The 57671-nt window shown below is 54.4% G+C and carries 56 protein-coding genes; 32 read left to right on the top strand and 24 right to left on the bottom strand.

Annotated features, from left to right (window positions below):
* The first annotated feature begins 75 nt into the window (after positions 1-75).
* From malX to add, 3 genes are all read left to right on the top strand, one after another.
* Entirely contained in the window at positions 76-1665 is a 1590-nt protein-coding gene (gene malX, locus RT340_RS01145; protein ID WP_097117231.1) for a maltose/glucose-specific PTS transporter subunit IIBC, read from the top strand.
* The gene (locus RT340_RS01140) at positions 1662-2840 is read left to right on the top strand and encodes a MalY/PatB family protein (RefSeq protein WP_313373568.1); all 1179 of its coding nucleotides are present in this window, start codon (positions 1662-1664) and stop codon (positions 2838-2840) included. Before malX ends, RT340_RS01140 begins: the two co-directional genes overlap by 4 nt.
* Before the next feature lie 118 nt (positions 2841-2958).
* Positions 2959-3957, top strand: coding sequence for an adenosine deaminase (gene add, locus RT340_RS01135; protein WP_034827380.1), 999 nt, complete (start codon positions 2959-2961; stop codon positions 3955-3957).
* Positions 3958-4069: 112 nt separating this feature from the next.
* On the opposite strand, the gene RT340_RS01130 is transcribed toward add, so the two are convergent.
* The 5 genes from RT340_RS01130 to RT340_RS01110 form a co-directional block, all read right to left on the bottom strand.
* Positions 4070-5110 carry an oxidoreductase gene (locus RT340_RS01130; RefSeq protein WP_034827382.1) on the bottom strand — a complete coding sequence of 347 codons (1041 nt, stop codon included), beginning with the start codon at positions 5108-5110 and terminating at the stop codon, positions 4070-4072.
* Between the two features lie 77 nt (positions 5111-5187).
* Positions 5188-6105 (bottom strand): arabinose operon transcriptional regulator AraC, encoded by a 918-nt coding sequence (gene araC, locus RT340_RS01125; protein ID WP_097117233.1) that lies wholly within the window; start codon positions 6103-6105, stop codon positions 5188-5190.
* Between the two features lie 87 nt (positions 6106-6192).
* Positions 6193-7179 (bottom strand): L-arabinose ABC transporter permease AraH, encoded by a 987-nt coding sequence (araH, locus tag RT340_RS01120; protein ID WP_034827386.1) that lies wholly within the window; start codon positions 7177-7179, stop codon positions 6193-6195.
* Between the two features lie 17 nt (positions 7180-7196).
* Complete coding sequence (gene araG, locus RT340_RS01115; RefSeq protein WP_313373563.1) at positions 7197-8717, bottom strand: L-arabinose ABC transporter ATP-binding protein AraG; 1521 nt, start codon at positions 8715-8717, stop codon at positions 7197-7199.
* A 144-nt stretch (positions 8718-8861) separates the two neighbouring features.
* On the bottom strand, positions 8862-9845 hold the full coding sequence (locus RT340_RS01110; protein WP_034827390.1) for an arabinose ABC transporter substrate-binding protein: 984 nt from the start codon (positions 9843-9845) through the stop codon (positions 8862-8864).
* Positions 9846-10211: 366 nt separating this feature from the next.
* Between RT340_RS01110 and RT340_RS01105 the strand changes: the two genes are divergently transcribed.
* The gene (locus tag RT340_RS01105) at positions 10212-11897 is read left to right on the top strand and encodes a ribulokinase (protein WP_211727855.1); all 1686 of its coding nucleotides are present in this window, start codon (positions 10212-10214) and stop codon (positions 11895-11897) included.
* 11 nt (positions 11898-11908) lie between these two features.
* Entirely contained in the window at positions 11909-13399 is a 1491-nt protein-coding gene (gene araA, locus RT340_RS01100; protein ID WP_160867211.1) for an L-arabinose isomerase, read from the top strand.
* A gap of 254 nt (positions 13400-13653) precedes the next feature.
* On the opposite strand, the gene yjfF is transcribed toward araA, so the two are convergent.
* From yjfF to ytfQ, 4 genes are read right to left on the bottom strand one after another with little or no spacing between them, the layout of a single operon-like run.
* The gene (yjfF, locus tag RT340_RS01095) at positions 13654-14640 is read right to left on the bottom strand and encodes a galactofuranose ABC transporter, permease protein YjfF (protein WP_313373558.1); all 987 of its coding nucleotides are present in this window, start codon (positions 14638-14640) and stop codon (positions 13654-13656) included.
* Entirely contained in the window at positions 14637-15653 is a 1017-nt protein-coding gene (gene ytfT / locus RT340_RS01090; protein ID WP_058962433.1) for a galactofuranose ABC transporter, ATP-binding protein YtfT, read from the bottom strand. Before ytfT ends, yjfF begins: the two co-directional genes overlap by 4 nt.
* Positions 15646-17166, bottom strand: a complete 1521-nt coding sequence (gene ytfR / locus RT340_RS01085) for a galactofuranose ABC transporter, ATP-binding protein YtfR (RefSeq protein WP_034827399.1) — start codon at positions 17164-17166, stop codon at positions 15646-15648. Before ytfR ends, ytfT begins: the two co-directional genes overlap by 8 nt.
* A gap of 56 nt (positions 17167-17222) precedes the next feature.
* Positions 17223-18179, bottom strand: coding sequence for a galactofuranose ABC transporter, galactofuranose-binding protein YtfQ (gene ytfQ / locus RT340_RS01080; RefSeq protein WP_097119804.1), 957 nt, complete (start codon positions 18177-18179; stop codon positions 17223-17225).
* A 675-nt stretch (positions 18180-18854) separates the two neighbouring features.
* On the opposite strand from ytfQ, the gene ydgT reads away from it, so the two are divergent.
* The 10 genes from ydgT to RT340_RS01030 all read left to right on the top strand — a co-directional run bounded on the left by ydgT (position 18855) and on the right by RT340_RS01030 (position 27464).
* Positions 18855-19070: a transcription modulator YdgT gene (gene ydgT, locus RT340_RS01075; protein WP_034827409.1), complete on the top strand. Its 216-nt coding sequence runs from the start codon at positions 18855-18857 to the stop codon at positions 19068-19070.
* Positions 19071-19171: 101 nt separating this feature from the next.
* The gene (locus RT340_RS01070; RefSeq protein ID WP_034827411.1) at positions 19172-19615 is read left to right on the top strand and encodes a DUF2569 domain-containing protein; all 444 of its coding nucleotides are present in this window, start codon (positions 19172-19174) and stop codon (positions 19613-19615) included.
* A gap of 123 nt (positions 19616-19738) precedes the next feature.
* Complete coding sequence (gene rsxA / locus RT340_RS01065; RefSeq protein ID WP_313373553.1) at positions 19739-20320, top strand: electron transport complex subunit RsxA; 582 nt, start codon at positions 19739-19741, stop codon at positions 20318-20320.
* A complete protein-coding gene (gene rsxB, locus RT340_RS01060) occupies positions 20320-20898 on the top strand; it encodes an electron transport complex subunit RsxB (protein WP_034827415.1) in 579 nt (192 codons plus the stop codon). Before rsxA ends, rsxB begins: the two co-directional genes overlap by 1 nt.
* Complete coding sequence (rsxC, locus tag RT340_RS01055) at positions 20891-23476, top strand: electron transport complex subunit RsxC (RefSeq protein ID WP_313373549.1); 2586 nt, start codon at positions 20891-20893, stop codon at positions 23474-23476. Before rsxB ends, rsxC begins: the two co-directional genes overlap by 8 nt.
* Positions 23477-24535, top strand: coding sequence for an electron transport complex subunit RsxD (gene rsxD / locus RT340_RS01050; RefSeq protein ID WP_097119806.1), 1059 nt, complete (start codon positions 23477-23479; stop codon positions 24533-24535).
* A 2-nt stretch (positions 24536-24537) separates the two neighbouring features.
* Positions 24538-25170, top strand: a complete 633-nt coding sequence (gene rsxG, locus RT340_RS01045) for an electron transport complex subunit RsxG (RefSeq protein ID WP_313373544.1) — start codon at positions 24538-24540, stop codon at positions 25168-25170.
* On the top strand, positions 25167-25868 hold the full coding sequence (locus RT340_RS01040) for an electron transport complex subunit E (protein ID WP_313373542.1): 702 nt from the start codon (positions 25167-25169) through the stop codon (positions 25866-25868). Before rsxG ends, RT340_RS01040 begins: the two co-directional genes overlap by 4 nt.
* Positions 25865-26500 (top strand): endonuclease III, encoded by a 636-nt coding sequence (nth, locus tag RT340_RS01035; RefSeq protein WP_313373540.1) that lies wholly within the window; start codon positions 25865-25867, stop codon positions 26498-26500. The genes RT340_RS01040 and nth overlap by 4 nt, the downstream gene beginning before the upstream one ends.
* 4 nt (positions 26501-26504) lie before the next feature.
* Complete coding sequence (locus tag RT340_RS01030; protein WP_313373539.1) at positions 26505-27464, top strand: zinc-dependent alcohol dehydrogenase family protein; 960 nt, start codon at positions 26505-26507, stop codon at positions 27462-27464.
* A gap of 32 nt (positions 27465-27496) precedes the next feature.
* Here RT340_RS01030 and RT340_RS01025 read toward each other — a convergent pair whose 3' ends face one another.
* On the bottom strand, positions 27497-28186 hold the full coding sequence (locus RT340_RS01025) for a CTP synthase (protein WP_313373580.1): 690 nt from the start codon (positions 28184-28186) through the stop codon (positions 27497-27499).
* Between the two features lie 652 nt (positions 28187-28838).
* Here RT340_RS01025 and dtpA point away from each other — a divergent pair.
* The 3 genes from dtpA (at position 28839) to gstA (ending at position 32092) form a co-directional block, all read left to right on the top strand.
* On the top strand, positions 28839-30347 hold the full coding sequence (dtpA, locus tag RT340_RS01020; protein ID WP_097119288.1) for a dipeptide/tripeptide permease DtpA: 1509 nt from the start codon (positions 28839-28841) through the stop codon (positions 30345-30347).
* Between the two features lie 156 nt (positions 30348-30503).
* Complete coding sequence (locus RT340_RS01015) at positions 30504-31412, top strand: LysR family transcriptional regulator (protein ID WP_313373536.1); 909 nt, start codon at positions 30504-30506, stop codon at positions 31410-31412.
* Between the two features lie 74 nt (positions 31413-31486).
* A complete protein-coding gene (gene gstA, locus RT340_RS01010) occupies positions 31487-32092 on the top strand; it encodes a glutathione transferase GstA (protein ID WP_313373578.1) in 606 nt (201 codons plus the stop codon).
* A gap of 81 nt (positions 32093-32173) precedes the next feature.
* Here gstA and pdxY read toward each other — a convergent pair whose 3' ends face one another.
* The 5 genes from pdxY to anmK form a co-directional block, all read right to left on the bottom strand.
* Entirely contained in the window at positions 32174-33034 is an 861-nt protein-coding gene (gene pdxY, locus RT340_RS01005) for a pyridoxal kinase PdxY (RefSeq protein WP_313373534.1), read from the bottom strand.
* A 54-nt stretch (positions 33035-33088) separates the two neighbouring features.
* On the bottom strand, positions 33089-34363 hold the full coding sequence (gene tyrS / locus RT340_RS01000) for a tyrosine--tRNA ligase (RefSeq protein ID WP_034821575.1): 1275 nt from the start codon (positions 34361-34363) through the stop codon (positions 33089-33091).
* A gap of 139 nt (positions 34364-34502) precedes the next feature.
* A complete protein-coding gene (gene pdxH, locus RT340_RS00995) occupies positions 34503-35159 on the bottom strand; it encodes a pyridoxamine 5'-phosphate oxidase (RefSeq protein ID WP_045834198.1) in 657 nt (218 codons plus the stop codon).
* Positions 35160-35173: 14 nt separating this feature from the next.
* Positions 35174-35503, bottom strand: coding sequence for an MliC family protein (locus tag RT340_RS00990; RefSeq protein WP_160869826.1), 330 nt, complete (start codon positions 35501-35503; stop codon positions 35174-35176).
* Between the two features lie 10 nt (positions 35504-35513).
* Positions 35514-36635, bottom strand: coding sequence for an anhydro-N-acetylmuramic acid kinase (gene anmK, locus RT340_RS00985; protein ID WP_097119284.1), 1122 nt, complete (start codon positions 36633-36635; stop codon positions 35514-35516).
* A gap of 285 nt (positions 36636-36920) precedes the next feature.
* Between anmK and slyB the strand changes: the two genes are divergently transcribed.
* Positions 36921-37388 carry an outer membrane lipoprotein SlyB gene (gene slyB / locus RT340_RS00980; RefSeq protein WP_034821586.1) on the top strand — a complete coding sequence of 156 codons (468 nt, stop codon included), beginning with the start codon at positions 36921-36923 and terminating at the stop codon, positions 37386-37388.
* A 40-nt stretch (positions 37389-37428) separates the two neighbouring features.
* On the opposite strand, the gene slyA is transcribed toward slyB, so the two are convergent.
* Entirely contained in the window at positions 37429-37866 is a 438-nt protein-coding gene (slyA, locus tag RT340_RS00975; protein ID WP_034821588.1) for a transcriptional regulator SlyA, read from the bottom strand.
* Positions 37867-38018: 152 nt separating this feature from the next.
* Between slyA and RT340_RS00970 the strand changes: the two genes are divergently transcribed.
* The 3 genes from RT340_RS00970 to RT340_RS00960 are packed head-to-tail and all read left to right on the top strand — an operon-like array spanning position 38019 to position 41127.
* The gene (locus RT340_RS00970; protein ID WP_038647264.1) at positions 38019-38255 is read left to right on the top strand and encodes a DUF1656 domain-containing protein; all 237 of its coding nucleotides are present in this window, start codon (positions 38019-38021) and stop codon (positions 38253-38255) included.
* A 6-nt stretch (positions 38256-38261) separates the two neighbouring features.
* A complete protein-coding gene (locus RT340_RS00965; RefSeq protein WP_058959762.1) occupies positions 38262-39119 on the top strand; it encodes an HlyD family secretion protein in 858 nt (285 codons plus the stop codon).
* A gap of 7 nt (positions 39120-39126) precedes the next feature.
* Positions 39127-41127, top strand: coding sequence for an FUSC family protein (locus tag RT340_RS00960; protein WP_313373524.1), 2001 nt, complete (start codon positions 39127-39129; stop codon positions 41125-41127).
* On the opposite strand, the gene RT340_RS00955 is transcribed toward RT340_RS00960, so the two are convergent.
* The 4 genes from RT340_RS00955 to RT340_RS00940 form a co-directional block, all read right to left on the bottom strand.
* Positions 41128-41595 (bottom strand): hypothetical protein, encoded by a 468-nt coding sequence (locus tag RT340_RS00955; RefSeq protein ID WP_034821596.1) that lies wholly within the window; start codon positions 41593-41595, stop codon positions 41128-41130. It lies immediately after the preceding gene.
* Between the two features lie 134 nt (positions 41596-41729).
* The gene (gene sodC, locus RT340_RS00950) at positions 41730-42248 is read right to left on the bottom strand and encodes a superoxide dismutase family protein (RefSeq protein WP_058959760.1); all 519 of its coding nucleotides are present in this window, start codon (positions 42246-42248) and stop codon (positions 41730-41732) included.
* Positions 42249-42329: 81 nt separating this feature from the next.
* Positions 42330-43226, bottom strand: coding sequence for an aldo/keto reductase family oxidoreductase (locus tag RT340_RS00945; protein ID WP_097119282.1), 897 nt, complete (start codon positions 43224-43226; stop codon positions 42330-42332).
* Positions 43227-43298: 72 nt separating this feature from the next.
* Positions 43299-43538: a DUF1289 domain-containing protein gene (locus tag RT340_RS00940; protein WP_034821614.1), complete on the bottom strand. Its 240-nt coding sequence runs from the start codon at positions 43536-43538 to the stop codon at positions 43299-43301.
* Positions 43539-43765: 227 nt separating this feature from the next.
* Between RT340_RS00940 and eptA the strand changes: the two genes are divergently transcribed.
* The 5 genes from eptA to rnt all read left to right on the top strand — a co-directional run bounded on the left by eptA (position 43766) and on the right by rnt (position 48481).
* Positions 43766-45403, top strand: a complete 1638-nt coding sequence (eptA, locus tag RT340_RS00935; protein WP_313373520.1) for a phosphoethanolamine transferase EptA — start codon at positions 43766-43768, stop codon at positions 45401-45403.
* A gap of 39 nt (positions 45404-45442) precedes the next feature.
* Positions 45443-46039 carry a TetR/AcrR family transcriptional regulator gene (locus RT340_RS00930; RefSeq protein WP_058959757.1) on the top strand — a complete coding sequence of 199 codons (597 nt, stop codon included), beginning with the start codon at positions 45443-45445 and terminating at the stop codon, positions 46037-46039.
* 50 nt (positions 46040-46089) lie between these two features.
* On the top strand, positions 46090-47187 hold the full coding sequence (locus RT340_RS00925) for an alkene reductase (RefSeq protein WP_313373517.1): 1098 nt from the start codon (positions 46090-46092) through the stop codon (positions 47185-47187).
* A 109-nt stretch (positions 47188-47296) separates the two neighbouring features.
* The gene (gene gloA, locus RT340_RS00920; RefSeq protein ID WP_034821634.1) at positions 47297-47704 is read left to right on the top strand and encodes a lactoylglutathione lyase; all 408 of its coding nucleotides are present in this window, start codon (positions 47297-47299) and stop codon (positions 47702-47704) included.
* 108 nt (positions 47705-47812) lie between these two features.
* A complete protein-coding gene (gene rnt / locus RT340_RS00915) occupies positions 47813-48481 on the top strand; it encodes a ribonuclease T (RefSeq protein ID WP_045813980.1) in 669 nt (222 codons plus the stop codon).
* A 74-nt stretch (positions 48482-48555) separates the two neighbouring features.
* Here rnt and RT340_RS00910 read toward each other — a convergent pair whose 3' ends face one another.
* On the bottom strand, positions 48556-48891 hold the full coding sequence (locus tag RT340_RS00910) for a Grx4 family monothiol glutaredoxin (RefSeq protein ID WP_211727975.1): 336 nt from the start codon (positions 48889-48891) through the stop codon (positions 48556-48558).
* Positions 48892-49255: 364 nt separating this feature from the next.
* Between RT340_RS00910 and RT340_RS00905 the strand changes: the two genes are divergently transcribed.
* The gene (locus RT340_RS00905) at positions 49256-50041 is read left to right on the top strand and encodes a C40 family peptidase (protein WP_045834204.1); all 786 of its coding nucleotides are present in this window, start codon (positions 49256-49258) and stop codon (positions 50039-50041) included.
* An 85-nt stretch (positions 50042-50126) separates the two neighbouring features.
* On the opposite strand, the gene RT340_RS00900 is transcribed toward RT340_RS00905, so the two are convergent.
* Positions 50127-50216, bottom strand: coding sequence for a YnhF family membrane protein (locus RT340_RS00900; protein ID WP_097119278.1), 90 nt, complete (start codon positions 50214-50216; stop codon positions 50127-50129).
* 274 nt (positions 50217-50490) lie between these two features.
* Here RT340_RS00900 and purR point away from each other — a divergent pair, with 274 nt between their 5' ends.
* A complete protein-coding gene (gene purR / locus RT340_RS00895) occupies positions 50491-51516 on the top strand; it encodes an HTH-type transcriptional repressor PurR (RefSeq protein ID WP_211727846.1) in 1026 nt (341 codons plus the stop codon).
* Here purR and punR read toward each other — a convergent pair.
* Entirely contained in the window at positions 51513-52424 is a 912-nt protein-coding gene (gene punR / locus RT340_RS00890) for a DNA-binding transcriptional activator PunR (protein WP_211727845.1), read from the bottom strand. The genes purR and punR overlap by 4 nt on opposite strands.
* Positions 52425-52532: 108 nt before the next feature.
* Between punR and punC the strand changes: the two genes are divergently transcribed.
* Positions 52533-53735 carry a purine nucleoside transporter PunC gene (punC, locus tag RT340_RS00885; RefSeq protein ID WP_097119275.1) on the top strand — a complete coding sequence of 401 codons (1203 nt, stop codon included), beginning with the start codon at positions 52533-52535 and terminating at the stop codon, positions 53733-53735.
* Between the two features lie 308 nt (positions 53736-54043).
* Positions 54044-55192: a cyclopropane fatty acyl phospholipid synthase gene (gene cfa, locus RT340_RS00880; RefSeq protein ID WP_034821653.1), complete on the top strand. Its 1149-nt coding sequence runs from the start codon at positions 54044-54046 to the stop codon at positions 55190-55192.
* Between the two features lie 48 nt (positions 55193-55240).
* On the opposite strand, the gene RT340_RS00875 is transcribed toward cfa, so the two are convergent.
* Positions 55241-55891, bottom strand: a complete 651-nt coding sequence (locus RT340_RS00875; protein ID WP_034821656.1) for a riboflavin synthase — start codon at positions 55889-55891, stop codon at positions 55241-55243.
* A 198-nt stretch (positions 55892-56089) separates the two neighbouring features.
* Here RT340_RS00875 and RT340_RS00870 point away from each other — a divergent pair, with 198 nt between their 5' ends.
* Positions 56090-57463 carry an MATE family efflux transporter gene (locus RT340_RS00870; RefSeq protein ID WP_211727843.1) on the top strand — a complete coding sequence of 458 codons (1374 nt, stop codon included), beginning with the start codon at positions 56090-56092 and terminating at the stop codon, positions 57461-57463.
* Positions 57464-57671: the final 208 nt, after the last annotated feature.

Raw genomic sequence — 57671 nt, 5'->3', positions numbered from 1 at the left:
ACAAAACTGCTTGGTAAAACGTTTTATCATTCTTTACCATTTTGATAATTTGCCGCTTTTTAACCAGGAGAGACTATGTCCGCCAGCCGACCCAAAATGTCACTTTGGGAATTTTTCCAGAGTCTGGGTAAAACCTTTATGTTGCCCGTTGCCCTGCTGTCGTTCTGCGGCATTTTGCTCGGGATCGGTAGTTCACTGAGCAGCCACGATGTGCTGACGCTGATTCCGATGCTCGATCAGCCGTTCCTGCAATATCTGTTTATCTGGATGGCGAAGCTGGGTTCATTTGCCTTCAGTTATCTGCCGGTGATGTTCGCGATTGCGATTCCACTGGGCATGGCGCGGGAGAACAAAGGCGTCGCTGCATTTGCCGGTTTTGTCGGCTACGCAGTGCTAAACCTGAGCGTGAACTTCTGGCTCAATATCAATGGCATTCTGCCAACCACCGACGCAGCGGTGCTAAAAGCCAACAACGTACAAAACATCCTTGGCATTCAGTCGATCGACACCGGTATTCTCGGCGCGGTGATTGTTGGTGTGGTGGTGTTCTGGCTGCATGAACGCTTCCACAATATCCGTCTGCCGGATGCGCTGGCCTTCTTCGGCGGTACGCGCTTTGTGCCGATTGTCACCACCGTGGTGATGGGCTTACTCGGCTTGGTGGTGCCTCTGATTTGGCCATTCTTTGCGCGCGCCATCACCGGCCTCGGCTGGATGATCAACAGTGCGGGTGAATTTGGCCCGATGATCTTCGGCACCGGCGAACGTCTGCTGCTGCCGTTTGGTCTGCAACATATTCTGGTGGCAATTATTCGCTTCACCGATGCGGGCGGCACGCTCGACGTCTGTGGAAAGAGCGTCAGCGGTGCCCTCACCATCTTCCAGGCGCAGCTGGCTTGCCCGGATACCCACGGCTTTGCGGAAAGCGCCACGCGTTTCCTGTCGCAAGGCAAAATGCCGGCCTTCCTCGGTGGTTTGCCGGGTGCCGCACTGGCGATTTATCACTGCGCACGTCCTGAAAATCGTCACAAAATTAAAGGGCTGCTGATTTCGGGTGTGGTGGCTTGCGTGGTCGGCGGGACTACTGAACCGATCGAATTCCTGTTCCTGTTCGTGGCTCCGGTACTGTATTTGATCCACGCCCTGTTGACGGGGCTGGGCTTCACCGTGATGGCGATACTCGGCGTGACCATCGGTAACACCGACGGCAACGTTATCGACTTCTTCGTGTTCGGCGTGCTGCACGGCCTCTCTACCAAATGGTATTGGGTGCCGGTGATTGCGGCAGTGTGGTTCGTGGGCTACTACGCCATCTTCCGTTTTGCTATTACCCGCTTCAATATCAAAACACCGGGTCGCGAAGCAGAAACCAGCAGCGTGGAACAGCAGGTCAGCCGCGCAGGCGTGGGGAAATCAGGCTACAACACCCCGGCGATTCTGGCGGCTCTGGGCGGTGTGGAAAATATCACCTCGCTGGATAACTGCCTGACGCGCCTGCGTCTTACCATTGCGGACATGAGCAAAGTGAACGATGCCGCACTGAAAGCCAATGGCGCAATTGGTGTGGTGCATCTCAACCAAACCAGTTTGCAAGTAGTGATCGGTCCGCAGGTGCAGTCGGTGAAAGATGAAATGGCACACCTGATGAGCGCGACGGTGTCATGATGCAGAGGTTTGATTTCGACCAGGCCGTGGATCGCCACGGCAGCTGGTGCACGCAGTGGGATTTCGTGGCGGACCGTTTTGGTGTGGAGGGCTTATTGCCCTTCACCATCTCCGATATGGATTTTGCCACGGCGCCCTACATCATTGAGGCCCTGCAACAGCGGTTAAACCATGGCGTATTGGGCTACAGCCGCTGGCAGCACAAGGACTTTACCTCGGGCATTCAACACTGGATGAAGAATCGTTTTGCCACAGAGGTTGAGGCGCAATCGCTGGTTTACGGCCCGTCGGTGATTTACATGGTGGCGCAATTGCTGCGCCACTGGACCAAACCCGGCGATGAAGTGCTGATTCATACGCCCGCCTACGATGCGTTTTATCACACCATCAACGGTAATCAGCGCCGCGTGCTGGAACTGCCGCTACAGCGCCAGGGTAATGACTGGCAGTGTGATATGGCGCAGTTGGAACCGCTGCTGGCGCGACCCGATTGCAAAGTGATGCTGCTGTGCAGCCCGCACAATCCTACCGGTAAAGTGTGGCAGCGTGAGGAGTTGCAGCAAATGGCCGCGCTCTGTGCGCGTCACGATGTGAAAGTGATCAGCGATGAGATCCATATGGATATGGTGTTGGGCGACGCACAGCACATCCCGTGGAGCCAGGTGGCGCAATCTCCCTGGGCGTTATTCACGTCGGCATCAAAGAGTTTCAACATTCCGGCGTTGACCGGCGCGTGGGGCATTATTCCGCATGATGCCGATCGCCAGGCGTGGTTCCACGCACTGAAGCAGCAGGATGGTTTATCGTCACCGGCGGTGATGGCCGTCACGGCGACCATTGCCGCGTATCGTGAAGGTTCAGCCTGGCTGGATGCACTGCGCGATTATTTGCAGGCGAATATGCAGCACATCGCGCAACGACTGAATGCCGCGTTTCCTGCGCTGAGCTGGCAGCCCCCTGCCGCCACCTATCTGGCATGGATTGATCTCACTCCGCTCGGTATTGATGAGCAGGCACTGCAACAGCAGCTGATTCATCAGTACAAGGTGGCGATCATGCCGGGTTCGACTTACGGTGATGCCAGCCGCGGTTATCTGCGCCTCAACGCGGGTTGTCCACGCAGCAAGCTGGATGACGGGCTGGATCGCCTGATTGCGGCTTTAAAATCGTATTAAATGCGCTCGGATGCTGATTAATTCAGCATCCATTTCACGACTTGCGCAAATCACTGGCGCTGTTGCGCAAGATGTTTTTATAATGCTCTGCACTTTATGAAACTTTAGCGAGTGCGACATGATTGACCTGAAACTCCCCCTGACCGACATCCACCGCCACCTTGATGGCAACATCCGCGCACAAACCATTCTTGATTTAGGTCGCCAGTTTAATCTCGCGCTGCCAGCCAACTCGCTCGACGATCTACGTCCGCATGTGCAAGTGACGGCCAATGAACCCGATCTGGTGAGCTTCCTGCAGAAGCTGGATTGGGGCGTGAAAGTGTTGGGCGATTTAGATGCCTGCCGCCGCATTGCGCTGGAAAACGTGGAAGATGCCGCACGCGCCGGTATTCACTATGCGGAACTGCGTTTCTCACCAGGATATATGGCGATGACGCATAACCTGCCGATTGCCGGTGTAGTGGAAGCCGTGATTGATGGCGTGCGCGCTGGCGTAAAACAGTATGGCGTGGATGTGAACCTGATCGGCATTATGAGCCGTACCTTTGGTGATGAAGCCTGCCTGCGCGAACTGGAAGGTTTGCTGGCACACCGCGATGGCATTACCGCCGTCGATCTGGCTGGTGATGAGCTCGGCTTCCCGGGCAGTGAGTTCCTCAGCCACTTCAATCGCGCGCGTGATGCTGGTTTCCGTATTACCGTGCACGCCGGTGAAGCTGCTGGCCCGGAAAGCATCTGGCAGGCGATTCGCGAACTCGGCGCGGAGCGTATTGGCCATGGCGTGAAAGCGATTGAAGACCGCGCGCTGATGGATTTCCTGGCAGAGCAGCGCATTGGTATCGAATCCTGCATGACCTCGAACATTCAGACCAGCACGGTAGCTTCACTGGCCACTCATCCGCTGAAAGCCTTCCTGCAACACGGCATTCTCGCCACCATCAACACCGATGATCCGGCAGTTCAGGGTATTGAGCTGGCGCATGAGTATGAGCACGCTGCGCCGCAGGCAGGACTCACTGCCGAAGAGATGCGCCAGGCGCAGGAAAATGGTGTGACGATTGCCTTCCTCAGCGATGCAGAGAAAGCGGCACTGCGTCAGCGCGTGGCGGGATAACGCGCCTTAAAAGCAAAAAGGTGCGCAGCGATGCGCACCTTTTTAATCAAGCCGCACCAGGGTGAACTGACTTTTGATGGCATCGGTTCCCGCAGGGTGCGCTTTCATTTTATCACTTCAGCGACATCGTCTGGCGCTTCTCAGCGGACTGTAAACCGAGTTCAATCAGCTCCATCACCTGAATCGCCTCTTCAGCCTGTACCGGATTATCACCGGTGCCCGCAATCGCATCACGAATTGCCGCGTAGTATGCCGGATAGTTACCTGGTAGCGTCAGCAGCTCTTTCTCCACCATCACATCGCCTTCTGCCAGCGTCAGGGTACCGTTGCGCATGTCGTAGCCCCAGTCTTCCTGCGGTGGACGTTCACCCGCTTTCAGACGATCTTCCTGCGGATCCAGGCCGTATTTGACATAGCTGCCCCGCGTGCCGTGCACCACAAAGCGTGCAGATTCAGCCGCCACCAACATGCTGGCATGTAACACCACGCGACGAGTGGGATAAGTCAGTACTGCGTGGAAATAATCGGTGGTTTGCGCTCCCGGGCGCAGTTCAGCCATATCCACATTGATCGCCACCGGCGGACCAAATAATTGCAGCGCCTGGTCCAACACATGCGGTCCAAGATCAAACCAGATACCGCTGCCCGGGCCTTTCATCTCACGCCAGCGCTGACGAACTTCAGGGCGGAAGCGATCAAAATGCGATTCGAGATAACGCACATCACCTAAGGCGCCATCAGCCAGCAAAGTTTTCAGCGTCAGGAAGTCACTGTCCCAACGACGATTATGGAAAACGGAGAGCAGCAGCCCTTTGGCCTTGGCCAGTGCATCCAGCTCACGCGCTTGTGACAGTGTCACGGTAAACGGTTTATCCACCACCACATGTTTACCGGCATTCAGTGCCGCTTTGGCTAACGGGAAGTGAGTATCATTTGGCGTCGGTATCACAATCAGTTGCAGTGTCGGGTCATCCAGCAGGGCTTGTGGATCAGAGACCACCTGCACCGAGGGCCAATCTGCATGCACCTTGCTGGCATCGCTGCTGGAGACGGCTGCCAGTTCAACGCCTGGCGTACCGACGATCAAAGGAGCATGAAAGGTTTTGCTGGCAAAACCGTAGCCAATCAGGCCGACACGTAATTTATCGCTCATTCTCATTCCTCTTGTTCGTTACCAGACTGATTTAAGACGAATCAGCCAGTAACAACAAGGCGGAATCACCTGAAAACTCAGGAGATAGCACTCCGTGCCGGTTGCCAGCTTTCCTGCGCCACCAGGGCATCGTGCGCATCCTGACTGCGACGGCGGAAATCACTGGGGCTGACGCCGACCCGTTTGCGGAACACGCGAGAGAAATAGAGCTGATCGTCATAACCCACTTCGCGCCCGACCGAGGCAATGGGCTCCTGCGTGGTTTGCAGTAACAGTTTGGCGCGGATGACGCGCTGATCTTCGCGCCAGCGCAGCAGATTAATCCCCATCTGTTCGCGAAACAGATGCGCCAGTCGTGACGGGGAAAGACACACATGCCGCGCCACTTCCTCGATTTTTACTTCGCTTGCCAGATGGTTGGTGACGTATTGGCAAGCTTCAATCACGCGCGGATCGCGGATTTGCTGATGACTGCGCGGATCTTCTTCCACCGCACGCAGCAGCAAGCGCTCCAGCAGATTCATCGCCAGTTCCTCGGCAAAGCGACGGCCTGAATTGTGGGTTTGCTCAATGCTGGCAAACAGACGATCAAACTCGGCACGTTGCGCTTCCGGCAAGCGTAACCGCCCCACGCCCTGGCTCTCATCCTGCCACTGCAACCAGTCCGTCCAGTATGCCCGTGGACGGAAATAGACCCAGCGGTGGAACCAGCATGAGCTGTCTGGTGAACGGCCATAGTAGTGCGGGGTTTTAGGCTGGAACAGCAGCAAGTCACCGGGTTCGCAGTCAAACGCCGATTCGCCATCAAAAATGCGGCCCTGACCTTTGATGGTCAGATTAAGGATGTAACCCTTCATGCCGAGCGGTCGGTCGATAAAGAAGTCCAGCTGATCGTTGGCATTGATCGGTGTTAAGCCCGCCACCAGCCAGGCATTGAACGGATAGCCGGGTAGCAGTGGGTTCTGCTGCTCACCAGGGGGTTCACGATGATACATAGTGCCTCACGGTAACCTGTAAATGCGCAGTGCCGCGCGCCAGAAGGGCGACCCACTGGCCGCCCTGCATCATTTTTACGGCTGGAATCAGGCCGCTTTGTTTTTCTGTTTGTAGCGGTCAAAAATCACCGCCGCTAACAGTATCAAACCGCGCACCACATACTGTGAGAATGGCGAGATATTCAATAAATTCATCGCATTCTCAACCGTACCCAGAATCAGCACGCCCGCCACCACATAAGAGATCTTACCGATGCCACCTTTCAGCGAAACGCCGCCCAGCACACAGGCTGAAATCACGATCAATTCATAACCGAGTGAAGTCATCGGCTGACCACTGGTCATGCGCGAGGCCAGAATAATGCCCGCCGCTGCCGAAACCAGTCCCGAAAGAATGAAGATAATGATGCGGGTACGCACTACCGGCACCCCGGCCAGGCGAGCCGCTTCTTCATTACCGCCAATCGCCAGCGTGTTGCGGCCAAAGGTGGTTTTATTCAGCACGAAACCAAACACAATCATGGTGGCGATGGTGAGCCAGATCGGCGCTGGCAAACCCAGCCAGTTGGCATAACCGAGGGTGAAGAAGCGTTCATCCTCGATGCCGACTGCTTTACCGTCAGAGAAGATATAGGCCAGACCACGCACTATCTGCATCGTCGCCAGCGTGGTGATCAGCGCATTGATCTTCAGCCGGGCAATCACGAAGCCATTGATAAATCCGGTGGCCATGCCGAGCACTAAACCGGCCGCGACGCCCAGCCACAGACTCTCCGTCATGTTGATCACCACGGCGGTCACCACGCCTGCGCAGGCAATCACCGAGGCGACGGAAAGATCAAAATCGCCCGACGCGAGGCAGAACAGCATGCCGCAGGCCACCATGCCGGACATCGACATGGCAAGTCCCAGCCCTTTCATATTGATGAATGTGCCAAAGTTGGGTACGAAGATGGCGCAAACGATAAACAGCAGCGCGAAGACCACCAGCATGCCGAAGTTATCCCAGATACGCCCCAGTTGCAGGCCGTTACGCTGCACCGGTGGCGTGTTGGAAGTGGTAGATGAAGCCATTGTTGCTCTCCTTTACATCAGGCCACGGCGGCCGCTTGAGGGGTTTTCGGCATCGCCAGGCTCAGCGTCAGCTGCTCCGTGGCCGCGTCGTGTGGCAGTTCTCCGGGAATTTCTCCTTCACGCATCACCACGATGCGGTCAGCCAGGCCCATCACTTCGGGCAAATCGCTGGAGGCAAACAGCACCGCGATCCCTTTATTTGCCAGTTGGTATATCAGGTTGTAGATCTCATGCTTGGCACCCACATCAATACCTCGCGTCGGCTCATCCAGCAGAATCACGTTCATCTCTTCGGACAACCAGCGACCCAGAATAGCCTTCTGCTGATTGCCGCCTGACAGGTTCATGATCAGCTGCTGCGGGCCCGGCGTTTTGATATTCAATGAGCGGATGTGAAGATCGGCGTTTTTCGCCTCCCAGCCGGGTTTAATCAGACAACCCGCCGTGAGGTTATGGCGGCGCGCGCTGATATTGATGTTGTCGCGCACCGAGTGCACCGGAATAATCCCTTCGGATTTACGATCCTCCGGGCACAGCATGATGCCCGCGCGGATCGCATCGATCGGCTGACGGATGTTGAGCTTTTTGCCATCCAGCGACACGCTGCCGCCGCGCAGTTTGGTGGCGCCAAACAGCCCTTTCATCAATTCGCTGCGCCCCGCACCTACCAGACCAAACAGGCCGACGATTTCACCGGCTCGTACCGTGAGCGAAATCGGCATACGCACGCCCTTGGCTTCGACCTGATCGAGCTGCAAACGCACTTTGCCTAAGGCGCGCGGCGCATAACCGTAGATATCACCGAGGTTACGCCCCACCATCGCCTGCACCAGATCGTCATGATGCGTATTCGGCATATCAGTGAAGGTGCGCACGTAGCGACCATCTTTGAACACGGTGATGGCATCGCTCAGGGCAAAGATCTCCTCCATGCGGTGCGATACATACAGCACGGTACGGCCCTGATCGCGCAGCTGACGAATGACGCGGAACAGATGCTCGATTTCACGCGCTGAAAGTGAACTGGTCGGCTCATCAAAAGCGATAATGCGCGCATTGCGCGCCAGCGCTTTGGCGATCTCAACCATTTGCCACTGGCCGAGCGACAGATATTTCAGCGGCATATCAGGATCGATATCCATGCCGAGATTTTTAAGCTGCAAATCCGCTTCGAAGCGCAGCAGTTTGCGATTCACCAACCCACGTTTGTGCGGCAGCTGGCCGAGATAGATGTTCTCCGCCACGCTCATCTCCGGCACCAGATGCAGTTCCTGATAGATGATCGCTACGCCCGCATCCAGCGCATCCACGGTGTTGTTGAAGCTTTTCACTTCACCTTTGATGCGAATCTCACCTTCAGTCGGCTGATAACTGCCGCTGAGAATCTTTAACAGCGTGGACTTTCCCGCGCCGTTTTCGCCCATCAGCGCGTGCACTTCCCCGGCGCGGCACTGGAATGAGATATCCTGCAGCGCTTTCACGCCAGGAAAGGTTTTACTGATGCCATGAAAGGACAGAAAAGCTTGATCAGTTTCCATGGAAACTCCTCTTCGCCTCCATCTTTCGCGCCGTTGCTGTGTTGTCTTCGCGCTTTGCCCCAGCCATCAATGAAACGGGCGCAAACGCGATGGCCAACCTGCTGCAACACCCGGGATGGAGGCTGCGTTTATCAATCAGGCGACTTACATCAGCCCTTTCTTCGCCAACTCAGTTTTGAAGTTGTCGCGGGTAATTAGCACCACATCGGTGACTTCGGTGAATTTCGCGGGCTCTTCGCCTTTGGTCACCCAGTTGTAGAGCATCTGGCTGCTCTTATAACCGTGCACATCCGGGCTGGGCAGCAGCGAACCGTAGAAGCCGGTTGGTGCGCCTTTAGACAGCTCGCTCACCGCGTCCACACCGTTGATGCCAATGCCAATCACGTCGGGCGCTTTAAAGCCCTGGCCTTCGGTCGCGCGCACGCCACCCAGCACGGTGTTGTCATTCATGCCGACAATCAGCCAGTGTTTTACTTCTGGATGCTGCACCAGCAGCGAGTTACCGGCATCAAATGCCCCCGGAATATCGTTGGATTTGGTCGGCACCTGATAGATCTGTTTCTCCGGGAATCCGGCGGCTTTTAGGGCGTCCATCGAACCGCCAGTGCGACGACGCGCAGTGTCCAGCTCATTGGCGGTAATCGCCATGACGCCGGTCTCTTTCGCATCCCAGCCGCGTTTCTGCATCTCTTTGTAGAGTTCCTGGCCCTGGCGCTCACCGATTTTGGTTGCGGCCATCATCACCAGCGGCACGGTGTCCATTGGCTTGCCTTTGGCGGTAACAAACTGGTCATCAACCGCAATCACTTTCAGGCCATAGCTACGCGCTTTCGCCACGATGGCTGAACCCAGCTTTGGGTCCGGTGTGCAGATCACGAAGCCTTTGGCCCCGCTCGCCGCCAGGCTATCAATGGCATTCAGGGTTTTCTCACCGTCGGGCACGGCAATTTTGATCACGTCAAAGCCAAGATCTTTGCCAGCCTTATCTGCGAACTTCCATTCGGTCTGGAACCAGGGTTCCTCCGGTTGTTTGACGAGGAAACCGAGTTTCATGGTCTCGGCGATAGCGGATTGTGACATAACCGCGGCGAGACCTACCGCCGCCAGCGCTTTAGTGAATTTATGCATGATGCTCTCCGGCACAATGATGTTTTATCGCTGTTAATAACGAATCGGTGTAAACGCTACCAATTGGATTTCACGTTTGGGTACAGCGCAAAATCAGCGCGTTAGCTCAAAGGTTGTACAAAGGCTGTGCAAACGCTGGGCTAGTTGTAGCGGTAATGGCGAAGAAAAATGTAGAGCGGTATCACATCCCAAAACGATGACTAATTCCTCCATATATTCAGCGAAATTAACCAGTCATTAACTTTTGCTGCCGATCACAGAACGGTTCCGATGACAGAAAAGTGCATATTCTCAGCCAGCGATGACTAACCGCTTATGCACCCGCATTCCAGGATAGAGCCAGATAACTCACACAGGAGAATCCCAATGGGTGCTGGCGCCATAACAATTGGGCTGGATTTTGGCAGTGACTCGGTGCGTGCCCTCGCCGTGGACTGCCACAGTGGTAAAGAGCTGGAAAAGGCGGTGGTGAACTACCCACGCTGGGCGAAGGGAGAATTCTGTGACGCACATGCCAACCGTTTTCGTCATCATCCTCAAGACTATATCGACGCGCTGGAGCAGGCGGTGGTCGCGGTGGTGCAAGCGTTAACTCCCGAACAACGCGCTGCCGTGGTGGGGATAGGCGTGGATTCAACGGGTTCAACCCCTGCACCGATTGACCGTGACGGCAACGTGTTAGCCTTGCGCCCGGAATTCGCCACCAACCCCAACGCTATGTTTGTGTTGTGGAAAGATCACACCGCGATTGAAGAAGCGGAAGAGATTAATCAGCTGTGCCGCAACGGTCATTTCACCGATTACACCCGCTATATCGGCGGCGTGTATTCGTCGGAGTGGTTCTGGGCCAAGATTCTGCACGTGTCACGCCAGGATGCAGCAGTGCGTGATGCGGCAGTGTCTTGGGTGGAACTCTGCGATTGGGTACCGGCACTGTTGAGCGGTCGCACTGCCCCGACGCAGCTGCGGCGCGGACGCTGCGCCGCCGGGCATAAATCGCTGTGGCATCCTGAATGGCAGGGTTTACCGCCCGCAGATTTTTTCCGTGCACTCGATCCGATGTTGGTTGAGCAGCTGGATTCTCCATTGTTTACCGACACCTTCACTGCTGATGTACCGGTGGGCACGCTTTCCAGCGAATGGGCGCAGCGTTTGGGATTGTCTGAGCAGGTAATTTTGTCCGGTGGGGCCTTCGACTGTCATATGGGCGCGGTCGGTGCGGGCGCGCAGCCTTATACGCTGGTGAAAGTGATTGGCACCTCAACCTGCGACATTTTAATTGCCGACAGCGAGAAAGTCGGCGATCGCGCCATTAAAGGCATTTGCGGCCAGGTCGATGGCAGCGTGGTACCGGGCGCCATCGGCTGCGAAGCGGGTCAATCGGCGTTTGGTGATATCTACGCCTGGTTTAGCCGCTTGCTGGGCTGGCCGCTGCAGCAGGCGGTGGCGCGCCATCCTGAGTTGCAGCCGCAACTCGCCGAAATGCAGCAGGATTTAATCCGTTCCCTAACTGAAGCCTGGGCCGCCGATCCCCAGCTTGATCATCTGCCCGTGGTGCTCGATTGGTTCAACGGGCGTCGCACACCGGATGCCAATCAGCGCCTGAAAGGCGTGATCACCGATTTGAATCTTGGCACCGACGCGCCTGCGTTATTTGGTGGTCTGGTGGCCGCCACGGCGTTTGGTGCCCGCGCCATTATGGAGTGTTTCGAGAAGCAGCAGATTCCGGTGGAGAGCATTCTGACGCTCGGCGGTATCGCACGGAAGTCCCCCGCCATTATGCAAGCCTGTTGCGACGTGATGAACCGTCCGCTGGATATCGTGGCTTCTGACGAGTGCTGCGCGCTGGGTGCTGCCATTTTTGCCGCCGTCGCCGCAAACGTGTATGCCGATGTGCCTGCCGCACAGCAGGTGATGGCGAGTCCGATCGCCGTGACCTTGCAGCCCAACAGTCTGCGCGTGGCGGGCTATCAACAACTTTATCAACGCTATCAAAACTGGTGCCAGGCCGCTGAACCTCAGTATGCCGCCCGCGCCACATCCGCTAAGTAAAGGAGCGAGAAATGGAACAGAACGTTTGGTTTGTGATTGGAACGCAGCATCTCTACGGAGCGGAAACCTTGCGCCAGGTTGAACATCACGCACGCCAGGTGATGGACGGATTGAATCAGGCGGGCACGCTGCCGGTGCCACTGGTGTTGAAGCCGCTGGTGAAATCACCGGATGAAGCGCTGGCGCTGTGCCGCGAGGCCAATCACGACAATAGTTGTGTCGGCATCATGACCTGGTTACACACCTTCTCACCGGCCAAGATGTGGATTGGTGGACTGAGCATCCTGAATAAGCCGCTGCTGCAATTCCATACCCAGTTCAACGCAGAAATTCCGTGGGACAGTATGGATATGGACTTTATGAACCTGAACCAGACCGCGCACGGCGGCCGTGAGTTTGGCTTTATCGGCGCGCGTATGGGCCTGCAGCACAGCGTGGTGACTGGCCACTGGCAGGATAAGACCAGCCAGCAACGCATCGGACGCTGGATCAATGCGGCACTAGCGAAGCAGGCCAGTCAGCAGCTGAAAGTGGCGCGCTTTGGCGACAATATGCGCGAAGTGGCGGTGACCGAAGGCGATAAGGTGGCGGCACAGATTCAGTTTGGTTATTCGGTCAACGGTTGGGGCGTCGGCGATCTCGTTGAGGTGGTGAACAGCGTCAGCGATGGCGATGTGCATGCGCTGATCGATGAATACGAGAGCCAGTATTTGTTCAGCGAGGCTGCCGCCGTGAATGGCGAGAAGCGTCAGAACGTGCTGGATGCGGCGCGCATTGAATTAGGTTTGAAGCGTTTCCTCGATGATGAGGGCTGCAAAGCCTTTACCACTAATTTCCAGACTCTGCACGGCATGACGCAGTTGCCAGGCTTGGCCGTTCAACGTTTGATGGGCCAGGGTTATGGTTTTGCCGGTGAAGGTGACTGGAAGACCGCTGCGCTGCTGCATATTTTGAAGGTGCAAGCCGGGAATCGTGCGGGCGGTACTTCATTTATGGAGGATTACACCTATCACTTCTCACCGGGCAATGATTTGGTGCTGGGTTCACATATGCTGGAAGTGTGCCCATCGATTGCCAAAGAGGCGAAGCCGTTGATTGATGTTCAGTTCCTCGGCATTGGTGGCAAAGCCGATCCGGCGCGCATGATTTTCTCCACGCCAGCCGGTCGCGCGGTGAATGCCAGTGTGATTGATATGGGCGATCGTTTCCGTTTGCTGGTGAATGTGGTGGATGCGATTGAGCAGCCGAAACCGCTCCCGAAATTGCCGGTCGCGCGTGCCTTGTGGCGTGCCCAGCCCTCACTGGCTACCGCTTCCGAGGCATGGATTCTTGCCGGCGGCGCACACCATACGGTGTTTAGTCAGGCACTGGATTTGGATGATATGTACCTGTACGGCGAGCTGAACGGCATCGAGGTGCTGGTAATCGATGAGGATACGCGTTTGCCGGCGTTCAAAGATGCATTGCGCTGGAACGAGGCGTATTACCGGTTAGCGCGCTGATCGTGTTATGACCTGTTGAAGCCGCGTTGAGTCGCGGCTTTTTTGTGGCTAAAACCTGCGATCCAGGCAGCATAGCAACGCCCACCTTTGTCTCCTTTATGCAGGTTCGTTGCATTCAAAATATGAGCACCACCCCCTGCAATCCCCCCCAATATCCACAATTCTGAGCACCAAGCCTCCAACATTCTCGAATCGGCGACCCAAAACAAAAAAGGTGCGCCAATTTGCGCACCTCTTGAACATCCCACTCACGATTACGAAGTTAAACGCTTAACCGGCGCATTCTTCTGACGATCCCACATCACGGTCAGCAGGCGCTGCAGTGCGATAAACGCGAACAACAGAATACCGATGGCGATCTTCGTCCACCACGAACTCAGGGTGCCATCGAAGTTAATCCATGTCTGAATCAGCCCCTGGATCAACACCCCAAACAACGTGCCGAGCACCGTGCCCACGCCACCGGACAACAAGGTGCCGCCAATAACCACAGAGGCAATCGCGTCCAATTCCACGCCCAACCCTGCCAGGGCGTAGCCTGCTGAGGTATAGATCGAGAACACAATCCCCGCCAGTGTCGCCAGGGTGGTGGAAAGCATATATATCTTGATGGTGGTGGCGCGCGTCGAAACGCCCATCAACTGCGCTGATGTCAGATTGCCGCCAATCGCATACACCTGATTACCAAAACGCGTGCGATGCGCGAGGATGATCCCACCAATCGCCACCGGCAGCATAATCACTGCCAGCAAACTAAGGCGCCCGCCGCCGGGGATCTTCCACGCCAGGCTAGACAGTGTGGAATACAGCGGATGATCAATGGGAATCGAATTCTCCGACACCAGATAGCTACAGCCGCGCAGGAAAAACATCCCCGCCAGGGTAATAATAAAGGCCGGGATCTTCAGCGCATCGATAAGCCAGCCCATCATGGCGCCAAACAGTGCTCCCATCGCCAGCACAATCGCGAAGGCAAGAATCGGATCGACGTGATAATCACCGATAATTTTCGCCAAAAATACACCGCTAAAGGCGATAACGGCCCCCACTGACAGATCGATACCGCCTGACAAAATCACAAATGTCATGCCCACGGCGATAATGCCGAGAAACGCGTTATCGGTCAGGATATTGCAGATCACACGAGTCGAGGCAAAACCAGGGAACTGACTCAGGCAGAACAGATAACCGGCGACAAACACCAGCAGCGTAATCATCAATGGCAGATGGCGTTTAATCATTTTGGACGTCTCCCTTTCAGCATGGCGATAAAGCGCGGCGATTGCAGCAACAGCACACACATCACCACCACCGCTTTCACCACCTGATTCAGCTCCGGCGGGAAGCCAGACAGCAAAATACCGGTGTTCATCGACTGAATAATCAGCGCGCCAACCAGCGACAACACCAGATTAAAACGCCCGCCCATCAACGATGCACCGCCAATCACCACGGCGAGAATGGCATCCAACTCCAGCCATAGACCGGCGTTGTTAGCATCGGCGCCACGTATATCGGCTGCCACGATCAGGCCCGCGACTGCCGCACACACGCCGCTAATGGCATAAGTGGACATCACTACTAACCAGCCATTAACACCAGCATTACGTGCGGCGCGCAGGTTAATCCCCACCGCTTCGATAAACAGGCCCAGCGCGGTTTTGCGCGTCAGCAGCCACACTAACAGTGCCACCAGTAGCGTTATCCACACCGGAACCGGCAGCATCCACAGCGAGCCGCTGCCAAACCAGCCGAGGCTGTCGCTGTTAAAGGTCACAATCTGACCCTGGGTAATCAGCTGAGCGATACCGCGCCCGGCCACCATCAAAATCAACGTGGCCACAAACGGCTGAATCTTCAGGAGGGCGACCAGCACGCCGTTCCACAAGCCACAGGCCAGACCGGTGCCGAGTGTGGCGAGAATAATAAAACTCAGGCTGTGTCCCGCAACGGTCAGGGTGGCCGCCGTCGCCCCCGCAATCGCCATCACCGCGCCGACCGACAAATCAATCCCGCCAGTGGCAATCACCAGCGTCATACCGACCGCCAGTAAGGCGACGGGTGCAGCGCGGTTGAGGATATCAATCGGGCTGCCGAACAGGCGGCCGTCCTGAATATGCACGGCAAAAAAATTGTTGGCGACCAGGCTATCCACCAACAGCACCAGAATCAGCGCGACGATTTGCGGCATGCCTGGCGGTAACTTCGGCTTACGCCGTTCAGGTTTTGGATGTGTCATAGGGGATTCAAGCATGTTGTGCTCCTCCATCGGCGATGGCATTGACGATCGACGCCACCGACAGCTGCTCCAGCGGGATTTCAGCCACCTGCTTCAAATCACGCATGATCAACACGCGGTCGGCATAGCCCACCAGCTCTTCGAGTTCAGAGGAGATAACCAGTAACGCCAGTCCATCGGCGCACAGGGTTTCAATCAAACGAATGATCTCGGCATGTGCACCGACGTCAATGCCGCGCGTCGGTTCGTCGAGAATTAAGAATTGCGGCTTCGTCACCAGCCAGCGTGACAGCAGCACCTTCTGCTGATTACCGCCGGAGAGTAATTCCACCGGCTGATCGGCATGTGGCGTGCGAATTCCCAGGCTTTTGATAAAGCGATCGGCGATGGCCTGCTGCTCACGCCGTTTAATCGGTCGCAGCCAGCCGCGTTGGGCCTGTAGCGCCAGAATAATATTCTCGCGCACCGATGCAGCGCCGATAATACCGTCGGTTTTACGATCTTCCGGGCAGAACCCCATGCCCAGATGGGAGGCTTTGGCCGGTGTCCGGATGTGCTGCACTTTGCCTTTGATGGTGGCAGTACCCCGATCCGCACGACGGATACCAAACAGCACTTCGGCGGTTTCCGTGCGCCCCGATCCCAGTAATCCCGCTAAGCCCACCACTTCTCCCGGACGCACCTCCAGGTCGAAAGGCTCAATGGTGCCCTTCTTGCCGTAGTCTTTGAATGACACCACCGGTTGGTTGCTTTTCAGCGTGCTGCCCTGACGCTGCAAGGCAGTTTCCAGTAACTCGCGCCCCAGCATCAGTTTGATCAATTCGATTTGCGGCAGCGATGCCGTATCACGCGTGGCTATAAACTGGCCATTGCGCAAAACGGTAATACGATCGGTGATGCGGTACACCTGGTCGAGAAAATGAGTCACAAAAATCAGGCTCATCCCTTTGGCTTTCAGTTGCGCCATCAGGGTGAATAGCATTTCCACTTCGCTGGCATCGAGGCTGGCGGTGGGTTCATCGAGGATTAACACCTGTGCGGAGAGATCCACGGCGCGGCAAATCGCAATGATTTGCTGCATCGCCACCGAGTAATGGCCCAGGGGACGCGTCACGTCGAGCGCAAAACCGTAGTTGCGCATCAGTGCATCGGCATCGCGCACCATACGCTTGCGGTCGATCATGCCAAAGCGGCGCGGCTCACGGCCGATGTAGAGATTGTCTGCCACCGACATATTCGGCAGGAGGTTCACCTCCTGATAGACCGTGCCGATGCCCATTTGCTGTGCATCGGCGGTATTGTGCGGTGAAATGGCAGTGCCATTCAGGGTGATGGTGCCTGCATCACGGGTGTACACGCCGGTCAGCACTTTAATTAACGTGGATTTCCCGGCGCCGTTTTCGCCCAGCAGCGCCATGATCTCGCCTTTGCGAATGCTGAATGACACATTATCCAGCGCTTTCACGCCGGGGAAACCTTTGCTGATACCGTTTAGAGTCAGGAGTGCGGATGCATCTGCGGTGCTCATCAGGTTCTACCTCGCCTTACGTCATGAAAAACCGCCCCGAAGGGCGGTTGCGGGGATCAGTAACCCATGCCTTTTTTGGTGTCGAGCTGTGCCTGCGCTGAGTCTGGCAGATACAGTTTCGATTCGGTTTTGATGATTTTTGGTGGCATCGTGCCGTCTTTTTTGAATTTCTCCAGTGCATCGAATGCCGGACCCGCCATGTTTGGCGTCAGCTCGACGTTGGCATTGGCCTCACCCGCCAGCATCGCTTTATAGATATCCGGTACGCCGTCGATAGAACCGGTCAAAATATCTTTGCCTGGCTTCAGACCCGCTTCTTTAATGGCCTGAATGGCGCCGATCGCCATATCATCGTTGTGCGCATACACCATGCAGATGTTCTTGCCGTTGTTTTCCGCTTTGATAAAGCTCTCCATCACCTCTTTACCTTTACTACGGGTAAAGTCGCCGGACTGCGAGCGGATCACTTTGATGTTGTTGTGGCCCGCGATGGCTTCGGCGAAGCCTTTTTTGCGGTCGATGGCTACGCTGGCACCCACGGTGCCTTGTAACTCAACCACATTACACTTCTTATCGCCGACCGTTTTCACCAGCCAGTCACCGATCAACTTGCCTTCCAGCACGTTGTCTGCGGTCACCACCGCCATGTACAGCGACTTATCTTTCACCACGATAGCGCGGTCTAACAGGAACACCGGGATTTTGGCGTCTTTGGCTTCTTCCAGCACCGGTTCCCAACCGGTTTGTACTACCGGGGCGATGAAGATGGCGTCAACGCCCTGCGCGATAAACGAGCGCACCGCTTTGATTTGGTTTTCCTGCTTCTGCTGACCATCGGCGATTTTCAACGTGATACCGCGCTTTTGCGCTTCGCTTTTCGCCACGTTGGTTTCTGCTGAACGCCAGCCAGACTCCGAACCAACCTGTGAGAAGCCCACCGTCATATCAGCGGCAAGTACAGACGTACTGAGTGCTGAACTGACCATGGCGGTTAAGAGTAAACGTTTCCACATAATTTCATTCCTCTGAAGGGAGTGTGCTGTAGGGGTACAAAACGCAGATTAAGCCTGGCGCAAAAGCGAGAAAACAAGCGCGACATGCCTCACAAAATAGAATGAATTAAAGGAGTTACGAAATTATGCATATAAGAAGTCATACCAGCCATATGGACAATTTGCCTGATATTTATTTCAGTGTCGGTTAAATAAATGTAATAAACAGAATCGGTTAGGATGGTGGCTACTGGAAGCGATTACAGACGCTGCGTAAAGAATGGTTATCGACTGCGGGCACAAGCAATGATCAGTTTTGTGATTATTCGCACACTACATGATTTACAGTTTCAAAGCGTGTAGATGCCATTGCTTAACAGTTCGACATAAATCGCCCTAATAAATGTCTTATATGAATGAAAGTCAGTGCACTAAGCCTGATAAAAAATGACAACTTTCATTTGCGTTAAGGGTGTGAGCTTTTTTCACATTATGCCGTCTGTCAGGGTTGAATTTGTCTTAATCCCGTCTGGAAATGCGCGTTTAAAACGGCAAAATGAAGAAAAAATGTCTTTTGATGAGCGAATTAGCTCACGTTGTCTGATTTTTGAATTTTTTTAACGCTGGCGTATGGACTCTGTCAGAGTGCTCCCTATACTTGGGCACTTCCGAGCACTTTATTTTTAAATGGCAATCATGACTGCGCTAGATTACCTGCTGAAATTCCGCAAAGTGAATAATCTCGATAGTCTGGAAAAACTCTACGACCATCTTAATTATTCGCTGACCGATGACAATGACATCATCAATATGTATCGCGCTGCCGATCATCGTCGTGCTGAACTTGTTTCCGGCGGCCGCCTTTATGATATGGGCCGCGTGCCGAAATCAGTCTGGCGCTACGTAATGTAATGGGTTTTCCCCGCCTTTTTCTGCACTATTGCGTTGTCCATGTCGGGCGTGCCCCGTTTGGACATACAACGCCTTCTTAATTTCGCTACAGGATCCGCAAGATGACCGAATCGGTAAACCCGCCGCGTATTGCTGGCTGGCTGTTGTTGCCGCTAGCCTGGTTGATTATGACGATGCTGACCAGTGCACTGGTGGTGGCCATGTATCTGAGCCCGTTGTTTGATACAGAATTGCGTACCACGTTGTTCACTCATGCCAGCCAATTGTTCACGCAATGGGCGATTTCCCTGCTCACCGCAGGCGTGGTTTGGGTCTACAGTATCTGGGTTTGCTGGATGTTCTGTAAACGTTCGCGCCGTCTACCGCGTCATTACATCCTGTGGTTGCTGATGACGGTGTTACTGGCGTTGAAAACGTTCGCGTTCACCCCGGTGGCGGATAACAAAGCCATTCAAACGCTGTTGTTGTCACTGCTGGCGGCGGCGGTCTTTGTGCCCTACTTCAAACGTTCTCAACGTGTGAAAGAGACGTTTATCCAGCCATAACGGCGCGAGTTTCGTCAGGAATTTAATTCTGCGTGCTCTCAACATCCACAGATTTTGTGTAGAGGTTGAGATGCACCTCTCAATTCCGGATAATAGACGCCTTTCGGCTTCCCAGGTTAAAAAATGACCGATTACTTACTTCTCTTTATTGGCACCGTGCTGGTGAATAACTTCGTGTTAGTGAAGTTTCTCGGCCTATGCCCCTTTATGGGCGTGTCAAAAAAATTTGAAACGGCCATTGGTATGGGACTCGCCACCACTTTCGTGATCACCCTGGCGTCGATTTGCGCCTGGCTGGTGAACCATCTGATTTTGGTGCCGCTCGATCTGGTGTACCTGCGAACCCTGGCGTATATCCTGGTGATCGCCGTGGTGGTGCAATTCACCGAAATGGTGGTGCGCAAAACCAGTCCGTCACTCTATCGACTGCTGGGCATTTTTCTGCCGCTGATTACCACTAACTGTGCGGTGCTGGGTGTCCCTTTGCTGAGCGTCAATCTCAACCATACCTTTATGCAGGCTGCGGTCTATGGCTTCAGTGCCTCGCTTGGCTTCTCCCTGGTGATGGTGCTGTTCGCTGGTATGCGTGAACGCCTGGTGTTAGCCAATGTCCCCGCGCCGTTTAAGGGCAACTCGATTGCATTGGTCACCGCAGGTTTGATGGCGCTGGCCTTTATGGGCTTTACCGGGTTGGTGAAATTCTAATGACCGCGATTTGGATTGCTATTGTGGCTATTGCTGCGCTGGGCCTGGTTTTTGGCGCCCTGCTCGGTTACGCCTCGCGTCGATTCGAGGTAGAAGAAGATCCGATCGTTGAACAGATCGACAGTATTCTGCCGCAAAGTCAATGCGGCCAATGTGGTTATCCCGGCTGCCGCCCGTACGCCGATGCCGTGGGTAATAACGGCGAAGCCATTAATAAATGCGCTCCCGGTGGCGAGCAAACCATGCTCAAGCTGGCCGCGCTGCTCAACGTTGAACCGCAACCGCTGGATGGCGGTGAGGAAGTGCAGGAACCGATCCGCACCGTGGCCTGGATTGATGAAGCCAACTGCATCGGCTGCACTAAATGTATTCAGGCTTGCCCGGTAGATGCGATTGTCGGTGCTACCCGTGCCATGCATACCGTGCTGAGCGATGTCTGTACCGGCTGTGATTTGTGTGTTGCTCCCTGCCCGACCGACTGTATTGAAATGCGTCCGGTTGCCACGACCACGGCCAACTGGAAATGGGATCTCGAAACCATTCCTGTACGGGTGATCCCGGTAGAAACTCATGCTTAATTTGTTAAAACTATTCCGCAAAGAGAAGCTGTGGGATTTTCAGGGCGGCATTCATCCGCCGGAAATGAAAACACAGTCTAACGGCACGCCGTTAAGCCAGTTACCGCTGCCTGAACAATTCATCATTCCGTTAAAACAGCATATCGGCCATGAAGGCGAGATTTGCGTCTCACCGGGCGATCACGTCTTGCGTGGTCAGCCGCTGACGTTTGGCAGCGGTCGCATGCTGCCGGTGCACGCACCGACCTCCGGCACCATCGAAGCGATTGCGCCACATATGACCGCGCACCCTTCGGGTCTTTCCGAACTGTGCATTTTCCTGCGCGCCGATGGTGAAGATCGCTGGACCACGCTCGATCCGCAACCTGACTTCCGTTCGCTTACTCGTGAAGATGTCGTCAAACGCATCCATGAGGCAGGCGTCGCCGGTTTGGGGGGGGCAGGCTTCCCGACCGCCACCAAGCTACGTGGCGGATTGCGCGGCGTCAAAACCCTGATTATCAATGCCGCAGAGTGCGAACCTTACATCACCGCCGATGATCGTCTGATGCAGGACTGCGCGGCTGAAGTGCTGGAAGGTTGTCGTATCCTCGCCTGGGTATTGCAGGCTGAGCGTGTGCTGATTGGCATCGAAGATAACAAACCCGAAGCGATTGCAGCGCTGAAGCAGGCTTTGGGTGGTGACCGCGAGTTGCAACTGCGTGTCATCCCCACCAAATACCCTTCTGGCGGTGCTAAACAACTGACCCAGATTCTTACTGGCGTTGAAGTGCCGCACGGCGGTCGTTCGACCGATATTGGCGTGCTGATGCAAAACGTCGGTACGGCCTGGGCGGTAAAACGCGCCATTATCGATGGCGAGCCAATTACCGAACGCGTCGTTACCCTGACCGGCGAAGCCATTGCGCAGCCGCGTAACGTTTGGGGACGCCTGGGTACGCCAGTTAGCCATCTGTTACATCATGTGGGTTTCGCACCGGGTTCGCGTCAGATGGTGATCATGGGCGGCCCGCTAATGGGTTTTACGCTGCCGTCACTGAATGTGCCGCTGGTTAAAATCTCCAACTGCATTCTGGCACCTTCTGCCAGTGAAATGGGCAATAACGAAGAAGAACAGTCTTGTATTCGTTGCAGTGCCTGTGCGGATGCCTGCCCGGCGAAACTGCTGCCTCAGCAGCTGTTCTGGTACAGCCAGGGCGGCGATCATGAGAAGGCGCGCGCTCACAATATCGATGACTGCATTGAGTGCGGTGCCTGTGCGTACGTCTGCCCAAGTAATATTCCGCTGGTGCAATATTATCGCCAGGAGAAGGCAGAGCTGCGCGCTATCGATCTCGAAGCGAAGCGTACCGCCGAAGCTAAAGCGCGCTTTGAAGCGCGTCAGGCGCGTTTAGAGCGGGAAAAACTGGCGCGTGAAGCGCGTCATGAAGAAGCTAAACAGCGTGTGGCACGTAGCGATCAGGGTGAACGTGACGCGGCGATTGCTCGCGTTAAGGCGCGTGCCGCCAAAACACCGGAACAGGAAACTGCCGAACGTGAGGCTCGCCATGCCCAGGCGTTAGCTCAGCAGGCGGAAAAACAGTCTGAAACGCAGGCGCTGAGTCGCCAGTCTGGCGATCCGCGTAAAGCCGCGGTGGAAGCGGCCATTGCACGTGCTAAGGCGAAGAAGTCTGGTGTGGCGGTTGGCGAACAACCGTCTGAAGCTGCTGGTGTTGCACCCGCCGCTGAGGCTGATCCACGTAAAGCTGCGGTTGAAGCCGCCATTGCGCGCGCCAAAGCGAAGAAAGACGCTGCGGCGGCTAGCGAACAAAATCCTGAAACTGCTGATGCAGCCCCGGTCGCTGAAGTTGATCCGCGTAAAGCGGCGGTTGAAGCCGCCATTGCGCGCGCTAAAGCTAAGAAAGCCGCTGCGGCGGCTGGTGAACAAGCGCCTGAACCTGCTGATGTCACTCCTGCCGCTGAGGTCGATCCTCGCAAAGCCGCGGTTGAAGCCGCTATTGCCCGTGCTAAAGCCAAGAAAGCCGCTGCGGCTGGCGAACAAGCGCCTGCATCTGCTGATGCAGCCCCGGCTGCAGAAGTTGATCCGCGTAAAGCGGCGGTTGAAGCCGCCATTGCGCGCGCTAAAGCGAAGAAAGCTGCGGCGGCTTCTGGTGAACAAGTGTCTGAGCTTGCTGACGCAGCACCTGCCGCTGAAGTTGATCCGCGTAAAGCAGCGGTTGAGGCCGCCATTACTCGAGCTAAGGCGAAGAAAGCGGCTGCGGCTGCGGCGGCTGAGCAGATTTCTGAACCTGCTGACGAACCACACGCACCTGAGCCTTCTGATGCAGCACCTGCCGCTGAAGTCGATCCGCGCAAAGCTGCGGTGGAAGCGGCCATTGCGCGCGCTAAAGCGAAGAAAGCTGCGGCGGCTGCCGAGCAAGCTTCTGGGTCTGTTGAAGCCGCACCTGAATCATCTTCTGAAGTGGAGGCTGCTGCCTCTCCTGACTCCGCCGACCCACGTAAAGCGGCCATTGCCGCCGCGGTCGCCCGTGCCAAAGCGCGTAAAGCGCAGCAGCAGCCTTCGACGACTGAGGATTAAATGGCTTTTCGTATCGCAAGTTCCCCTTATACCCACAACCGCCGCAGCACCGGCAACATCATGCTGCTGGTGGTACTGGCTGCGCTGCCGGGTATGGCCGCGCAGTGGTATTTCTTTGGCGTGGGTTTTCTGATTCAGGTATTGCTCGCCACCGCCACTGCGTGGATCACCGAAGGCGCCATTTTGCGTCTGCGCAAAACACCAGTGGTTCCGACTCTCTCAGATAACTCCGCCCTGCTCACCGCGCTGCTGCTCGGCATCAGTCTGCCGCCGCTGGCGCCCTGGTGGCTGGTGGTCATTGGTACCATGTTTGCCATTGTTATCGCGAAACAACTGTATGGCGGCCTGGGTCAAAACCCCTTCAACCCAGCGATGGTCGGTTATGTGGTCTTACTGATCTCCTTCCCGGTGCAGATGACCAGCTGGTTGCCGCCGGATACATTGCAGGCAATCAAACCCGGCCTGCTGGATTCCCTCAGCATGATCTTCACCAATCACACGCTGGCCGGTGAAACCATGCAGCAGTTGCAGCTCGGGGTGGATGGCATCAGCCAGGCCACGCCGCTGGATACCTTTAAAACCGGCTTGCGGGCCGGGCACAGTGCTGAGCAGTTACTGTCTGAGCCGATTTATACCGGCGTGCTGGCGGGATTAGGCTGGCAGTGGATCAACCTCGGTTACCTGCTGGGCGGTATGCTGCTGCTGGCAAAAAATGCCATTCGCTGGCACATACCCGTCAGTTTCCTCGTGTCGCTGGCCTTCTGCGCCACCCTTGGCTGGTTGTTTTCACCGGAATCGCTGAACTCGCCGCTGATTCATTTGTTCTCCGGCGCGACCATGCTCGGCGCATTCTTTATCGCCACCGATCCGGTCACCGCCTCGACCACTAACCGTGGTCGCCTGGTTTATGGAGCACTGATTGGTTTGCTGGTGTGGCTGATTCGCAGCTTTGGCGGATATCCGGACGGTGTGGCCTTCGCGGTTCTGTTGGCGAACATTTGCGTGCCGCTGATTGATTACTACACCCAGCCGCGCGTTTACGGCCATCGCAAGGATTAATGATGTTCGATGCTATTCGTAAAAATGCCGTGACGCTGGCGGCGTTTGCAGTGATCACCACCGGCGTCACTGCGGTGGTGAACTATGTCACCAAGCCGACGGTGGAACATCAAACGGCACTTCAGCAAAAAAACCTGCTCGATCAGGTGGTGCCCACCGAGATGTATGACAACTACATTCAGCAAGAGTGTTTCCTGGTGACGGATGCAGCGGCATTAGGCAATAACCAGCCGCATCATCTCTATCTGGCGCGTAAAGGTGATAAACCCGTCGCGGCGGCTCTTGAGACTACCGCGCCAGACGGCTATTCTGGTGCGATTCAGATGCTGGTCGGTGCCGATTTTCACGGCAAAGTATTAGGTGTCCGGGTAGTGGAACACCATGAAACGCCTGGACTGGGCGACAAGATTGAACTGCGCATTTCCGACTGGATCAACAGCTTTAACGGCAAAGTGGTGCACGGTGCCGACGACAAGAACTTTGCGGTGAAAAAAGACGGTGGTGAATTTGATCAATTTACCGGCGCGACCATTACCCCGCGCGCAGTGGTGAATGCCACTAAACGTACCGCATTACTGATTGAAACGTTGCCAGCGAAGCTCTCTTCGCTGCCCGAATGTGGAGATGCACCATGAGTGAAGCAAAATCCCTGCTGGTTGGCGGCCTGTGGAAGAACAACTCCGCCTTGGTGCAACTGCTGGGCTTGTGCCCGCTGCTGGCCGTGACCTCAACCGCCACTAACGCCCTCGGACTTGGCCTGGCCACCACGCTGGTGTTAACCATCACCAACAGCGCTATCTCCGCCTCGCGTCGTTGGGTGCCGGCGGAAATCCGTATCCCTATTTACGTCATGATCATCGCTTCGGTAGTGAGCTGCGTGCAGATGCTGATCAATGCTTACGCTTACGGGCTGTATCAGTCACTGGGTATCTTCATTCCCCTGATCGTGACCAACTGTATTGTGGTGGGTCGTGCGGAAGCGGTGGCTTCTAAGAGCAGTATTCCGCTGTCGGCGCTGGATGGTTTTGCCATTGGCATGGGCGCGACCTGCGCGATGGTGACGCTAGGTTCGATTCGTGAATTGATCGGTAGCGGCACCCTGTTTAACGGTGCTGACCAACTGCTGGGCCCCTGGGCCAAAGCGCTGCGCATTGAAGTGTTCCATTTCGATTCACCGATGTTGCTGGCGATGCTGCCGCCTGGAGCTTTTATTGGCTTAGGCATGCTGCTGGCCGGTAAATATCTGATCGATCAGAAAATGAAGCAACGAGCCGCCCTGCGCGCTGTTGAACCTGAAGCCGCGCCACAAGGTGAAACCGGGAAGGCCGTGTGAACAAGGAAAAGCGACTGCAAATTCTCACGCGCCTGCGTGATGACAATCCGCATCCCACCACGGAGCTGTACTTCAGTTCGCCGTTTGAACTGCTGATTGCGGTGCTGCTGTCCGCGCAGGCCACGGATGTCAGCGTGAATAAAGCCACGGCGAAGATGTATCCGGTGGCAAACACCCCCGCCGCCATTTTGGCTTTGGGTGTTGATGGCGTGAAAGAGTTCATCAAGACCATCGGCCTGTTTAACAGCAAGGCAGAGAATGTGATTAAAACCTGCCGCATTCTCATCGAGCAGCACGGTGGTGAAGTTCCGGAGGACCGTGCGGCATTAGAAGCCCTGCCCGGCGTCGGACGCAAGACCGCCAATGTGGTGCTGAATACCGCCTTTGGCTGGCCGACCATTGCCGTTGATACGCATATCTTCCGCGTCAGCAATCGCACCCGCTTCGCGCCCGGCAAGAACGTCGAAGAAGTCGAAGATAAACTGATTAAAGTGGTGCCATCTGCCTTTAAAGTCGATTGCCACCATTGGTTAATCTTGCACGGCCGCTATACCTGCGTGGCACGTAAACCGCGCTGTGGCTCCTGCCTGATCGAAGATTTGTGTGAGTTTGACGCCAAAACCGAAGTCTGAGTCCATGCCGATAACGGATCGCAATCTCGCGCTCTGGTATCGGCAGTTTGGCGATCCTGTTGATGTACTGACGCTGGAATCCTCCTCTTTAGCCCCTTGTTCCGCTGGCCTGCTGCGCGTGCAAATGCACTATGCGCCAGTGAACGCGTCTGATCTGATCCCGATTACCGGTGCTTATCGTCACCGTGTCGCGCCGCCACAGGTCGCTGGTTACGAAGGCGTGGGCACCGTGATCTCCGCGCCCTCTGCTTACTCACATTTAGTGGGGCAACGCGTGTTACCACTGCGTGGCGTGGGCTGCTGGCAACATTATGTGGATATCGATCCACAGCTCGCTATTCCGGTACCAGAGGATATTAAAAGTACGCTGGCTGCGCGCGCCTATATCAATCCGCTAGCCGCTTTGCTGATGCTGCAGCAATGGCCGGTCAGCGGTAAAAATGTCCTGATCACTGCCGGTGGTTCCGCCTGCGCACTGTTGCTGGCCCAGTGGGCTAAGCTGCGCGGTGCACGACGCGTGGTGATGGTGTATCGCTCGTCAGCACATGCAGAAAAGTTGCACGCCCTCGGCCTGAGTGCGTTGCAGGAGACTGCGCGGGACGCGATTGAAGCAGTGAGTGCGCAAACCGATATCGTGTTTGATGCGGTCGGCGGCGATGTGGGGCAGTTGATCTGGCGAACGCTACCTGAGCACGCGCACTTTGTGGCTTACGGGGTATTAAGCGACGCGCCGGTAAAAGTGAATGCCGCCCGTCCAGCACTGCACTGGTTTCATGTGCGGCACACCTTGGGCGATATTGGCGCGGCACCGTGGCAACAGCTTTTCTCAAAGATCTGGCCGTTGCTGCGCGACAGCGAGTGTGGTGAGGTGGAAATTTTCCCATTGAAAGAGTGGCGCGCGGCAATCGAAAGTTATCACCAGTCGGGTCGTGCGCGTAAACCCCTGCTGTGTCTGGACGAGTAAAGAGAGGCGAAGCAGCCTCTCTGTTCAATCAATTATTTAGCCGCAGCCTGCAGCCAGGCGACCACCAGCGGGGATAGCCGATTTTGCAGCGCCGCCCGTTCTGACTGGAACAGCGTCGCGACAAAGAACGGATGATCGGTCAGTTCAACACCGCGTACGTCCCGATCCAAATCCCATGAGGTGATCTTAAGATTATTGGTTGCCAGCGCGTCACTGAATTCCGGGTTCACGCCGAAATTACAGTGATACCCTTCATCACTTTCCAGCGCGCCGTAAGCTTGTGCAATCTTTGAACCCGCTTCGAAAGTCACCGTGCCACGCTGTTCCACCAGCGAACAGGCCAGCGGCGCAATCACCCAGCGCCCACTTTCATCGGTTTCCGCATGCCCGGCATCTTCCCAACCCAGCACATTGCGGGCGTACTCTACCACCGCATACTGGAAACCGCCACACGAACCGAGGAACGGTTTGTGGTTTTCACGCGCCCAGCGGATCGTTGCAAACACAGCTTCGTCGTTGAGATACGGGCTGCCTGGCACGACCCAAATGGCATCGTAATCGTTCCAGTTGTGTTGATGGATGTCGGGAGTGGCGATCCAGTCGGCGGTAACGTCGAGCGAGAGGGATTTTGCGGCAAACTGTACAGCAGGAGGAATGGCTTGATGTGCAACAGCATTGGCACGGAAATCGCCAACAAGGGCGACACGAACTGACTGCGTAATGGCTACGTCCTTTTAGGGAAAAAACGAGGTTACAGCAAACATCTCGACCTGTCTAAGCGCATTTCAGCGCGATATCACTCACTTTCGTTTGCGCGCATTTTGGTTATAGCCTGCTGTTTATACGGCTAAACATTCCTCTTTGTGGTGATTAACTCGACGGATGTTGACCACGCAATCGTTTACTTCTTTTACGGTTTTAATTAATTCGTAATTTTGTGCGCAGGATCAACAAATTAGCCATTTGGAAACTTTAGTCAGCCTATTACGCTCAACTATCAAGCAATTGTGCTTGGTAAATGTACATTCACGGTCTTTATATTGGTATAAATTATCATCTATAGCGTTATGTTCTGTAAAATACACCTTAAGCGGTTTATATCAGGAAAATGATCCTAAGGATCTCCAGTTAGCACGATTATTCTGATATAATGCCACACAGCAATATTTAACACTGATTTACAACTTCTTATAACGGCATTAACTCTACCTGTTACAAGTATTTCAGCGTGCAAAAAATGCTTGCCCTGTTGGCCTGATTCAGCCAAATTAGGCGCCGTTTTTCCTTTCTAATAACAATGTTGCGCGGGATTACTCAGCCCGACGCAGACTTAATTCCTGTCGTAAAACAGGCTATGTATAAACTGAGGTACACGTGTCAACTGCAAACAAACACACTGACGAGGCAGTAAGCCTCAACGCGTTCAAGCAACCGAAAGCGTTTTATCTGATCTTCTCCATCGAACTGTGGGAGCGTTTCGGCTACTACGGTCTGCAAGCCATCATGGCCGTTTACCTGGTGAAACAGCTGGGCATGTCCGAAGCGGACTCCATTACCCTGTTCACCTCGTTCAGCGCCCTGGTTTACGGCATGGTCGCGATTGGCGGCTGGCTGGGCGATAAAGTATTGGGTACCAAACGCGTGATTGTGCTCGGCGTGATCGTGCTGGCGCTCGGCTATGCGCTGATCGCCTTCTCAGGCCATGACACTGCGATGGTGTACGTCGGCATGGCAACTATCGCCGTGGGTAGTGGCTTATTTAAAGCCAACCCCTCTTCTCTGCTGTCTACCTGCTACGAGAAAGATGATCCGCGCATCGACGGTGCGTTCACCATGTTCTATATGTCGATCAACATCGGTTCTCTGTTCTCGATGATGCTGACACCGTGGTTGGCTGCACATTACGGCTGGGGCGCAGCGTTCTCGCTCTCCGTGGTGGGTCTGGTGATTACCTTACTGAACTTCCTGTTCTGCCAGCGCCTGGTGAAAAACTACGGTTCTAAACCGGACTTTGCGCCACTGAATGTCAGCAAATTGCTGATGACGCTGGTAGGTGTGGTGGCGCTGGTTGCCATTGCCGCCTGGTTGTTGCATCACCAAAGCATTGCGCGTATGGCACTGGGCGTGATTGCCGTCGGCATCGTGCTGGTGTTCGCGAAAGAAGCCTTTGCCCTGCAGGGTGCAGCACGCCGTAAAATGATTGTCGCCTTCCTGCTGATGCTCGAAGCGATTGTGTTCTTCGTGCTCTACATGCAGATGCCAACCTCACTGAACTTCTTTGCTATTCGTAACGTTGAGCATGCCATTCTGGGCATTACCTTCGAACCAGAACAGTTCCAGGCACTGAACCCTTTCTGGATCATGCTGGCCAGCCCGATTCTGGCAGCGGTTTACAACAAGCTGGGCGACAAACTGCCTATGCCACACAAGTTCGCGATTGGTATGGTGCTGTGCTCTGCTGCATTCCTGGTGCTGCCATTTGGTGCCAGGTTCGCTAATGATGCCGGTATTGTGTCTGTGAACTGGTTGATCATCAGCTATGCACTGCAGAGTGTGGGCGAACTGATGATTTCCGGTCTTGGCCTGGCTATGGTGGCACAGTTAGTCCCACAGCGTCTGATGGGCTTCATCATGGGTTCCTGGTTCCTGACCACGGCGGGTGCTGCAATGATTGCCGGTAAAGTGGCGAATCTGATGGCCGTACCGAATGATGTGACCGATCCGCATGCTTCACTGGAAGTTTACAGCCATGTGTTCCAGCAGATTGGTATTGCAACCGGTGTGATCGCTATCCTGATGTTGATCACCGCGCCACTGCTGAACCGTATGACGCAGAGTGATGCTTCACAGCCTGAACTGAAAAGCGCTAACGCCAATCAGTAATGCAGGTGATGTGAATAAGCCGGGCAAACGCCCGGCATTTTTATTTCCTATTACTCATTTCTTTCCACCGCTTTAACGTTTCCTGCTGCCAAAGCTTCGCTTTTTATCCACTTCCCCGCATGATGACGGCTTCCTGTTAAACGTGCTGGAATCATCATGGATAAATTTGAAGAACTTCAGGTATTTGTTGCGGTGATTCAGCAAGGCAGCCTGGCCAGTGCTGCACGTTTTTTACAGCGCTCCCCTCCCGTTATTACCCGCACATTGAATGCCCTCGAGTCCCGGTTGGGCACGACCCTGATTGAACGCACCACTCGTCAACTGGCGCCCACAGAAGCGGGCTGGCAGCTGTTCGAACGGGCTCAGCAAATATTAGGTGATTATCAGCACGCGCTCGATAGCGCGCATCACAGTGGCCTGCAGGGGCTGCTGCGCATCACCGCACCCGTGCCTTTCGGCCGCCGCCATATCATGCCGCTGGTTAATGCATTCTTACAGCAACATCCCGAGATGCAAATCGAAGTGGTGCTGAGTGACAGCTATCAGGATTTAATTGAGAACGGGTTGGATATCGCGCTGCGCATTGGCGAATTACAGGATTCTTCAATGGTGGCACGCAAAGTAGGCAGCGTGCGTTCGACGTTGGTGGCGAGCCCGGAATGTCTTCGGCTTGCAGGTGCTCCCGCCCATCCGGCAGAGCTGCAGCAACATACGGTGATCACCAGTTTGCGTCACACACGTGAATGGCGCTTTGCCCAGGATTTACGCGTGCGCATTTTGCCTCGTCTGCGCGTAAACGATATTGAAAGCCAGCTGGAAACGCTGCGTGGCGGTCAGGGGATTGGACGTTTGCTGTCGTACCAGGTGCTGGATGATATTCGTGATGGCAAACTGATCCGTTTATTACCCGAGTGGGAGCCTGTCCCCTTGCCGGTACAACTGGTCACACAGCGGGTTAAAAACATGACGCCTAAGGTGCGGCAGTTCTGGGACTATGCGCTGGAACAATTGCCTGCGCTACCTTGTTTTACGCAGGAAAAGTTTAAAGCGGACCGTAATTCCTGATCGCGGTCACTGGTAAAAAATTTTCGCAGATTTATGCTAATTCGATCACAACCACACTTCCAGGAGAAGCCATGATGAAACTCTATTGCAAGCCCGGTGCCTGTTCGTTGTCACCGCATATTGTTGCGCGTGAATGCGGGCTGGACTTTACCCAGGTCAATGTCGATCTGCAGAAAAAGGTCACCGAGCAGGGAGAAGATTACTGGCAGATTAACCCCAACGGACAGGTTCCTGCGCTGCAGTTTGATGACGGCAGCTTGTTAACCGAAGGCGTTGCCATTGTGCAGTATCTGGCGGATCTGAAGCCGGATCGCAATTTACTGGCACCGACCGGCAGCCTGACGCGCTACCACACCCTTGAATGGTTGAGCTTTGTCAGCAGTGAACTGCATAAAACCTTCTCGCCGCTGTTCCGTCCGGACACGCCGGAAGAGTACAAAGCGATTGTGCGGGCGCAGCTAGAGAAAAAATATCAGGCGGTGAATGAAGCGCTGCAGGATAAGCAGTGGCTGATGGGACTGCGTTTCACCGTGGCCGATGTCTACCTGTTTGTGGTCACGCGTTGGGCAAAAGCCATCAAGCTAGATTTGAGCGGGTTAACGGCGCTTGAAGCCTGGTTTGATCGCGTGGCGGAGCGCCCTGCGGTGCAGGCAGCATTGAAAGCGGAAGGTTTGGTTTAAGCCGATTCAGGCGCACCCTGTGCGCCTGTTTTGCATCGTGTCTGCAGGCCACCGGGTGGTCGCCTGCAGATTTCGCAGCCGTTACAGCTTCTCAGCAGCAAAGTGCTGAGTCGGTTGCGCAATCGCGTCCTGCGCTGCCACCAGTTGCAACTCGTACTCGCCCATCTCGTGAGTTTTCAGCATCACTTCATACACTGCAGCGGTAACGTGTTTCAGTGCGTCCTGTAACGATTTACCGTGCAGCAGATCGACCAGCAGCAAACCACTGGTGAGATCGCCCACGCCCACCGGCTGACGAACCCCGAAATCCACCAGCGGACGGCTGATATGCCAGCACTCGTCAGCGGTGACCAGCAGCATCTCAAAGCGATCGCTGCGACGTCCGGCACGCGCCAGATGTTTCACCAGCACCACTTTCGGTCCCTGCGCCACTAACGCGCGTGCCGCCACTACCGCCTGCTCAATATTCGCCACTTCGTGGCCGCTGAGCATTTCCAGCTCCAGCAGGTTCGGCGCGATGATATCGCTGGCTGGCATCGCCATCTTGCAATGAAACTCCGCGACGCCAGGCGCCACAATGCAGCCCTTTTCAGGGTGGCCCATCACCGGATCGCAGAAGAACCAGGCGTTGGGGTTAGCGGCTTTCACCTGACGCACGATCTCCAGAATCTGCTCGCCCTGCTCAGCAGACCCTAAATAGCCGCTCAGCACCGCATCACAGGTCTTCAGACGGTCAATCGCCGCAATGCCTTTGACGATGTCGGTCAAATGGGTCGCTGGCATCACGGTGCCGGTCCAGTGACCGTATTGCGTGTGATTAGAGAACTGTACGGTGTTTAACGGCCAAACGTTTGCGCCCATACGGCGCATGGGGAATTCGGCGGCGCTGTTACCGGCGTGGCCGTAAACCACATGAGACTGGATTGCGAGGATATTTTTCATTATTGCCCTGTACTGCCTTGCCATAAAAAAGGGCCGGAAACCGGCCCTCGAACCTTACTGCCAGTTAATCAGGCAGTAGTGTTTTTTACCGCGACGCAACAGCGTGAAGCGACCAAACAGTTTGTCGCTGTCGCTGAAACGATACTCGGCGTCAGATTGTTTTTCACCGTTGAGAGAAACGGCGTTGGAACCGATCATGGTACGCGCCTGACCGCGCGAAGGTACCAGTTCAGCCGCCACCAGCGCCTGCTGCAGATCGTCTTCCGCTTTCAGGTTAATCACTGGCATACCGTCCTGCGCTAACTGCTCGAAGTCCGCTTCGGTCATCTCGGTCAGGCTGCCTGAGAACAGGCTGTCGGTAATACGTTTTGCCGCCGTCAGACCCGCTTCGCCGTGCACCAGACGTGTTACCTGCTCTGCCAGCACGTATTGGGCGCGTGGCGCTTTACCGCTGTTCTTGTCTTCTTCTTCCAGCGCATTGATCTCTTCAATGCTCATAAAGGTGAAGAACTTCAGGAAGCGATACACGTCTGAGTCAGCAGTGTTAATCCAGAACTGGTAGAACTTGTATGGGCTGGTTTTCTTCGCATCGAGCCACACTGCGCCACCTTCGGTTTTACCGAATTTGGTGCCATCGGATTTGGTGATCAGCGGAACGGTCAAGCCCCACGCCTGCTGCTGATGCAGACGGCGCGTCAGATCGATACCTGACGTGATGTTGCCCCACTGGTCAGAACCGCCAATCTGCAGCACCACATCGTGACGCTTGTTCAGTTCCGCAAAGTCGTAACCCTGCAGCAGGTTGTAGGAGAACTCGGTGTAAGAAATACCCTGATCTTCACGGTTCAGACGCTGCTTCACCGCTTCGCGGTTGATCATCTGGTTCACCGAGAAGTGCTTACCGATGTCACGCAGGAAAGTCAGCACGTTCATGCCGCCAAACCAGTCGTAGTTGTTCGCTGCGATAGCACTATTATCACCGCAGTCGAAGCTGAGGAAAGGCGCCACCTGGTTGCGGATCTTCTCAACCCATTCGCCCACGGTATCCGCGGTGTTAAGTTTACGTTCTGCTGCTTTAAAGCTGGGATCGCCAATCAGACCGGTGGCACCACCCACCAGCGCGACCGGCTTGTGTCCGGCGTCCTGAAAACGTTTCAGGCAGAGCAGCGGCACCAGATGGCCCAAATGCAAGCTATCAGCGGTCGGATCGAAGCCGCAATAGAGTGCAATTGGCCCTTGCGCCAGTCGCTCTGCTAACGCTTCCTCGTCCGTTACCTGGGCGACTAAGCCCCTTTCTTGCAATTGTTGTATCAGGTTACTGCTGGTCATCACTGACTCCAAATTGATCAGACTGCACCTAGGCTGGTACACAGCTTTCCGCTGAGATGCGGATACGAAAAAAATGAGGGCTATAGCATAAAGCGCTGACGCCAACTGCGCCAGCGTTGAAAGGGGGTAAAACGCAGTTTTACGGCGCTAAACGGTCAATCGTCCAGCCGTTGCCTTCACGTTGGTAGAGGAAGCGGTCATGCAGGCGATGTTCGCCGCCCTGCCAGAACTCCACGGTATGGAATTTGACGCGATATCCGCCCCAGAAACTGGGTAAAGGCACTTCGCCTTGCTGGAATTTTTGCTTAAGTTCAAGGAACTTGCCTTCCAGCACACCACGCGCCGAAATACGGCTTGATTGCTTCGACACCCAGGCACCGATCTGGCTATCCCGTGGGCGGCTGCTAAAGTATTTCAGCACTTCCAGTGGCGACAGTTTTTCCACTTCCCCTAATACCATCACCTGGCGTTCAAGAAAGTGCCATGGGAAATGCAGCGAGATGCGCGGATTGTCCGCCAACTGCAGCGCTTTGCGGCTGCCCAGATTGGTGTAAAACACCATGCCTTGTTCATCGTAATGCTTCAGCAACACAATACGCTGATAAGGCTGGCCGCTGCTGTCAACGGTGGCGACGGTCATTGCTGTAGGATCGGGCAATTGGGCATCGCACGCCTGCTTGAGCCAGTGTTCAAACAACGCCAGCGGATTGTCTGGCAGATCGTTACGTCTAAGCCCGCCGCGAGTGTACTCACGGCGCAAATGGGCAATGTTTTGCAAGCTGTCACTGTCGCTCATGCTGATTCTCTTCGTTACTGGGCGGACGTATCCGCATTTTGCAATTCACAGTCATTAATCACGATTTTGTCATTACGCTCAACAAAAGCGCCATTGCCTTTCGACCAGAAGACATAAGTGCCGTCGCTGTAGCGCGCGCCGGAAGCTGATACGGTTTGGGTTAAGGTGAGCGGTTTACCATCCAGAATAAAGCTCACCTGCTGCTTCGGATTGTCCAGTGTCACCGTTAACGGTAACGTGCCGCACTGATAGCGCAATGTCTGTGGTGTCGGCTGCTCTTTGTGCATCATGCCGCAGCCACTCATCGCGACGACACAGCTCAACAGAATAACGATTTTTTTCATCTTTCACTCCTTAATGTGTCAATCTGGCATTCGCCGGATAAATGGCGCCCAATACACTCATTTCCCGTGCACCGGTGACGGCAGGCAAATTGCCTGGCAAACCGGACAAGGTGCGAAACGCCAGCCAGGCGAAGGCCAACGCTTCCATATCATCACCACTGATCCCGGCGTCATCCGTCGTCCCCACTTCTGTACCCGGCAAATGGGCCGCCAGCCGCGCCATCAGCAATGGGTTGCGACTGCCGCCACCACACACCAGCAGGCGATCGCAGCCATCATTGAGCTGAACTTGTTGAGCAATGGTCAATGCGGTGAGTTCGCTGAGTGTGGCCTGCACATCCTGCGGTGCCAGCGCCGGGAAACGCTGTAATTGACGTTCAACCCAGCCGAGATTGAAGTATTCACGACCGGTACTTTTCGGTGGTGGCAGCGCGAACCAGGGGTCGTTGAGCATTTCCTCCAGCAGTGCAGGCACCACCTGACCACTGCGCGCCCAGCTAGCATCCTTATCATAGGGCACGCCCTTATGACGCCAAATCCAGGCATCAATCAACATATTGCCAGGCCCGGTATCAAAGCCACGCACAGGCTGACCGGGGATCAATAATGACAGATTGGCAATACCGCCAATGTTGAGCACCATGCGCCGTTCAACGCTGTCCATCAGCAGCGCCTGATGGAACGCGGGAACCAGTGGCGCGCCTTGTCCGCCTAAGGCCATGTCGCGACGACGAAAATCGGCCACCACGGTAATTCCCGTGGCGGCGGCGATTTGATTGCTGTCCCCAATCTGTAGCGTATTCGGGGTGTCGCTCTGCGGCTCATGCCACACGGTCTGACCATGACAACCTATTGCCATGATGTCGCTGGCTTCCAGCGATTGCTGCTGCATTAGCGTTAACACCGCTTCGGCAAATAGCTTGCCCAGCCGTGTATCCAGTTGGCCGAGTTGCGACAGCGTCAGCGATTGCCCCTGACAGATTGCCAGCACCTGTTGCCGAATCTCCTGCGGCATCGGGTGACAATAGCTGGCCTGCTGCGCGACCATATGATTATCAATCACCGCCAGTACCACATCGACACCGTCGAGGCTGGTGCCGGACATCACACCAATATAGCGTCCTGATTTCATAGCGGTTCCTTACTCACGCGCGAGTCTTCAATTCGATTCTGTTTAGCCTGGCAAATATCAGCGGCTAATTCTATGATAAAATTCCGCTTTTCAACCGCACCGCACACGGCATTTCAGCGATAAAATATTTTCAGCACGAAATTGAATTTTTGTTGAGGGGCAATGGTCTATCCTTCGCCTCAGCCGCGTATTATTTGGACATAGAGTCAATTGCCAGCTTTCTGTCTTATACTCTTGCTGTAGAGGACGAGAACATGGCGTTTTTTTGCATTAAGGAGCTTTCTGATGATTAAGCGTTTTGTAGCCGTGGCACTGACCGGCCTGACGCTGGCAGGTTGTGTCAGCAATGACACCCTTTCCGGTGATGTGTATAGCGCCAATGAAGCCAAACAAGTACAAAGTGTCTCATACGGTACTCTGGTGTCGGTTCGCCCGGTTAAAATCCAGGGTGGCGATGAAAATAACGTGATTGGCGCGATTGGTGGTGCGGTGCTGGGTGGTTTCCTCGGTAACACCATTGGTGGTGGCACCGGTCGCAGCCTGGCCACAGCAGGCGGTGCGGTACTTGGCGGCGTAGCAGGCCAGGGCGTGCAGGGTGCGGTCAACAAGTCTGACGGTGTTGAACTGGAGATCCGTAAAGACGATGGCAACACCATCATGGTGGTGCAGAAGCAAGCCGCAACCCGCTACTCTGTGGGTCAGCGCGTCGTGATGGCGTCAAACGGTAGCCAGGTCACCGTTTCACCACGCTAAGCGAACAGATAAAAAAAACCGACGCCAGCGCGTCGGTTTTTTATTTCTCGCGGTTTTGGAACTCGAGAATGTTTTTTTCCAGTCGAGCAATCAGCGTGACCATTTGATTAATCTCTTCGAGGCTGATGCCCGAAAGGATGTCATCGCGGGTCGCATCAATCACATTTTCAACCTGCTCGATAATCGGCTCGGCCTGCTTCGTCAACTTAATGCGTTTGGCACGACGGTCGTTAGCACAGGTGGCACGCGTGATGAGTCCCTTCTCTTCCAACTGATCCAGCGTACGCACCAGCGAAGGTTGTTCAATACCAATGGCTTTGGCCAGCTGGATCTGCGACTGCTCTGGCGGAAGTTGATGAATATTGTGTAACGTCACCCAATGCGTTTGTGTCAACTCAAGCGGCTTCAAACGCTGGTCAATCAAGGCACGCCAGATGCGTACCAGCCGAGACAGGTCTGTACCGAGGGGCGTATCCATTTCATCTCCTTATAATTAGCTTGCTAGCTATCAAGCCAGATTTTACACTATTCTGCGAGTTTACAGGACAAATTACAAATCTCAGGCCAGACGGCACGCTCTCTTCTACGCTAGTTTGAGAGAGAACCTGGGACAATGAAGGATGAAGACACGTGTCCATTACCGCACTTTCCGCCACCGCTCCGCTTACCGACCTGGTATTTGGTGCCTCGCTGTTCTTTCCGCCGCTGTTTAAAGCTGTGCTGCTGGGTTTCTTTTTCTGGTTACTGATTCACCCGTTGCTGCGCGGCTGGATGTACTCCGGCGACATCTGGCATCCCACCTTAATGGATCTTTCCCTGTTTGTTCTGTGCGTCACTGGCGCACTGTGGATACTGAGCCTCGGATAAATCACCATGAAATTCAACCCTTTTAAATACTTTTCAACACTGGTGGTGTTTGCCCTGGCCCTGATTGCCGGCTGGTGGATGTGGAACTACTACATGCAGTCACCGTGGACACGTGATGGCAAAGTGCGCGCTGAGCTGGTGGATATCACACCGGAAGTATCGGGCCGCATCATTGATCTCAAGGTGCATGACAACCAGTTTGTGCATAAAGGGGACATCCTTTTAAAGATCGATCCCGTGCCCTGGCAAATTGCGCTGGATAATGCGGATGCTCAACTGGCGAAGGCGCAATCCGATTTGGCCAAAGCCCAACACGAAGCCAATCGTCGTGCCAGCCTGCCACGTAATGTGATCTCAGCAGAAGATATGGATGCCGCACGACTGACAGCAAACGCCGCCGCAGCAACGGCTAAAGCGGCACAGGCGAGTCTGGATCAGGCGCGCTGGAATCTGCAACAAACCACGCTTACCGCGCCCACCGACGGTTGGATCAGCAACCTGACGCTGCGTCCCGGCAACTACGCCACCGCCGGAACACCGTTGTTCGCCCTGGTGGATAGCCACTCCTATTATGTGATGGGCTATTTCGAAGAGACCAAACTGCGTCACATTCAGCCCGGCGCCGACGCGCAAATCGTACTCTACAGTAATGGCACTCGCTTGCAGGGAAAAGTGGAGAGCATCGGGCGCGCTATTTACGATCAGAGCGTTTCAACCGATGGCGGTTTAGTGCCAGACATCAAACCCAACGTGCCTTGGGTGCGCTTGGCACAGCGTGTGCCGGTACGCATTCGTTTGGATGCGATTCCGGATGATGTTCCGCTGGTGGCGGGCACCACCTGTACGATTTCCATCGCACATTGAGGCCGCCATGAATCTGCAGTGGCTGGCCTGGCAAAATCTGCCGTGGATTAAAGCAACCGGCGGCGAATGGCGCTATGCCTTACGAAATGCGATTGCGATGTGTCTGGCGCTGACCATCGCCTATGCGCTGCAACTGGATGAACCCTATTGGGCGATGACCTCCGCCGCCGTGGTGAGTTTTCCCACCGTGGGCGGTGCGATCAGTAAAAGTCTGGGGCGTATTGTCGGCAGCCTGCTCGGTGCCACCGCCGCGCTTTTGATTGCCGGGCATACGCTCAACGAACCCTGGCTATTTGCCTTTTTTATGGCCGGCTGGCTGGCGTTTTGTACCTGGATCGCCAACCACTATCAAAACAATGTCGCCTACGCATTCTCTCTGGCTGGCTACACCGCAGCGATCATTGCCTTTAGCAGCGTCAATATTACCGATGTGACCCAATTGTGGGATATCACTCAGGCGCGCGTTTGCGAGGTGATTTCAGGCATTTTGTGTGCCGGACTGATGATGATGGTTTTGCCCAGCACGTCGGACGGTAACACCTTGATGAATTCGTTGCGGCAGATGCACGCCCGTCTGCTCGACCATGCGGTTTTACTGCTGCAACAAAGCAGTACTGATAACGTGCGCACCGCGCATGAGAATGTCATCAGCCAGATTCTCACCATGAACTTACTGCGCATTCAGGCCTTCTGGAGCCATTACCGCTATCGCCGTCAGAACAACGTGCTTAACTATGTTTTGCACCAGCAGTTGCGCCTGACCAGCGTTCTCTCCAGCCTGCGCCGCATGCTGCTGAACTGGCCGGATGCACCACCGGAACTCTACACCGCCATTCAACAATTGTTACACGAACTCGCATTGCCGCAGTGTGATAAGTATCGTCTGGCGCGCATACTGCGTAGTGTGACACCGGACGCCACCGGCGATTATCGTCAGCGCGCGTTTGTTCAACGTTTACGTTATTTCTGCTGGGTTTACCTCAACGTTAATCGCTGGATACGTTTGATTGAGCGCGCAGACGCCGATACGCGCTTTCAACCGCCAAAAGTGCCCTCTCTGGCACGTGAAAGTGACAGCGCTGAAGCCGGCTGGAGTGCGTTGCGCACCTTTAGCGTGATCATGCTGGGCTGTGCTTTCTGGATTGGCACACAATGGGATGCAGGTGCAGCAGCCCTGACGCTGACCGCGATTGCCTGCGTGCTCTACTCTTCCGCTCCCTCCCCCAGTGGCAGCGTGTCACTGTTGCTGAAAACCCTGCTATGGCTGTCGGTGTTTAGTTTTCTGCTGCAATACGGTTTGATGGTACAAATCAGCGCCCTGTGGCAATTTCTGCTGGTGCTGTTTCCGCTGCTTATCACCTTGCAACTGTTTAAGCTGCAGCAGAAAAAACGCGCGGGGATGTGGGGACACTTTATTGTGTTTATGGGACCATTTATTGCCGTCACCAACCCGCCAGACTGGGATTACCAAAGCTTTCTCAACGATAATCTGGCCAAAGTGTGTGGCGTGCTGCTGGCATGGATGGCTTTTCAGGTACTGCGCCCCAGCTCCGATGCGCGCCGTAGCCGCAGGCATATTCGCGCGTTACGCCATGCATTTCTTGACCAGCTGCGACGCCATCCACGTCTCAGCGAAAGCCACTTTGAATCGCAGATCTACCATCACATCAGCCAGCTGAGTAGTAGCCGCGATGAACAAGCGCGTGTCTGGTTGCTGCGCTGGGGCGTGGTGCTGCTCAACTGTTCCCATATTGTCTGGCAATTACGCGAATGGCGGCCAGCCTCAGCCACTTTGGCGCAAATGCGCGATAGCAGTTTGCAGGATCTGCAACGGATTATGAGCCTGCGCGGCGTGCGTCATACTTCGTTGCAGGCCACGCTGGATGAGCTGGAAGGGATGATTGCGCAACTGCAGCAGCAGCCTGATAGCGAAGCCAATACGCTGGCGGGCATTTTATGGCGCCTGCGCTGTTCGTTAGCACAGTTAAGTCAGGCGGTGCCGGATTAATTACTGGCAATATTGTGTGGTCTGGCGGTTAAAATCGTCCTGCAACTGCTGCAAGGTTTTATGCCCTTCAAAACGGGTTTTGTCTTGCTCGGTCATCGGTTCAATCACCAGGTATCGCTCCTCATACGAATAGATAAAGCGACGATCGAGAAACGTGCCGGTGAAACTTTTCCCCCGGATTGAGCCGCAAACCGTGGTTAACGTGCGGTGAAAAAACTCGGTGTGCAGGAAATTGGTTTCGGTGGCGCTGCGCAGCACATTCTGACAGCCCTGTGCCTGTAACTGTTCGAGCGTGTGCGGGGTAAGCCACTCCCGTCCGCGAGCGATATCTTCACAACTTGCACGCAGCGGGTTGGTATCAATGGTGCGCTGTAACTGGCGGCTGGTGTCTAACCTCAACTGCGTTTCGTTAGGTTGATCACATCCCGCGAGTAATACACATAACAGCAAAATCCCACGCGTTTTCATTCCTGCCCCTGAGAGGTTTTATTCCTGAATCAACATCATAGGACGGATAGCGTGCGGAGTGTAGCGGGAAAGTGGGTCAGAATTTTTCCGGCAGTGAAAAGATGCAGACGGCAGATTGCCTGCCGCCTAAGAGTTTAAATCACACCGCAGGCAAATCGCGCACCGCCTCCCCCTAACGGCTGCGGATGATCTGCATGATTATCGCCACCCACATGAACCATTAACGCCTTCCCTTTCACTTCGCTCAGCGATTTTATACGCGGCGCCACCACCGGGTAATCGGCCTTGCCATCGTCAGTGACATACAGAGCAGGCAGATCGCCCAAGTGACCCTCTGCGTAAGGCCCGAGATGTTTGCCGGTGTTTTGTGGATCCAGATGTCCACCCGCTGCGCCGGCCGCAACAGTTTTGCCATCCGATTGACCAGGCTCACAACTGCCTTTGGCATGCACGTGGAAGCCGTGAACACCCGGTTTCAGGCCGGTTAGCGCGGGGGCGAACTGCAAACCATATGGCGTTTCACTGATGGTGACTTTGCCAATGGCGGCGCCGATACCCTGTGCGGTGACCTCATGCAATGTCACCTCTTCAGAGGCGGCCTGAGCGCCAGCAGCACAGACCAGCGCCAGTGTGGCGATGAGAATTTTTTTCATAACGTCTCCTTACGGTTGAAATGCCCTGTAAGCCTGGACCGGAATAGGCCAGGCTGCCGTAATTTGACGTAGTTTTACGCTTCAGGGCACATCAAAACCGAGTGCCGCTTTGCGAATGCGGAACCACTGCTGACGATCGAGCGTCAGTTGGCAAGCGCCTGCCGCTTCGCTGACGCGCGTGGCTTTACCGGATCCGATGATTGGCAGTGGGCGGCTTGGCAATTTCATCACCCACGCATACACCACCTGTTCAATGCTGCTCGCGCCGATTTCCTGTTTTACCTGCTCAAGCTCATCACGCAGCGGCTGATAATGCGCATCGTTAAACAGACGTCCACCGCCTAAACAGGACCATGCCATCGGCCGGATGCGCACCTGCTGACACTGATCAAGCGTGCCATCGAGCAGCGTTGACTGTTCCAGCGGTGAGATTTCCAGTTGGTTGGTCACCAGGCTAAACGGCAGGCGAGATTGCAGCAGCGTGAACTGGGAAGCGGTAAAGTTTGACACGCCGAAGTGATGCACTTTGCCGCTCTGATGCAGTGCCATAAAGGCTTCGGCCATTTCATCTGCATCCATTAAAGGATCCGGGCGATGAATCAGCAGCAGATCGAGATAATCGGTGTTGAAGTAACGCAGGGAATTTTCCGCACTGTGCAGGATGTGGCTGGCCTCGGTAATGTAATGGCCAATTTTATGTTCCGGTTTGGCTCGTGTTGCAATGCCGCATTTGGTGACAATCTGCAGTTTTTCACGCAGCCCCGGTGCAAGACGCAGCGCCTCGCCAAAAGCGGCTTCACAACCGTAGTTACCATAAATATCGGCGTGATCGACCGTGGTGATGCCCAATGACAGATGATGCTCGATAAAAGCCACTAACTGCTGCGGCGTCATGCCCCACTCCAGCAGGCGCCAGTAGCCAACGATCAGCGGTGAGAATTGAGGTCCCTGCGGGGCGATAGTTTGCGGTTGTAACATCGGTAAACTCCCTTGAGCGCGAAAGCGGAAAGCGAAGCTGGGAGTATAACGGAAAGGCAAATCATCGTTTTCTTAAAACAGTGAGGGTTGTTCCGGATCATGATTCTCATCGACTTTTTGTTGTCGATGCAGGCGCAGCCAGCGTTGGCGACATAACCGCAACACATCACGTTTTTGCGCATCGGTAAACTTCATCCAGTTAAAGCGTTCCTCACGGCTACGCAGACAGCCGCGACAATAGCCGCGCGCATCACTCTGACAGATGCCGCGACACGGGCTGGGAACAGGAAAGAACTCTAATTGCTCGGCCACATCCACTCCGGTTTAACAATAAGCTTTATATTGATAACAGCTTAGTGACATTGTGCAAAGCGTATACGTAGTTCGCCCAGATTTCATCCAGCCATCACCACGGAAATGGATATTTACCATTGTTCTCAGCGCAAGAACCTTTGGTTGGGTACTGTTTAATAAGCGTTAAGGTTTTCCTCATATTGAATTCATACGATTGTCACATTCCATCCTGCTACTGAGTTTTCATGATATTCACGAACAAGTTACAGTGCCATGCCAGCAGTTTTAATCTGATTGCCGCCCTGTTTTTTACCCTCGTGCTCAACGCCCTGTTTCTACTGCGGGCGTGGGAAATTATCCCTTACGATCGCCTTCACGATTACCTGTTTGCTGCCAGCATTCCGGTGGTGCTGGCCTCTGCGTTCTATCTGATTTTCTCGTTGCTGGCATGGCCCTATGTTCGCAAGCCGCTGCTTATTCTGTTGGTGATGGCCAGCGCCGCCGCTAACTACTTTATGCACAGCTTCGGTACGGTGATCGACACCAACATGATCGAAAACGCGTTTGAGTCGGATGCTCAGGAAGCTGGAGCATTGATCAGCAGTGGTTATGTGGTGTGGATGATCTTGATGGGGTTGGTGCCCGTCGCCGCCATTTGCATGGTGCGCATTAAAACGGGCCAACGCTGGTGGTGGAGCCTGCTGCAACGTCTGGCCGGGGCGCTGGGTGCGATTTTGCTGATTCTGCTGATGGCGGTGCTGTTCTACAAAGATTACGCTTCGCTGATTCGCAACAATAAAGGGCTGGTGAAGATGATCACCCCGGCCAATATTGTCAGCGGCACCGGTCATTACGTTGATCAGCGTTATCTGCAAGGCAGCCAGACGCTGGTCAAAATTGGCCTGGATGCCAAAAAAGGCCCGCTGATCACCGCGGAACCGAAGAAAACGCTGGTGGTATTAGTGGTCGGCGAAACCGGACGTGCTGAGAACTTCTCTCTTGGCGGCTATGCGCGTGAAACCAATCCTGAACTGAAAAAACAGCAGGTTATCTACTATCCCGACGCCAGTTCCTGTGGCACGGAGACCGCCATTTCAGTGCCCTGCATGTTCTCCAACATGCCGCGAGAGCATTACGACGCCAACCTGGCGCATCATCAGGAAGGCGTGCTAGATATTCTCGCCCACGCCGGGGTCAGTGTGTTGTGGCGCGAAAACGATGGCGGCTGTAAAGGCGCCTGCGATCGCGTGCCACACACCGATATGACGCAGTGGAATTTATCGCAATATTGCCACGATGGTTTCTGTCTCGATGATGTTCTGCTGCATCGTTTTGATAACTATGTGGACAGTCTGCACAATGACGGGATTATCGTGTTACATCAAATGGGCAGCCACGGTCCGGCCTATTATCAGCGTTATCCGGCGGAATTCCGTCGCTTCACGCCAACCTGCGATAGCAACCAGATTCAGGATTGCGATCATCAGGCGTTGGTGAATACCTATGATAACTCTCTGTTGTACACCGACGATATGGTGAGCCGCACCATTGATAAACTTAAAGCTTTGAGCGATCGCTTCAACGTAGCGCTGGTCTATCTCTCAGACCACGGTGAATCACTGGGTGAACACGGTATGTATCTGCACGGTGCGCCATATATGTTTGCGCCCTCACAGCAGACACATATCCCACTGTTGATGTGGATGTCACCAGGCTATGCGTCGGCGTTCCACATTAATGAGACCTGTTTACGCCAGCAGGCCGCGAGTGAGAAAGTGTCGCAAGACAATCTTTTCCATACGGTTTTGGGCATGTTCAACATCCAAACGCAAGAGTACCAACCGCAACTGGACATGATCAGATCGTGCCAAAATGCCGGATAAGGTTTGCATTAGACCGACTGGTCTAATACTGTGTGGCCCATGAACAAGACTGTGCAACGCAACGAAACCCGTGAACATCTGCTCGCTACTGGCGAGCAGGTTTGTCTGCAACGCGGTTTTACCGGCATGGGCCTGAGCGAAATGCTGGCGCTGGCGGAAGTGCCCAAAGGATCGTTTTACCACTACTTCCGCTCCAAAGAAGCTTTTGGCGTGGCGTTGCTGGAACGCTATTTCGTTAACTACCTGCAGCAGGTCGATCAGCAGTTAAATCAGCCGGGCTTGTCAGCACGGGAACGTTTGCTGGCCCACTTCCGCTATGGCGCCACGCTATTTATCGAGCAAGGCCATATCGTGGGCTGTTTGGGTGTGAAGTTATCGGCGGAAGTCTGCGATTTATCAGAACCGATGCGTGATGCCTTGCAGCATGGTGCCAGCGCTATGATCGCGACTTATGCCCGCTGTTTGAGCGAAGTCGCCGCTGAACAGCCGCTGCCGTATGGACAAACGCCCGAGCAACTGGCACAGCGCTGTTACCTGTTGTGGTTAGGCGCCAGTTTGCAAAGCAAAATATCGCGAGAGTCAGGCCCGATTACCCTGGCACTTGAAACCATTGAACAGTGGCTGAATGGCCGCTGATTTTTAAAAACCGCAGTTTCTAGACGACCGGTCTACTTATAGGAGTCATCATGGCGAGTAAACAGCTGTTTTCCCCACTCAAAGTGGGCGCGATTACCGTACCTAACCGTATATTTATGGCACCGCTGACGCGTCTGCGCAGCATTGAGCCGGGCGACATCCCAACCCCGCTGATGGCGGAATATTATCAGCAGCGCGCCAGCGCCGGTCTGATCATTACTGAAGCAACGCAGATCTCTTTCCAGGCGAAAGGTTATGCTGGTGCACCGGGTTTGCATACTCAGCAGCAAATTGCCGCGTGGAAAGTGATCAACGAAAGCATTCATGCGGCGAAAGGTCACAGCGCGGTGCAACTGTGGCACACCGGCCGTATCTCGCATAACAGCGTTCAGCCGGAAGGCAAAGCGCCTGTTGCACCTTCTGCTCTGGCTGCGGGCACACGTACCTCACTGCGTGCTGAAGATGGCACCGTTTACCGTGAAGATACCTCGGTGCCGCGTGAACTGAGCGTGGCGGAAATTCAGCAGATCGTAAAAGATTTCGGTCAGGCGGCGGCGAACGCGCGTGAAGCCGATTTCGACCTGCTGGAGCTGCATTCTGCCCACGGCTACCTGATGCACCAGTTCCTGGCACCGGGTTCCAACCAGCGTACCGATGAATACGGTGGTTCGATTGAGAAACGCGGTCGATTCGCGCTGGAAGTGGTGGATGCGGCGATTGCTAACTGGTCTGCCGATCGTATCGGCATTCGCATCTCGCCAATCGGAGCCTTCCAGAATCTGGAAAATGGTGCCGATGAAGAAGCTGCCGCGTTGTGGTACATCTCCGAGCTGGGCCAGCGTGGTCTCGCGTATCTGCACCTGTCTGAACCAGACTGGGCCGGTGGCCAGCCTTACAGCGATGCTTTCCGTGCAAAAGTTCGTGCGCTGTTCCCAGGCGTAATCATCGGTGCGGGTGCTTACAGCGTTGAGAAAGCTGACGACCTGATTGCACGTGGCTTGATTGATGCCGTGGCCTTTGGTCGCGACTTTATTGCTAACCCGGATCTGGTTGAGCGTCTGCAGCAAGACGCACCGCTGAATCCACAGCGTCCGGAAAGCTTCTACGGCGGCGGCGCTGAAGGCTATACGGATTATCCAAGCCTGTAAGAATCAAGCTGCCGCACCGGATGTGCGGCAGTGCTGTTTCTTCAGGGCATTAACTGGCTATACTTGCTAGTCTTTGTCATTCCCTGATGACTTTTCAAAAGAGGATGTTATGCGTTTACTTCACACCATGTTACGCGTTGGCGATCTGCAACGTTCTATCGATTTTTATACCCGTGTGCTGGGCATGCGCGTACTGCGTCAGAGCGAAAACACCGAATACAAATACACCCTGGCTTTCGTGGGTTACACCGAAGAGAGTGAAGGCGCGGTGATCGAACTGACCTACAACTGGGGCGTGGACAAGTACGACCTCGGTAATGCTTATGGTCATATCGCGCTGGGCGTCGATAACGTCGCTGAGACCTGCGAGCGCATCCGCAGTGTCGGTGGCAACGTGACGCGTGAAGCCGGTCCGGTAAAAGGCGGCACCACCATTATTGCCTTTGTTGAAGATCCCGATGGCTACAAAATCGAGCTGATCGAAAACAAACACGCTGGTCACGGCCTCGGTCACTGATGCCGTTAGTCAGTCTGCTAATTTGCAGGCTGACTTCCCTCTCCTGCTGCACCCTCCTGTAATTTTTGCCATAATGCGCGCTGCCCCATTTCTTGCTATGAGATCCTGATGTCTGAATCGAACGCCTTAAACGCTCTTCATCAACGCTTCCGTGGTTTTTATCCTGTGGTTATTGACGTCGAAACCGCCGGCTTTAACGCGCAAACCGATGCACTGCTGGAAATTGCGGCCACCACGCTCAAGATGGATGAGGACGGTTGGTTACACCGTGATGAAACCCTGCACTTTCACGTTGAGCCGTTCGAAGGCGCGATCCTGAATCCTGCGGCGCTGGCGTTTACCGGTATCGATCCCTCCAACCCTTTACGCGGCGCGGTGAGCGAATACGAAGCGCTGCATGCTATCTTCAAGATGGTGCGCAAAGGCACCAAAGATCATGGCTGTAATCGCGCCATTATCGTGGCGCACAATGCGACTTTCGATTTGAACTTTGTGATGGCCGCCGCCGAACGCGCCAGCCTGAAGCGTAATCCCTTCCATCCGTTTGCGACCTTTGATACCGCGGCACTGAGCGGTTTGGTGTTGGGACAGACGGTATTGGCAAAAGCCTGCAAAGCGGCGGGGATGGAGTTTGATAGCACGCAGGCGCACTCCGCGCTGTACGACACCGAGCAAACGGCCACGCTGTTCTGTGAGTTGGTGAACCGCTGGAAACGTTTGGGGGGCTGGCCACTGGCTTTCAGTGAAGAACAGACTGAAGACGATGCCTCTGCCTGATGGGTTGATTGGCTGATTGGCTGATTTCCGGAGGAGTACGCAAAGAAAAGGCCGACATGTGTCGGCCTTCGCAATTATTCCGCTTCTTTATACTTATCAGCGGTTTCTTTCACCAGCGGCTGCAATTCGCCACGCTGGAACATCTCAACGATAATGTCGCAACCGCCGACCAGCTCGCCATCCACCCACAATTGCGGGAAAGTCGGCCAGTTAGCGTATTTTGGCAATTCTGCACGGATATCCGGGTTTTGCAGAATATCCACATACGCGAAGCGCTCACCACAGGCAGAAAGCGCCTGCACAGCCTGTGCAGAGAAACCGCAGCTTGGCAGTTTCGGGGAACCTTTCATGTATAACAGAATCGGGTTTTCTGCGATCTGGCGCTGAATTTTTTCAACAGTACTCATTATTGCCTTCCTTAATCCTTCACTTCGTGTTTGTTTATTGTAGCGACTTCAGCCCCGCACTGAAAACGGGATTTTGCGTTACCGACCGGCTGATCGCCATGTTTGTTAAGTGCTGAGTGTACAAATAACATTTTCCTATCATTAATAAGCATGAACAAATTAATAATTAGCAATAATTTCGCTGCGTTAAACAGCTGAAATCGCTCAATTTAGCGACATTATCTGCCTGGTAACAGATTAATAGAAAAAGGCCTTACCTTTTGGAAAAAAAGTGGATTAGAATTGCTTCGGCGCTGATCGTTGATCAGATTTCTCTTACTCTGCCGCAGCCTGCTTTTTGCCAGACTGCTTAACCTGTAACCGGACTATGCGTTTACTGATTACGCTTTTCATACTGGCTTTTGCCCAACTGTTCTTTAACGTGGCTTCTGCTTCTCAGCATGCCCCGATTAATGCCAGTTTGCATAATGCTGAGAAAAAAAGTGCGCGTGAAGATGAGCGCCGCAAGCGACGCCCGGTTAAAACAACGGCTAAAAAGTCTCGCCTGACCACCGTGCAGAAGCTCAAGCTGAAAAAGCAGAGTAAAACTGAAACCGCCTTAAACAAATCCAGCCGCAAAAAATCCCTGCTGAAGTCGCCATTGAAAAAGTATGGCCATCAACGCCTCGCGAAAAAGTCCCCAGATGTGGACGATGAAGTTCAGGGGCTGACCGGCATCAAGATGAGCAAATCCCACCGCCTGCGCTACCAAAAGGCACGCGAAACCGCGATGACGAAGTTGATGGGGCAACTGGGCAAGCCTTACCAGTGGGGTGGCACCTCACCCCATACCGGTTTCGATTGCAGTGGTTTGGTCTGGTATGCCTATAAAGATCTCGTCAAATATAAATTCCCACGCACGGCGAATGAGATGTATCACCTGCACGATGCCGCGCCCATTAAGCGTGAGATGCTGGAGAAAGGGGATTTGGTATTCTTCCGCATCAATAATCGCGGGACTGCCGATCATGTGGGTGTTTACCTCGGCAACGGTAAATTCATTCAGTCACCCCGCACCGGTAAAGACATTCAGATTAGCGCATTGGGCGAAGACTACTGGCAGAAACACTATGTCGGTGCGCGCCGTATGATGACTCCAAAAACTATTCGCTAATTGTTGCGCAACATCCTGTGGCTCTCGCCACAAAAAAAGCCGGACGCTTAATCAGTGCCGGCTTTTTTTATTGATGCGCTTTGAATTAATGAAGAATGGCGGTGAAGCTAAACGCAATAATCATCAACAGTGCGCCAACCGTGGTCATTAGCGCCAGCTTTAAATCTGTACTCATCACTACTCCTTAGTCACACATTTATTAGGGTTAAAACAATTTTCGCACAGCGGTGGGCAAAAATCTCGTCTTATCCGCGCTGGCTTGCTAGAATCGCCGCCTTTCGTTGCGCAACTGATTTTGCGCATGCTGTATTTACAGCCTGCTGAAGTGATTTTCCCTGCCTGAAACGGCAGAATTGCCCCCCCTTTTAAGGCATAAAACCCTTCGCAGACGCAAACGTTTAACAATATACTTATCAGTAAGTTGCGATAAGCCGGGGAGTAACTTTTTCATGGCAACAATTAAAGATGTAGCGAAACGCGCGGGTGTATCTACCACCACCGTTTCGCATGTCATCAACAAAACGCGTTTTGTTGCAGAGGAAACGCGTAACGCCGTATGGGAAGCGATTAAAGAGCTGCACTATTCGCCGAGCGCCGTTGCGCGTAGTTTGAAGGTGAATAACACCAAAACGCTGGGACTGTTAGCCACTTCCAGCGAAGCGCCCTACTTTGCCGAAATTATCGAAGCGGTTGAGAACCACTGTTTCGAACGCGGCTATACCTTGATTCTGGGCAACGCACATAACGATTTGCAAAAGCAGCGCGCTTACCTGTCGATGATGGCGCAAAAGCGTGTGGATGGTCTGTTAGTCATGTGCTCCGAGTATCCTGACGATTTGCTGCAGATGCTGGAAGACAACCGCAACATTCCGATGGTCGTGATGGACTGGGGCGCATCTCGCGGCGACTTCACCGATACCGTACAGGATAACGCCTTCCAGGGGGGTTACCTGGCTGGACGCTACCTTATCGAGCGCGGTCACCGAGATATCGGTGCGATTCCGGGTCAAATGGAGCGCAACACCGGCGGCGGGCGCCATGCGGGCTTCCTGCAGGCGATGAGCGAAGGCGGTGTGACCGTGCGGTCTGAATGGGTTGTTCAGGGCGACTTCGAGCCAGAATCGGGTTATCAGGCGATGCAGCAGATCCTTAATCAGAAACAGCGTCCGACCGCCGTGTTCTGCGGGGGCGATATCATGGCGATGGGCGCGATCTGTGCCGCCGATGAGATGGGACTGCGCGTGCCGCAGGACATCTCCGTGATTGGCTATGATAACGTGCGCAACGCGCGCTACTTCACCCCTGCGCTCACCACAGTTCACCAGCCGAAAGCGGAGTTGGGCAAAAAAGCGCTGGAAATGCTGCTGGATCGCATCACCAGCAAACGCGAAGAGCCGCAAACCATTGAGGTCCAGCCTACACTGATTGAGCGGCGCTCCGTGGCGGACGGCCCGTTCCGTGATTACCGCCGTTAAAGCTGATTTTCGCTGAGCCACTCGTGGTTCAGCGTTTCAGCATCGCCAAGATAGACGAGTAACCACTCCAGCGCGGGTGACGCACGCTGTTCTGACCAACTGACGCAGCAGGGACTTTCCGGAAACGGCTGCGGCAGTGATAGCTCGACCAACGCACCCTTATCCAATAATGGCCGCGCCAGGTGGCCTGGCACCATGCCCACGCACAATCCCGCCTGCAAACAATCCATCCCTGTTTCCCACTCTGGCACCACCAGACGTCGCTGATTATCCAGCGTCCAGGTCATGCGTCTCGGTAATGCGCGGGACGTATCTTCCAGCACCAGCGATGGCCAGGCACGCAACACTTCTTCATTGAGGTCGGTACTCGCGGCCAGAGGATGGTCGGGACTGACCACACAACGCCAGTTGAGGGCACCCATATCCTGAAAGGCAAAACGTCCACCCACCGGGATCGCCTGGGTGGCGCCAATCGCCACATCGACCCGCCCGTCCGCTAAGGCATCCCATACACCGTTAAATACCTCGTAGCTGATGATCAATTCCATATCCGGGAAATGACGGTAAAAATCCTTTACCAGTTGTCGGGTACGCTGGGGTTTTACAATGCAATCCACGGCAATACTTAGCTGTCCGCGCCAGCCATTCGCCAGTTGCTGGCATTGCCTGCGGGTTGCCAGCATTTTTTTGATAACAAATCGCCCTTCACGCACAAAATGCTCGCCTGCAGGGGTTAACACCACCTCACGGTGCTGACGCTCAAATAACGGCACGGCCAGCCAGGTTTCCAGCTGACGCACCGTATAGCTGACGGCAGAGGGCACGCGATGTAATTCCTGCGCCGCTGCGCTGAAACTGCCATTGCGCGCGACGGCGTCCACTACTTCCAGCGCATACTCAGACCACATACTTTTGCCTTCAAAAATTTTAACAGCACTGCGCAAATATTAGCGTTTCACAAAGAATGACGCACTCTTTTACACTCCCCGACGTTCAATCTGCCAATGAGAATTACTATGTTGTCGTCAAAAGGATTTATGCCCTATCTTGCCGTGCTCAGCATGCTCGGCTTCCTCGCTACGGATATGTATCTGCCTGCTTTTGGCGATATGCAGCGTGACTTCGCCACCGCGCCGGGCACCATCAGCGCCAGCCTCAGTCTATTTCTCGGTGGTTTTGCCTGCGCCCAGGTATTCTGGGGACCGTTGTCAGATCGCTTTGGACGTAAACCCATTTTATTGGCAGGTTTGACGATTTTTGCCCTGGGTTGCCTGGGGATGTTATGGGTGACGGACGTCAATATGATGCTGGCACTGCGCTTTGTGCAGGCGGTTGGCGTGTGCGCCGCCGCGGTCAGCTGGCAGGCACTGGTGGTCGATCGCTACCCCAAAGCCCAGGCCAATAAAGTTTTTGCTACCATAATGCCACTGGTTGCCCTTTCTCCTGCGCTGGCACCTTTGTTAGGTGCATGGCTGATGGGCCATTTCCACTGGCGCAGTATCTTTGTCGTGCTGACGATCATTGCCGTGCTGCTGGTCATCGGCACGCTGCAGCTTGCTGCGCCTAAAAAAGCCAAAGCAGATAATGCTCCGCAACCCGGCTGGCTGAATCTGCTCTCCACACGTGTCTACAGCGGCAACGTGCTGATCTACTCTGCCTGTTCTGCCAGTTTCTTTGCCTGGCTAACCGGTTCGCCGTTTATCCTGGCGTCTGCGGGTTTAACTCCCGCCGATATTGGTCTGAGCTATATTCCGCAAACCATCGCGTTTTTGATTGGTGGCTTTGGTTGCCGCGCGATGCTGAGCCGATATCAAGGATCGCAACTGCTGCCGTGGCTGTTGGTGCTTTACAGCCTGAGCATATTAAGTCTGTTTGTCGTCGCGATGCTGCCTGCGCCTTCGTTGATTGCTCTGCTGCTGCCTTTCTGTGGCATGGCACTGGCCAATGGCGCCATTTACCCGATTGTGGTTTCCAGCGCATTAGCGCCTTTTCCGCACGCCACGGGCAAAGCCGCAGGTTTGCAAAATCTGCTGCAACTGGGTTTGTGCTTTATCGCCAGCCTGTTGGTCTCTGCCGGATTACAACAGGCGCTATATAACACCACACTGGTGATGGTCGCCACTGTCGTGCTGGCCTGGGCTGGCTTCATCTGGCAACGCAGCTTAAACGCACAAAGTGATATTGCTCACACCTCCCGTCCCTGCGAAGATAATCACTGATGCAACGATTATCGTTAGCAAACTAACGATAACCCGTTGAATATTGACCCACGTGAGCATATACTCAGTGGGTCAGCATTTCTGCAACAAATCAATAACATAATTGCATTAATTTTAAGCGACCCTGTCGCTGGGATGGCGTCTGCACGATCTCCTCTCCTGATTGGTGCCAGACATTTCTATTCAGATTCATGCCTCTGTAAAACGTCGGATATCTGGCGCACGGATTTTCCGTGAGTTCTCTCACAGGCCTTAGGAAATTGACTATTATTTCCACAGGTTCAAATCGGAAGGGTGATGGAGAAGCTATGAGTTCATCGTGTATAGAAGAAGTGAGCCTTGAAGAAAACCACTGGTTTCGCATCGTCAACGAATTACTGGAACGCGCTGATGTTGCAGTCAATGGCACACGCCCCTGGGATATTCAGGTCAAGCATCCGGATTTTTTTAAACGTGTTTTGCAGGAAGGATCGCTAGGTCTGGGTGAAAGTTATATGGATGGCTGGTGGGATTGCGAACAATTGGATGTCTTTTTCCATCGCGTTCTGCAACAACATCTGGATAAACAACTCCCACGTCATTTTAAAGATACCTTGCGTATTGCGGCCGCGCGTTTAACCAATTTACAGTCTAAGAAACGCGCCTGGATTGTCGGGAAAGAACATTACGATCTCGGTAACGATCTTTTTTCACTGATGCTCGATCCCTTTATGCAGTACTCCTGCGGTTACTGGAAAGACGCTGAAACACTGGAACAGGCTCAGTATGCCAAGCTGGATATGATCTGCCGCAAATTGCAGCTTGAACCCGGCATGACGTTGCTGGATATCGGCTGCGGCTGGGGCGGACTGGCTGAATTTGCCGCGCGCAATTATGGCGTCAAAGTGCATGGCGTCACCATCTCGGCTGAGCAGCAGAAGTTAGCTCAGCAGCGCTGTGAAGGGCTGGACGTGACCATTTTGCTGCAGGATTACCGTGATTTGAATTTGCAGTTCGATCGCATTGTATCCGTCGGCATGTTCGAACACGTGGGGCCGAAAAACTATGCCACTTATTTTGACGTTGCCGATCGCAATCTCAAACCAGACGGCATATTTTTACTGCACACCATTGGTGCCATCACCACCGATATGAATGTGGATCCCTGGATTGATAAATATATCTTCCCCAACGGGTGTTTACCGTCTGTGCGTCAAATTGCTGATGCCAGCGAGAAGCATTTTATTATGGAAGACTGGCATAATTTTGGTGCGGATTATGACACCACCCTGATGGCATGGCATGAACGATTCCAGAAGACCTGGCCGCAACTGGAAGAAAAATACGGCGATCGCTTTAAACGGATGTTTAGTTATTATCTCAATGCTTGCGCCGGCGCTTTCCGCGCGCGTGACATCCAATTATGGCAGGTGGTATTCAGTCGCGGTAAAGAAGGTGGTTTACGCGTTGCACGGTAATCAAAGATGAGAATTTAAAAAGGCGCCGCGGCGCCTTTTTTTATTGGATTACTCAGCGTCTGCGGCTTGCGCCAGCGCGATAGCCGCGGCTTCACGTTGGGCCAAAACGCGTTCCACCGTCTCGACAATCGCCTGAGTATGGGGATCGATCTCAATGTTCACTTTGTGCCCCAGTTTTTTCGCACCCAGCGTGGTGCGCTCCAGCGTTTCCGGAATCAGGTGCACACAGAATTTGCTTTTGGTGACGTCACCCACGGTCAGGCTGATGCCATCGATACCGACGAAACCTTTATGCAGGATATATTTGATCTGAGAAGCATCCTGTAATTTAAACCACACTTCACGGTTATTTTCAGACTGGATGATTTTGCAGATTTCTGCTGTGGTCATAATATGGCCAGACATTAAATGTCCGCCAATTTCGTCACTGAACTTCGCCGCGCGCTCAATATTCACCACATCGCCCACCGCTAATTCACCCAGGTTGGTAATGCGCAGGGTTTCTTTGATAAGGTCGAAGCTCACGCGATCGCCCTCAATCGCCGTCACCGTCAGGCAGCAGCCGTTGTGCGCCACCGAGGCGCCCAACGCTAATCCCGGTAAAAGTTCTTCCGGCAGACGTACGATATGGGTACGAAACAACTCTTTTTCTTCTACGGCGATAATTTCGGCCGTGCCCTGCACAATTCCAGTAAACATACTCTCAGCCTCTGCGAAGTTTGCGCCAGTTTATCACAGCTTGAGCAGCGCGGTTTAATTTGCCGGAGTTCAAACTTTACACAATTAACTTAACAAAATGCGATCAAAGTTTGGTGGAACGCAGCGCTACCGCTACACTAGCCGCGCATTCTTTGGGGATATCTCCCCTCTTCTCTTCTTAATTTAAGCAGGTGTTACGTGCAGAAGTATTTAACAGAAGCGCGTCAATTGCTGGCCCTCGCGATCCCGGTCATCCTTGCTCAGGTGGCTCAGACGGCGATGGGTTTTGTGGATACCATTATGGCCGGTGCGGTGAGCGCCACGGATATGGCCGCCGTTGCTGTCGGCACCTCTATCTGGCTTCCCGCCATTCTGTTTGGTCATGGTCTTCTGCTGGCGTTGACGCCCACCGTTGCGCAATTCAACGGTTCAGGACGCCGCGAACGCATCGCGGAACAAGTGCGTCAGGGTTACTGGCTGGCACTGGCAGTCGCATTGCTGATCATGGTGGTGTTGTGGAATGCCGGCTATTTGATTCATGCCATGCACGATATCGATCCGCAACTGGCGGCTAAAGCCGAAGGCTATCTCCATGCATTACTGTGGGGTGCACCCGGCTACCTGTTCTTCCAGGTGGCGCGTAATCAGTGCGATGGTTTATCAAAAACCAAGCCAGCCATGCTGCTGGGCTTTTTAGGTTTGCTGGTTAACATTCCCCTGAACTACGTCTTTATTTACGGTCATTTCGGTATGCCCGCACTCGGGGGCGTAGGCTGTGGTGTCGCCACCGCTTCGGTTTACTGGGTGATGTTTATGGTGATGCGTTTCTGGCTGAAACGCATGGCAAGCATGCGCGATATTCGCATGAACAGCCGCTGGTCACCGCCCTCACGCGTCATCTTGTTTCGGCTGTTTACCCTCGGGTTACCGGTGGCGCTGGCACTGTTCTTTGAGGTCACTTTGTTTGCGGTGGTGGCACTGCTGGTCTCTCCGCTGGGGATCGTCAAAGTCGCGGGTCATCAGATTGCGCTGAACTTCAGTTCGCTGATGTTCGTTCTGCCACTGTCACTCGGTGTCGCGACTACCATCCGCGTGGGCTATCGTCTTGGGCAGGGGTCAACTGAACAGGCGCGCGTGGCGGCATGGACGGGACAAGGTGTCGGTATCAGCATGGCCGCTATCACAGCGATCTTCACCATCACCTTCCGTGAACATATCGCCGCACTGTATACCGCCAATCCAGAAGTGATTACGCTGGCCGCCCAGCTGATGCTGCTCGCTGCCATCTATCAGTTCTCAGATTCCATTCAGGTCATTGGTAGCGGGATTCTGCGCGGCTACAAAGATACGCGTTCCATCTTCTTTATCACCCTGATTGCCTATTGGGTACTGGGTTTACCGGTGGGTTATATTCTGGCGCTGACCGACTGGGTGGTACCGCAACTCGGTCCGGCGGGATTCTGGTGCGGATTTATTGTCGGCCTGACGTCTGCTGCCGTGATGATGATTTGGCGTATTCTTCGGTTGCAACGTTTGCCGGCGCAGATAATTTTGGCGCGCGCGGCCCGCTAAGTCGCTGAACAGGCCGTTATTTGCCCCCGCAATGCCTAAAAAAACAGCGGGTCGCACAGATGCTGGTCAGTCGTCATGGAAAATCATTTTTTCCCTTGCCAGCATCGCGGCCTGCCGTTAATATTCGTCCCCGCTGTCGCCCTGATAGCATGTTGCGCTCTTAGCTCAGTTGGTTAGAGCACCACCTTGACATGGTGGGGGTCGATGG

Source organism: Pantoea sp. CTOTU50773 (assembly GCF_032082325.1).
GTDB classification, from domain to species: domain Bacteria; phylum Pseudomonadota; class Gammaproteobacteria; order Enterobacterales; family Enterobacteriaceae; genus Pantoea; species Pantoea communis.
Note: the sequence above shows the minus strand (reverse complement) of the source record. Positions and strands in the feature narration are given on the sequence as shown.

Excerpts from the sequence above, each read along its gene's own strand:
- RT340_RS01140 (WP_313373568.1), top strand. The coding sequence starts at position 1,662 with ATGATGCAGAGGTTTGATTTCGACCAGGCCGTGGATCGCCACGGCAGC.
- RT340_RS01130 (WP_034827382.1), bottom strand. The coding sequence starts at position 5,110 with ATGAGCGATAAATTACGTGTCGGCCTGATTGGCTACGGTTTTGCCAGC.
- RT340_RS00875 (WP_034821656.1), bottom strand. The coding sequence starts at position 55,891 with ATGTTTACTGGAATTGTGCAGGGCACGGCCGAAATTATCGCCGTAGAA.
- RT340_RS01030 (WP_313373539.1), top strand. The coding sequence starts at position 26,505 with ATGCCGATAACGGATCGCAATCTCGCGCTCTGGTATCGGCAGTTTGGC.
- araH (WP_034827386.1), bottom strand. The coding sequence starts at position 7,179 with ATGGCTTCATCTACCACTTCCAACACGCCACCGGTGCAGCGTAACGGC.
- araG (WP_313373563.1), bottom strand. The coding sequence starts at position 8,717 with ATGGAAACTGATCAAGCTTTTCTGTCCTTTCATGGCATCAGTAAAACC.
- RT340_RS00905 (WP_045834204.1), top strand. The coding sequence starts at position 49,256 with ATGCGTTTACTGATTACGCTTTTCATACTGGCTTTTGCCCAACTGTTC.
- RT340_RS00945 (WP_097119282.1), bottom strand. The coding sequence starts at position 43,226 with ATGTTACAACCGCAAACTATCGCCCCGCAGGGACCTCAATTCTCACCG.
- rsxC (WP_313373549.1), top strand. The coding sequence starts at position 20,891 with ATGCTTAATTTGTTAAAACTATTCCGCAAAGAGAAGCTGTGGGATTTT.
- gstA (WP_313373578.1), top strand. The coding sequence starts at position 31,487 with ATGAAACTCTATTGCAAGCCCGGTGCCTGTTCGTTGTCACCGCATATT.
- rsxB (WP_034827415.1), top strand. The coding sequence starts at position 20,320 with ATGACCGCGATTTGGATTGCTATTGTGGCTATTGCTGCGCTGGGCCTG.
- araA (WP_160867211.1), top strand. The coding sequence starts at position 11,909 with ATGGAACAGAACGTTTGGTTTGTGATTGGAACGCAGCATCTCTACGGA.
- RT340_RS01070 (WP_034827411.1), top strand. The coding sequence starts at position 19,172 with ATGACCGAATCGGTAAACCCGCCGCGTATTGCTGGCTGGCTGTTGTTG.
- RT340_RS01110 (WP_034827390.1), bottom strand. The coding sequence starts at position 9,845 with ATGCATAAATTCACTAAAGCGCTGGCGGCGGTAGGTCTCGCCGCGGTT.
- purR (WP_211727846.1), top strand. The coding sequence starts at position 50,491 with ATGGCAACAATTAAAGATGTAGCGAAACGCGCGGGTGTATCTACCACC.
- RT340_RS00955 (WP_034821596.1), bottom strand. The coding sequence starts at position 41,595 with ATGAAAACGCGTGGGATTTTGCTGTTATGTGTATTACTCGCGGGATGT.
- anmK (WP_097119284.1), bottom strand. The coding sequence starts at position 36,635 with ATGAAATCAGGACGCTATATTGGTGTGATGTCCGGCACCAGCCTCGAC.
- RT340_RS00930 (WP_058959757.1), top strand. The coding sequence starts at position 45,443 with ATGAACAAGACTGTGCAACGCAACGAAACCCGTGAACATCTGCTCGCT.
- RT340_RS00900 (WP_097119278.1), bottom strand. The coding sequence starts at position 50,216 with ATGAGTACAGATTTAAAGCTGGCGCTAATGACCACGGTTGGCGCACTG.
- rnt (WP_045813980.1), top strand. The coding sequence starts at position 47,813 with ATGTCTGAATCGAACGCCTTAAACGCTCTTCATCAACGCTTCCGTGGT.
- malX (WP_097117231.1), top strand. The coding sequence starts at position 76 with ATGTCCGCCAGCCGACCCAAAATGTCACTTTGGGAATTTTTCCAGAGT.
- sodC (WP_058959760.1), bottom strand. The coding sequence starts at position 42,248 with ATGAAAAAAATTCTCATCGCCACACTGGCGCTGGTCTGTGCTGCTGGC.
- punC (WP_097119275.1), top strand. The coding sequence starts at position 52,533 with ATGTTGTCGTCAAAAGGATTTATGCCCTATCTTGCCGTGCTCAGCATG.
- pdxY (WP_313373534.1), bottom strand. The coding sequence starts at position 33,034 with ATGAAAAATATCCTCGCAATCCAGTCTCATGTGGTTTACGGCCACGCC.
- eptA (WP_313373520.1), top strand. The coding sequence starts at position 43,766 with ATGATATTCACGAACAAGTTACAGTGCCATGCCAGCAGTTTTAATCTG.
- gloA (WP_034821634.1), top strand. The coding sequence starts at position 47,297 with ATGCGTTTACTTCACACCATGTTACGCGTTGGCGATCTGCAACGTTCT.
- cfa (WP_034821653.1), top strand. The coding sequence starts at position 54,044 with ATGAGTTCATCGTGTATAGAAGAAGTGAGCCTTGAAGAAAACCACTGG.
- rsxA (WP_313373553.1), top strand. The coding sequence starts at position 19,739 with ATGACCGATTACTTACTTCTCTTTATTGGCACCGTGCTGGTGAATAAC.
- ydgT (WP_034827409.1), top strand. The coding sequence starts at position 18,855 with ATGACTGCGCTAGATTACCTGCTGAAATTCCGCAAAGTGAATAATCTC.
- slyA (WP_034821588.1), bottom strand. The coding sequence starts at position 37,866 with ATGGATACGCCCCTCGGTACAGACCTGTCTCGGCTGGTACGCATCTGG.
- RT340_RS00960 (WP_313373524.1), top strand. The coding sequence starts at position 39,127 with ATGAATCTGCAGTGGCTGGCCTGGCAAAATCTGCCGTGGATTAAAGCA.
- pdxH (WP_045834198.1), bottom strand. The coding sequence starts at position 35,159 with ATGAGCGACAGTGACAGCTTGCAAAACATTGCCCATTTGCGCCGTGAG.
- RT340_RS01105 (WP_211727855.1), top strand. The coding sequence starts at position 10,212 with ATGGGTGCTGGCGCCATAACAATTGGGCTGGATTTTGGCAGTGACTCG.
- RT340_RS00925 (WP_313373517.1), top strand. The coding sequence starts at position 46,090 with ATGGCGAGTAAACAGCTGTTTTCCCCACTCAAAGTGGGCGCGATTACC.
- tyrS (WP_034821575.1), bottom strand. The coding sequence starts at position 34,363 with ATGACCAGCAGTAACCTGATACAACAATTGCAAGAAAGGGGCTTAGTC.
- yjfF (WP_313373558.1), bottom strand. The coding sequence starts at position 14,640 with ATGATTAAACGCCATCTGCCATTGATGATTACGCTGCTGGTGTTTGTC.
- rsxG (WP_313373544.1), top strand. The coding sequence starts at position 24,538 with ATGTTCGATGCTATTCGTAAAAATGCCGTGACGCTGGCGGCGTTTGCA.
- ytfQ (WP_097119804.1), bottom strand. The coding sequence starts at position 18,179 with ATGTGGAAACGTTTACTCTTAACCGCCATGGTCAGTTCAGCACTCAGT.
- slyB (WP_034821586.1), top strand. The coding sequence starts at position 36,921 with ATGATTAAGCGTTTTGTAGCCGTGGCACTGACCGGCCTGACGCTGGCA.
- RT340_RS00965 (WP_058959762.1), top strand. The coding sequence starts at position 38,262 with ATGAAATTCAACCCTTTTAAATACTTTTCAACACTGGTGGTGTTTGCC.
- araC (WP_097117233.1), bottom strand. The coding sequence starts at position 6,105 with ATGTATCATCGTGAACCCCCTGGTGAGCAGCAGAACCCACTGCTACCC.
- RT340_RS01040 (WP_313373542.1), top strand. The coding sequence starts at position 25,167 with ATGAGTGAAGCAAAATCCCTGCTGGTTGGCGGCCTGTGGAAGAACAAC.
- punR (WP_211727845.1), bottom strand. The coding sequence starts at position 52,424 with ATGTGGTCTGAGTATGCGCTGGAAGTAGTGGACGCCGTCGCGCGCAAT.
- ytfT (WP_058962433.1), bottom strand. The coding sequence starts at position 15,653 with ATGCTTGAATCCCCTATGACACATCCAAAACCTGAACGGCGTAAGCCG.
- RT340_RS01015 (WP_313373536.1), top strand. The coding sequence starts at position 30,504 with ATGGATAAATTTGAAGAACTTCAGGTATTTGTTGCGGTGATTCAGCAA.
- add (WP_034827380.1), top strand. The coding sequence starts at position 2,959 with ATGATTGACCTGAAACTCCCCCTGACCGACATCCACCGCCACCTTGAT.
- ytfR (WP_034827399.1), bottom strand. The coding sequence starts at position 17,166 with ATGAGCACCGCAGATGCATCCGCACTCCTGACTCTAAACGGTATCAGC.
- rsxD (WP_097119806.1), top strand. The coding sequence starts at position 23,477 with ATGGCTTTTCGTATCGCAAGTTCCCCTTATACCCACAACCGCCGCAGC.
- RT340_RS00990 (WP_160869826.1), bottom strand. The coding sequence starts at position 35,503 with ATGAAAAAAATCGTTATTCTGTTGAGCTGTGTCGTCGCGATGAGTGGC.